Raw genomic sequence first — 57,671 nt, forward strand, 5'->3', positions numbered from 1 at the left:
CGGACCGTCGGCCCGCCGTGGCGGCGCCGATACGGCACTGCTTCGGCACGGCACCCACCGCTCGTGCCGAATACGGACAGTACGCGGCCCACGTCACGCGATACGCCTGCGCAAACTACACCACCGCCGCGGCGACGGATACACCGGTGAACGCCGGATCAGACCTCGAGCAGTTCGGATTCCTTGTGTTTCACCAGTTCGTCGATCTGACCGACATATCTGGCGGTGGTCTTGTCCAGTTCTTTCTCGGCCCGGCCGACCTCGTCCTCACCGGCCTCGCCGTCCTTCTGGATCCGGCCCAGTTCGTCCATGGCCTTACGACGCACATTGCGGATCGAGACCTTGGCGTCCTCGCCCTTCTGCTTGGCCTGTTTGACCAATTCGCGGCGCCGCTCCTCGGTGAGCTGCGGGATCGAGATCCGCAGGATATCGCCGTTGTTGGTCGGGTTCACGCCCAGATCGGAATTGCGGATCGCGGTTTCGATCGGCCCGAGCTGTGCCTGCTCGTACGGTTTCACCACCACCATCCGCGGCTCCGGAACGGTGATACTCGACATCTGGGTGATCGGGGTCGGCGATCCGTAGTAGTCGACCACGATCCGGGAGAACATCCCCGGGTTCGCGCGCCCGGTCCGGATGCCGCCTAGATCGTCCTTCGCCACCGAGACAGCCTTCTCCATCTTCTCCTCGGCGTCGAAGAGCGCTTCTTCAATCACGACCGTTCCTCCACTGCGTCGTCATCGTCATGACCCGCGGGCCCGCGGTATCAGGATCGAACCAATGTGCCGATCTTCTCACCGGCCACCGCCCTGGCAATATTGCCCTTGGTCAACAAATTGAACACCAGCATCGGCATCTGGTTGTCCATGCACAAACTGAACGCCGTCGAATCGGCGACCTTCAGGTCGCGTTCGATGGCTTCCTTGTGCGTGATCTCGTGGAACATGCTGGCGTCCGGATCCAGCCGCGGATCGGCGTCGAACACTCCGTCGACGGCCTTGGCCATCAGCACCACCTCGGCGCCGATCTCCAGCGCCCGCTGGGCGGCGGTGGTGTCGGTCGAGAAGTAGGGCATCCCCATCCCGGCGCCGAAGATCACCACGCGCCCCTTCTCGAGATGTCGCTTGGCGCGCAACGGCAGATAGGGTTCGGCGACCTGTCCCATCGTGATGGCGGTCTGCACCCTGGTGTCGATTCCCTGCTTCTGCAGGAAATCCTGCAGCGCCAGACTGTTCATGACCGTGCCGAGCATGCCCATGTAATCCGAGCGCGCGCGTTCGAGACCGCGCTCCTCGAGTTCGGCGCCGCGGAAGAAGTTCCCGCCGCCGATCACCACCGCCACCTGCACCCCGGTGGAAACGACCTCGGCGATCTGCTCCGCGACGGTCTGCACCATATCGGGATCCAGCCCCACCGTGCCGCCGCCGAACATTTCACCGCCCAGTTTCAGCAGTACCCGGCGATATCCTGGGCGGTCGGTCCCGGGGTGCGTCATCGGCTGGCGTCTCCTTCGGCGATCGGCGGTGCTCGGTAGATAGTGTTCATGGTGCGGGGCCGCCGGGGAACCGGTGCCGCCCGCTTCCGACTGGCCCGGGCGCGGCGCGTGGCTACGTGGCATAGGCCAACACAGGGCGGCCTCTATCCTGCCCTACGCCGCCGGGCGGGCGTACGACGGGGCGGGCGAGGCCGGAAAGTGCCCGCTCAGCAGCGAACCCCCGCCGCAGGGTATGCGACGGGGGTTCGTGCGAAACGGATCAGGCCTGGCCGACCTCGAAGCGGGCGAACCGGGTGACGGTGACACCGGCCTCGTCCAGCAGAGCCTTCACGGTCTTCTTGTTATCGGTGACCGACGGCTGCTCGAGCAGCACGACGTCCTTGAAGAAGCCGTTCACGCGCCCCTCGGTGATCTTGGGCAGCGCGGCCTCGGGCTTACCTTCTTCGCGGGCGGTCTGCTCCGCGATCCGGCGCTCGTTCTCGACGAGATCGGCGGGGACCTCCTCGCGGGTGACGTACTTGGCCTTGAGCGCGGCGACCTGCATGGCGGCGCCGCGGGCGGCCTCCGCGGCGGCGTCGCCGGAACCGGTGTATTCGACGAGCACGCCGACGGCCGGCGGCAGATCCGACGCCCGCTTGTGCAGGTAGGTGGCGACCGGGCCGTCCAGGGAGACGACGCGACGCAGTTCCAGCTTCTCGCCGATCTTGGCGGCCAGCGCCTGCAGCGCCTCGTCGACGGTCGAGCCGTCCAGGGCCACGGCCTTCAGGGCATCCACATCGGCCGGTTCGGCGGCCGCGGCGGCGGCGATGATCTTATCGGCCAGCTCCTGGAACTCCGCGTTCTTGGCCACGAAGTCGGTTTCGGAGTTGATCTCGACCATAACGCCGTCCTTGGCGATGACCAGGCCCTCGGCGGTGGTGCGCTCGGCCCGTTTGCCGACATCCTTGGCGCCCTTGATGCGCAGCAATTCCACGGCCTTGTCGAAATCACCGTCGGTTTCGACCAGCGCGTTCTTGCAGTCCATCATTCCGGAGCCGGTGAGCTCCCGCAGCCGCTTCACGTCAGCGGCGGTGTAGTTCGCCATCGGGGGCGAGCCTCCTTCGAGAAAGTCAGGTACCGGTCAGCGGTGGCCACGGGCTCGTACAGCCGTGACCACCGCTGTGGAAATTCGGGTTCGGCGGCGCTCATCTCAGCAGTAGCCGGTGAGCGCCGGCCGAACACGGGGTGACGACTCAGGCCTCGGCCGGAGTCTCCGCGGGCGCCGCAGGGGCCTCCGCCGGGGTCTCGGCGCCGGGCGCGGCCTGCGCCAGCAGCTCCTGCTCCCACTCCGGCAGCGGCTCCGCACCGGCCTCGGGCTTGTCGTCGCCGCCGGAGCGGCCGGCCCGGGCCTGCACACCCTCGGCCACCGCGGAGGCGACGACCTTGGTGAGCAGCGCGGCGGAACGGATCGCATCGTCGTTACCCGGGATCGGGTAGTCGACGAGGTCGGGATCGCAGTTGGTGTCCAGGATCGCGATGACCGGGATGTTCAGTTTGCGGGCCTCGCCGACGGCGATGTGCTCCTTGTTGGTGTCGACGACCCAGATGGCCGAGGGCACCTTCTGCATATCGCGGATACCGCCGAGGGTGCGGTCCAGCTTGTTCATCTCACGCGTGAGCATGAGGATTTCCTTCTTGGTGCGACCCTCGAAACCGCCGGTCTGCTCCATGGCCTCGAGTTCCTTGAGGCGCTGCAGACGCTTGTGCACGGTGGAGAAGTTGGTGAGCATGCCGCCCAGCCAGCGCTGGTTCACGTACGGCATACCGACCCGCGTGGCCTCGGCCGCAATGGACTCCTGGGCCTGCTTCTTGGTGCCGACGAACAGGACGGTGCCGCCGTGGGCGACGGTCTCCTTGACGAATTCGTAGGCCTTATCGATGTAGGTCAGCGTCTGCTGGAGATCGATGATGTAGATGCCGTTGCGGTCGGTGAAGATGAACCGCTTCATCTTCGGGTTCCAGCGACGGGTCTGGTGCCCGAAATGCGCGCCGCTGTCGAGCAGCTGCTTCATGGTTACGACAGCCATTGCTCTCGTATCTCTCTTTCGTTGCCGGTTGTCGCAGCAAGCCGGCGGCCTGCTGCCCTGGCACCACAGAACACTCGGACCCGATCATGGATCGGGACCAGCCGAGACGTCCCCTGTTCCGGAATCGCGCCGCCGACCGTCGGCTCCCGAGGAGCACGTGGTGGGCAGCGCCGTGATGAACAAGCACGGTGGTGCGCGAAGTCGGTCGGTGCCACACAGAAAACTGCGAACACAGACCGCTCGGCCAGTTTACGGCGTGCGCTGCGAGAATCGGAAATCGGCCGGTCGCACGGGTACCTCCGGCGAGCTGCGGCCGGGTCTTTTGAAACATAGTTTGTTCACAGGGGCGGGTTATCCACAGGTGCCGGAATTGCGGGTTCCGACCGGTATCCGCCGCGGGCACGCTGAGCATATGAGCCGTCACGACACCGCCGACCGCATCACTCCTGCGCCGGCCGGACTCCCGCCCGCGCCGCGCAGCTGGCCCTATATCGCACTACGTGATCGGCCGATTTCCGCACGCGCCGCACAAGACGGCGAACCGTTGCCACCATGGCCGCGAAGATCGCACGAGCCGCCCGCACCGGGTACCCGAGGGGGTGGAATGCTGCGGCGCCGCACCGGTGTGCCCGGCCACACCGCGCACCTCCGCACCGCCGCCGTACTCCCCGAGATCCGCGAACACGCCCGCCGTCTCCCGGCGACCCACCGCGGCCCACGATTCGCACGCCTCCTGTGGTGTGCCGACAACCACCGGAAGACAGGCGCCGACCGGATCGTCGCCGCACCGGCGCTCTCGGCCGCCGATACGACGGGTAACGAGCCGGAGCGGCGGGCATATGGGGCCGGGACGAGCACCACGGCGCGCCCCGCGGTTCGTCGTTTCGTCCCGGCCCGCGACGGTGCATACCACCGAGGTATGCCTGCACCCCGATCTGCGCACGCCGGACGATCCGCTCGCGCCGCGAGCGATGCCACGGTGGCCGGCCGGAATCGTCCGGGCCGGAGCGCGGTCCCGACGGCCGCCGCGACCGGCCGGCGCGCCGTGACGCAGGTGAGCCGGCCCGGGAGTTCGGACGCGGGCGCCGCGGGGCTCGGCGATATCGAACGGCGTGCCCGGCGATACGAACGCCGGATGGCCCACGGCGCCTTCCCTCCCGCGGACCGCGAGCCTGTCCCGGTTCTGCTCGACACGTTCGTATCGCAACGTGCGGATCCGGGACGCCGGTCTCCCACGGCATCGCCCGATGACTCACCGCTGCCCATGGGGATACCGTCACGGTTCGCCCCCGGTCGGCGATTCCGGCGCGCACCGGTCCGGAACCCGATCCGGCGTGCTGTCCCGGAAGATCACACCGGCACGCGGAGCCGATTGTTCCGGTACCGAAGCGTGGCAGGGGCTGTCGCCGGAGGGCGGAGCCCGGTGACCAGGGTCATCACCGTGGGCGGCAACAAGCTGGTCACCCGTTCGGTTTCTGTGCGGGCCCGGCACCGGCGTTCCGAGGTGGGGCACCGGCGGTGGGATGTACTGCTCGGTGCCGCGTTCACTACGGTGCTCGTCGCGTTCCCGCTGGGTCCGGGTGCCACAGCCGCCGCCTATTCCGGCGGGCCGGTGGTGGCCGCGCAGTCGTCTACCGGGGATACCGCGGAGGGTCGCGACTCGACGGGAACCGGCGAAGGCCCCACCACACCGGCTGCGGTCGCCGCATGCGGCGGATCGGGATCGGCTTCCGGGTCCGGCTCCGAATCGCCCTGGTCCGGTTCCGCCGAGTTGGCGGCCGGTTCTGCCTCCGGGTCGGCCTGCACGGTCGTTCCGGCGTTGGGTGAATTGCTGCGCACACTGATCCGGCTCGCACCGAAGATCGCTCCGCCCTGTCCGTGCCCGAATGGCCGGAAATAGGAGCGCCGCCGGGCCGGGCGTATGGAGGGGGTACGCCCGGCCCGGTATGGGCTCTGTCTCCGGGCTGTTGGTTCTGCTGATGGCGCTGGCCGCCGCCGGTCCGGCCGCAGCAGGCCCGGACAAGCCGTTCACCTGGCCGTTGCGGCCACGGCCCGCCGTCGAACGAGCCTTCGACCCACCGGAGCAGGACTGGCTGCCCGGGCATCGCGGTGTCGATCTCGCCGGAACGCAGGGACAGACGGTTTACGCGGCCGGCCCGGGAGTGGTGGTCTTCGCCGGCGAAGTGGCCGGTAAGCCGGTGGTATCGATACGCCACGAAGGGGATCTGCGGACGACCTATGAGCCGGTGACGGCGAAGGTCACGGTAGGCAGACGGGTCACCCGCGATACCGCAATCGGTGTCCTGGAGGCGGGACATGCGGGATGTGCGACCGCTTGTCTGCACTGGGGCGTCCGCCGCGAGCAGAGCGGCCGGGCCAAGCGGGAGTATCTGGACCCGCTCGGCCTGCTGCGCCTGTCTCCTATCCGTTTGAAACCGGTGCATCCAGGCCGGTAACCCGGCGCAGAAAGTGCACAGCCTGCCTCGGCGAGATCTTTGCGCGCGACTTCGGCTCCGCCCTGCTCGCTCGACCTGGTTCCGGCCCGCCCGGATTTCGGCGCTCAGGTTCCGAGATCGAGATCACCGGTATCGACGGCTTCGTGTTGCCGATGGCAACAAGGTCGCGCTCGGAAGCCATGCGGTGCGGGGTCCGGGCCGTCCACCGAATTCGCTAGACGGCGACCGGTGTGGTCAGGGTGAACCCGACGGTGACGACTGCGGCGACGACCACCGCCGCGGTCGTCCACCGGATGGTCGTCGAGCCCGTGCCGCCGGCACCTCGGTGCAACCGGAGATTACGGCGGTAACCCAAACCGGCGACGACGAGCAGGACCAGACCGGCGATACCGGGCGCCAGCGCGGCCGTATCCCAGCCGGCCTGCAGCACCGCGCGGAGCAGCAGCAGCGCGACAGCCACCGTGCCCAGGCATGTTCGCCGCCACGACAGCGCGGTACGTTCCGCGGCCAATCGGATTTCGGTGGAATCGGGCATCGGCACACCTCAGTGCAGCAGAACTGCCACGCAGGCGAGTACCGCCACGAACGCGGTACCCGCGGAAAGTACCGGGACGAGCACCGTACCGGGCAGAGGCCGGCCCTCATCCATGGCCGACCGGATGCGCCGCCAGTGCAGGAAAGCACCGACGGCCACCACCAGCGACAGCAACAGGCAGCTCACCGCCAGCGCGGAACGGAAATCCGACGGCCACTGCTCCACCACCACGGTGTGCACGGCGACACCACCGGCGAGCAACCCGAGTGCCGTGCGAATCCACGACAGGAAGGTGCGCTCGTTGGCGAGGGTGAACCGGTAATCGATCGGAGCCACAACCGGTTCCGGTGTCGCATCGGCGCCCGGTTCCCCGGCCACGTCCGGTACCGGGCTCATCGGGTATCCGCACTGGTAGCGGTCTGCACGCTCACCTCCCGATCCGCCTTCGGACACTGCTGAACGGATCCGCTGGACAGCGTAAACGCCGCGCTGTCCACGAGTCCACGTACACACTCCGCTTCCGGCATGTCGAGCTGGGCACGGAGCGCGGAAGACTCGTTCACCGGCTTGTTCCGGCTCCGAACCGGTAAGGATGCGGGTCAGTGTTCGGGCGGATACAGGGAGGACCGCCCCCGATTCCGCAGTTCGCAACCATCCCCGGTCCGGTCCCGATCCGCCCGGAGGGCCGGTCCGGCCTGCGGTGCCGGACTCGGCACACCGGACACACTCTGCTTCGGCCGGGTCAGCCAAGCCAGCCGCGTCGGCCAGGTCAGCCAGGTCAACCGGGTCGGCCAGGTCAGCCAGATCAACCAGGTCAGCCAGATCAGCCAGATCAACCAGGTCGACCAGGTCAGCCAGGTCGACCGAGTCAGCCAGGTCAACCAGATCGGCCAGGTCAGCCAGATCAACCAGATCAACCAGATCAACCAGATCAGCCAGGTCGACCGAGTCAGCCAGGTCAGCCAGGTCGGCCAGGTCGTCAACCTATGGGGTGGGACGCAAGAATCGACCGACGCTCACGCCCGGGGATGCGCCTGGTCGTGTGCTGTACGGAGTCGTTCGATGGATACATGGGTGTAGAGCTGGGTGGTGGCCAGGCTGGCATGGCCGAGCAGTTCCTGTACCACCCGCAGATCGGCACCGCCTTCGAGCAGATGGGTGGCCGCCGTATGCCGGAGCCCGTGCGGGCCCATATCCGCGGCGCCGGGTACTGCGGATATCGCCGCGTGCACGACGGTCCGGGCCTGGCGTTGGTCGAGGCGCCGGCCGCGCCGGCCCAGCACCAGGGCGCGACCGGAATCCGGGGTGGCCAGCATCGGCCGGGCGTGATTCAGCCAGTTGTGGACCGCCTGGTCGGCCGGCAGCCCGAACGGCGCGGACCGTTCCTTGCGCCCTTTGCCGAGTACGCGCACGACCCGGCGTTCCCGGTCCACATCGTCGATATCGAGACCACACAGCTCGCTGACCCGGATACCGGTGGCGTACAGCAGTTCGATGATCAACCTGTCCCGTAATGCCATCGGGTCGTGCTGGGCCGCACCCGATTCCACCGCCGACATGATCCGGGCGGCCTGTTCCTGACCCAGCACCGCGGGCAGGCTGCGATGCGCTCTGGGCGCGGCCAGCCGCAGACCGGGATCGCGGTCGAGCCGGCCGGTATGGGTGAGCCACGCGGTGAAGGCCCGGGCCGCGGAGGCACGCCGCGCCATACTCGTGCGCGCAGCGCCCTGTTCCGCATGGACCGCCAGCCACGACCGCAGCGTGGTCAGGTCGAGTTCACGCAGCGAAGCATCGGCAGACTGTCCGAGCAGATGCCGCAGCAGTGACCGGATATCGCCGAGGTAGGCGCGCACGGTATGCGCCGACCGGTTGCGGCCGAGTTCCAGGTATCGCCCGTATTCGGTCAGCAGAGCTTCGAGGTCCTCGGGTAATTCCGCCACCACCACACCGTTGCCCGCGCCCCGCAGCTCCGCAACCCCACGCGCCGTAACCGACCACCGTCACTTGTCCGTCACCACGGCGACCGCGGCGTTTCGGCCCGCACCGGGTTCGCGCATCCTGTTCGCGACAGAAATCGCGGCTGTACCGGCTGGATGCCGACCAGGCGTTCCGCATGAGCTGCCTTCGGGTAGCCCTAGCGAAGCGGCCGATGCGACGACCGCCCGCGCCGTGGCCGGTAATGATAGTGACGGCTCGAAAGGTGCAGCCGCCTCCGAGTATCGGCATCGGACCGATCTTCGATATCGGAACGGGACTTCACCGCGATCGGAGCGCCGGCGCCTGTACCGCTGGTTCGTCAACGACAGCCGCACCGACTCCCTGGAGGCTTTGCGCAGCATCGGCCGGACCCGGCGGCGACACCCGTGACCGTGAACCGATCGTTCCATATCCGAGCCGGCCGAATTTCGGCCGCACGACGCTCGGGACCGGTGCGGGCGAGCCGGTCTGCAGTTCGTGGAATGAATCAGCATCCTTCGCCTGCTGCTGCTCGAATCACTCGTCCGACGTGTGCCCCGGCGCCACACCGCTGTTCGCCGACCGGTCGGCCGCGGTGCGCGGTCCATTGCGTAACCGGAACCAGCCCGACCCGGCGCTCCCGGCCAACTCGGCCATATCGAGGACCGCCAGCGCGGCTCGGACCTCGGCGATGGTCAACCCGGTGGGGGCGCACAATTCGTGTGGCCAGCGTCCGCCGGTATCGGGCAGAGCCGAGTACACCGATGACTGTGCTGTGGTGAGCTGGTGTGCGGCAGGCGGTTCCGAGTCGCCGACCGGCGGTAGGTGTAGTGGTGCGGCGTCGGCGAGCACGTCGTCGACTTTGCTGACCAGCACCGCTTCCCCGTCTCGAATCATTCGGTGGCAGCCGGCGGACGCGGCGGAATCCACCGACCCCGGGACCGCCATCGCGGGACGGCCGATACGGCGCGCCCATTTCACCGTATTGCGCGCACCGCTGCGCGCTCCCGCTTCGACCACCAGAACACCATCGGCCAGGGCCGCGATGAGCCGGTTCCGGGCCAGGAAATGATGTTTGCGTGCCGTGGTGCCCGGCGGATATTCGCTGACCACCAGGCCTGTTTCGGCGATCCGGTCGAGCAGGCGATCGTGCTGGGCGGGATAGGGCCGGTCCACACCGCAGGCCAGGACGGCGATCGTGGTGCCGCCGACAGCGAGTGCCGCGCGGTGGGCCATACCGTCGATACCGAAGGCCGCGCCGGAGACGATGGTCCAGCCGCGGGCCGCGAGATCCCCGGCCAGCGCCCCGGCGGCCCGATCACCGTATCCGGTACTGCATCGGGCGCCGACCACTGCCAGCGACCGATCGGTCAGCTCGGTCAGATCGCCGGTCCCGCGCACCCAGAACACCAGCGGCATCCCGCCGTCGGGGTCCCGTCCCGGCGGTAGTTGCGAGAGGCCCAGCATGCGCCAGGCGGGCCATTCCGGGTCGTCGGGGGTGACCAGCCGGCCGCCCAGCCCTCCGATGGTTTCCAGATCCCGGGCGGCCCGATCTTCCGCACGGCGCGCCGCTGTCGCCCCGTGCAGAACCCGCGGCAGTTCCCGTTCCCGGACGGCTCGTGCCGCCTCCACCACGCCGACGGATTCGATCAACGCGGTCAGCGCCGGGCACGGCCCCAGGACCACCCGGGACAGATAGGCCCACGCGAGCTGTCTGCGGCCGGGATCGCCGGCGGCCCCCTGCGCCGCCGGCGATCCGGGCTGCCCGGCCGTCACTGTGTTCCCCGCTGCCGGAAGTTGAGCGCCTGCATGACATCGTGTGCGGTGGGCACCTCACCGCCGCGCAGATCACAGACGGTCCAGGCGACCCGGAGCGCCCGGTCGGCTCCCCGGGCCGAGATCCGCCCCAGCCGCAGCGCCGCTTCCACCGGTGCCGTGGACTCGGCAGGTAGCGGAAACTGCCGCCGCAGGACGTGCCCCGGTACTTCGCCGTTGGTCCGCCAGCCGAATTCGTGCCAGCGAGCCGCCGCGGCGGAGCGGGCGGCCGTGACCCTTGTGCGGACCGTCGCGCTGTCCTCGGATTCCGCGGCCGCCAGCCCGGCGGACGACATGGGATGCATCTGCATCCAGATATCTATCCGGTCCATCAGCGGGCCGGATAGTTTGCCGAGGTACCGGCGCCGGGCCAGCGGCGCGCAGATGCAGTCCACATCGCGGGCGGGAGCGCAGGGACAGGGGTTCGCGGCCAGGATGAGCTGGAACCGGGCCGGAAACCGCGCGACCCCGTCCCGGCGGGCGATCCGCACCTCGCCCTCCTCCAGCGGAGTGCGCATCGCCTCCAGCACCTTGGCACCGATTTCGGCGCATTCGTCCAGGAACAGCACGCCCCGGTGGGCGCGGCTGACCGCGCCGGGCCGCGCCGAACCCGATCCGCCGCCGACCATGGCGCTCACCGACGTCGAATGATGGGGTGCGACGAACGGCGGTGTGGTGATCAGCGGCTGTTCCTCGGAGAGGGTGCCGGCCACCGAATGGATGGCGGTGACCTCCAGCGCCTCGTTCTCCGACAGCGGCGGCAGAACACCCGGCAGCCGCTGCGCGAGCATGGTTTTGCCGATACCGGGCGAACCGGTCAGCAGCAGATGGTGCCCACCGGCCGCGGCGACCTCCAGCGCCCACCGTGCCTCGTGCTGCCCCGCGACATCGCGCAGATCACCCACCGGCGATGCCTGATGCGGCGGTGGAGCCGGCGATTCCGCAAGCTCCCGCTCCCCGCGTAACCAATCGAGGGTGGCACGCAATGTGGGCGCCCCCAGAACCCGGATCCCCGCGACCAGACCTGCCTCGCACAACGCTTCCTCGGGCACGATCACGGTTTTCCGGCCTGCTCGCCGCGCCGCGAGCACAGCGGGCAGAACCCCACGGACCCGCCGCAACCGGCCGTCGAGCGCAAGTTCGCCGAGCAGGACCGTACCGGCGAGTTTGGCGGAGGGCACGATATCGGCCGCGTCCAGCACGGCGACGGCCAGCGCCAGGTCGTACGTCGAGCCGACTTTCGGAAGCGTTGCGGGGGACAGCGCCAGGATCACCCGCCCGTCGGGCCATTTCTCGCCGGTATTGGCCACGGCCGCCCGTACCCGGTCGCGCGATTCCTGTAGCGAGGTATCCGGCAGGCCGACGAGGTGCACCGACGGCAGCCCCTGCCCGATATCGGCCTCGATCTCCACGACCTGTCCGTCGATCCCGCGGACGGCAATCGAGCAGGCCCGGCCGAGCGGCATCAGAACACCGCCTCGAGGTGCTCGATCACGGGTTGCGCCGTCCGTGACAGCAGGACCGAGACCACATCGAACCGGATGCGCTGCCACGGCCCGTCCTGTTCGGTGAGCCAGAGCAGCGCCAGCCGGCGGATCCGCCGCTGTTTCTCGTAGGTGACGGCTTCGGCCGGTATCCCGTACCCGAGACCCGACCTCGTTTTCACTTCCACGAATGCGGTGACGCCCGCGTCGCGGACGATCAGGTCCAGTTCGCCGTACCGGCAGCGCCAGTTGCGGCAGATGATTTCCATTCCGGCGGCCTGCAGATACTGCGCCGCCAGTTCCTCCCCTTGTGCGCCGAGCGCCGTGTTGTGTGCCACCCGGTCAGCTTCGGCGCTCGGCCGCCGCAGTACGGACCGGCGACCTGGGAAGACAGCGAACCTGTGGACAACGGGATCCTGTGGACAAGTATCGGCATGCGCAGGCTGGAAGTAGGTCCCTGACCGCGCACCCCTGCCGACCATCGCCGAATCCGCAATTGCGCCGCCCCGGCGCTCCCCGGAAACTCCGGACGGACGAGCGTAGTCGCCGGCCACACGGCGGACAGCGCCGCCAGGGGCGTCGTCCGGACAGGCCGGCCTCTGGCGATAAAGGCCGCGATCCGAGCCCAGCGCATGTAGCCGCCGTGGCGTGGACCGGCACCACCGAACCTGTTACACGAACCGCATCCTGAGTGGCAAAGCTCTGCGAACGCAGGCCGGGCCTCCGCGACCGCGCGCGGTGTGGCCCGGCTCACCGGGCTCACGGAGCGGAGCCGGGACCACGACGGGCCGCACCCGCCCGCCGCGCGGGGCGGCAGATGGACGACGTCAGGCAGTCATCGCGGCGGGAGTGATCGCCCGACCCCGGTCACCGGAGTGCGCACCCATCCGGCACCGGACGGAATCAACCGTCCGGGCGCCGGATCACTCCGGAAGCCGCAGGTCTGGCTTCTCCAGCTCTTCGATGTTGACGTCCTTGAAGGTGATCACCCGGACGTGTTTGACGAACCGTGCCGGCCGGTACATATCCCAGACCCAGGCATCGCTCATCCGGACTTCGAAGTACACCTCGCCGTCGGCGTTCTGCGGCCGCAGTTCCACGGAGTTGGCCAGATAGAAACGGCGCTCGGTTTCCACCACGTACGAGAACTGGCCGACGATGTCCTTGTACTCCCGGTACAGCGAGAGCTCCATCTCGGTTTCGTATTTCTCGAGGTCCTCGGCACTCATCGGGTGGAACGTCCTCCTTCTCGCCGCCATGCGTGTGTTGTCATCATCGCTCATGCCGCCTGCGCATGTCACCGTGGGCCGGTCGACCGCCCCTCGGCGCCGGGGCGTATCCGGCCGCGACACCAGGTGGCCGGGCCCGCCTGCAGCCGGGTCAGGCGGCTCCACCGGTCCCGGCGGTGACCTCCGCCAGGATTTCGCCGGCCGGTGTCAGCGCGACCTCGCTGTCCCGTACATTGCGCCATGACCTGCGATGTTCCGGGCAGGGGCCGAGCCGCCGCAGCGCTTCGATATGCCGGGTGGTGTTGTAGCCCTTGTGTTCGGCGAACCCATATCCGGGCACGCGCTGATCGAGTTCGACCATCATCCGGTCGCGGGTGACCTTGGCCAGCACACTGGCCGCGGCGATACACGCCGCGGTGCCGTCCCCGCCGATCACCGGTAGCGACGGCACCGGTAGTCCCGGTACCCGGAACCCGTCGGTGAGCACATAGCCGGGGTTTCGCCCGAGACCGGCGACGGCCCGGCGCATCCCCTCGATATTCGCCACGTGGATACCGATGGCATCGATTTCGGCCGCCGGGACAACCACGACCGACCAGGCCGCCGCGAGCCGGGTGATGACCGGATACAGGGCCTCACGGGTCGCCTCGCTGAGTTTTTTCGAATCGTCGAGCCCGGCCAGCGCATCGTGTGCGCGGGGCCCGAGTACACAGGCGGCCACCACGAGTGGCCCGGCGCTCGGGCCGCGGCCCGCCTCGTCGACTCCGGCGACCGGCCCCAGCCCGCAGCGGTGCAGCGCCGATTCCAGGGTTCGCAATCCACCTGCCCGGCGCATCACCACCCGCGGTGGCCAGCTCTGCTCCCGTACCGCTTTCATACGCGTATTCGTCGCCAACTCGATCCGCCCCGACTCAATTCTCCTGCGGGTTCGTTCCATCGATGGGGCCGATCCGGCCGGGCGGCCAGATCTTCAGCACCGCTTTGCCGCGGACGTTGTCGACGGGCACGGTGCCCTGGAACTCGTCACCGATATGCGCCCGGGAATCCGCGGATTCGTTGCGGTTGTCGCCCATCACCCACAGATTGCCCTCGGGCACGGTCACCGGCCCGAAAACGCGGCCCACCGGGTAGGCGGCGTTCGCCTGACCGGGCAGCCACGGGTAATCGTCCTCGACGTAGGGCTCGTCGAGTGGTTGCCCGTCGACCATCACGCGGCCCTGGTCGTCACAGCATTCCACCGTCTGCCCGCCGACCGCGATAACGCGTTTGACGAGATCGTTCTCGTCCGGCGGTACCAGGCCGAAGAACGAGAAGAAGTTCTGTACGCCACGGATGACCGTATTGTCCGAGCGGATGGAGCGGTAGTGCCCGTTCCAGGAGGGCGGTCCGACGAAGACCACGACGTCCCCCGGCTCGGGATCACTCCAGTAGTAGCTCAGCTTCTGCACATAGATCCGGTCACCCGTGCAACCGGCGCAACCGTGCAGCGTCGGCTCCATGGACTGGGAGGGGATCACGTAGGGACGGCCGACGAAAGTCACCATCAGAGCGGCGATAACCGCCGCGATCACGAGCAGGATGGGAAGTTCCTGCCAGAACGGCCGCTGCTTCTTCGCTTTGACGGCCCGCCGCGCCCGGCGCCTGCGGGGCTGCCCGTCCGCGGGATCCGACCCCGATCTCGACCAACTCTCGTCTGCCACGCGAACAGCGTAGCCCGGCACCGCAGTGGTTACGCGGTACCGGGCTACTTATGCCGTTCGCCGAGGTCACCGGCGCGCACCACGGCGCGCGGGTGTCGGCGATCAAGGGCAGGTCAGCGCTTCTCTTTGATCTTGGCGGCCTTACCGCGCAGCTCCCGCAGGTAGTACAGCTTGGCCCGGCGGACATCGCCGCGGGTCACCACATCGATGTGATCGATGGTGGGGCTGTGCACGGGGAAGGTGCGCTCCACGCCGACACCGAACGACACCTTGCGCACGGTGAAGGTCTCGCGGATACCGCCGCCCTGGCGCCGGATGACGACGCCCTTGAAGACCTGGATACGTTCCTTGGAGCCCTCGATGACCTTCACATGCACATTGAGGGTGTCGCCCGGACGGAAGTCGGGGACATCGCTGCGCAGCGAGCTCTCGTCGACGAAATCAAGGGTGTTCATGATCATCCTTCTGATGGTCGCGCGAACAGAGGAACCTGGCGGCGCGGGCGCTCGACCGGTTCGTGCTCCGAATATGGGATGCGCCGGGCCGAATGCGACCAGGGCAACCCGTGCATTGTGCCAGATCAGGGATCACTTCCGGAAACGGGCCCCGGTGCGGCCCGTGGGTCGCGGGCGTCCTCCTCGGTGGTTTCCGGCTCACCGCCGTGCGCCCAGCGGTTCAGATCCTGCAGCAGGGGGTGGTGCCGGTGCGGTGCGGGGGGCGCGGGAACCACCCGGCGGGTCAATTCTTCCTCCGCCGCCGATCGGACGTGTTCGACATCCGGTTTTCCGGCGATCAGGTCCTGGACGAAGATCTTGGCCCGGATCACGGGACGGCGGTACCGCCGTTCCCGCACGATCGCCCGGTACATCAGCCGCCGCCGGTTGTTACCGTAGCGCCAGCGCGCCCACGGTGCCCCGGGCCGGCTCAGCCGCAGCGCCCCCACCACCAGCAACGGCAGGAAGAACATGCCGAACAGGCCGGTCCAGATCTTGCCCTTGGCGATCACCACGGCGGCCAAGGCCAGATTTCCCAGCGCGAACGCGATGACCAGCACCCGCACCCACGCCCCCGGATAATCGCGCAGGCCGTTGATCTCGAGCAGCCACAGCGGGTGGAAACCGAGCAGCAGCAGGCCGGTCACGGCGAGCGCGACGAAAACCGCGTCCACCGAGGTGCGGCCCTGTTTCTCCCAGTAGACGTCGCGCAGGTAGTAGAGCAGCGCGAACTCGTCGAGGACCAGTGCCGCACCGACTCCGAACGATGCCGCCAGCCCGGCCGCGACGGCCGGACCGCCACCGGCGTCGGCGGTGGCGATCATCCCGATCCCCGAGATCAGGACCAGCACCACCCCGAACACCATGTGGTGGATGTGCACACCACCGGGTTTCAGGTTGCCGGGCCACCAGCGCACCTGCGCGCGGATCAGCCGGACGCTGACCCGGATCACCAGGAATCCGATGATGAAACCGAACAGGAAGCACAGGAGTGGGAGCCGGCCCGCGGCGATGACGTCCTCGGACCACCACTGCCGCATACCGGCCCCCCTTCACTTCGAAAGGCGTTACTTTCCGAAACCCGCCCGCCGCAACGCGTCGGCCATGGCGCCGTTCACAGGTGCATTATCCCGCCGGTTCCCGCGACCCTGGCCCCGATTGCGGGCCGGATCGCCGCCGCGGCCCTGGCCGGCGCCCTGACCGCCGGCGCGTCCGCCCGCATTACCCTGGCCCCCACGGTTCTTCGCGCCCCGGCCCTGTCCACCGCGATCCCCGCCGCCCGCACGGCCGGCGTCGTCGCGTCCACCGGCACCGCGGCCGCGCTCACCACCGGGCCCCTGGCCGCGTTCCGGTTTACCGGCGCCGGGTTCGTCGTCGAGCCGCAGCGACAGACCGATCCGCTGGCGCGGAATATCGACCTCGAGCACCTTCACCTTGACCACGTCACCGGATTTGACGATCTCGCGCGGATCGCGGACGAAATTCTTCGACATCGCCGAGACGTGGACGAGCCCGTCCTGGTGCACGCCCACATCGACGAAAGCACCGAACGCGGCAACATTGGTGACCACGCCCTCGAGCACCATTCCGGGTTGCAGATCGGCGACCTTCTCGATGCCGGCGGCGAATTCGGCGGTTTTGAATTCCGGCCGCGGATCGCGACCGGGTTTCTCCAGTTCACCGATGATATCGGTGACGGTCGGTACGCCGAAGGTCTCGTCGGTGAATTCGGCGGGACGCAGGCCGCGCAGCACCGATTCGTTCCCGATGATCTCGGCGATCCCGCTGCCGGTGGAGTCGAGGATCCGGTGCACCACCGGATAGGCCTCCGGATGCACGGCGGAGGTGTCGAGCGGGTTGACGCCGCCGCGGATCCGCAGGAAGCCGGCGCACTGTTCGAAAGCCTTGGGGCCCAGCCGCGGCACGTCCAGCAGCGCGGTGCGGCTCGGGAAGGCGCCGTTGCGGTCGCGGTGGGCGACAATACTTTCCGCAACCGAACCGGTGATGCCGGAAACCCGGGACAGCAGCGGAACCGAGGCGGTGTTCACATCGACGCCGACCGCGTTCACGGCATCCTCGACCACCGCGCCCAGCGAGCGGGCCAGCAGTGTTTCGGAGATATCGTGCTGGTACTGCCCCACTCCGATGGATTTCGGTTCGATCTTGACGAGTTCGGCCAGCGGATCCTGCAATCGGCGGGCAATGGACACCGCACCGCGCAGCGAGACATCCATATCGGGAAGCTCCTGCGAGGCATAGGCGGAGGCCGAATACACCGAGGCGCCGGCCTCGGACACCACGATCTTGGTCGGTTTGTTCTCCGGAATACGCTCGATCAACTGCGCGGCCAGCGCATCGGTTTCGCGGGAGGCGGTGCCGTTGCCGATGGCGATCAGCTCGACCCCGAACCGTTCCACCAGCGCGGCGAGGACCGCCAGCGATTTCTCGGTCTGGTTCTGCGGTTTGTGCGGATAGACGACCTCGGTCGCCACGGCCTTGCCGGTACCGTCGACCACCGCGACCTTCACGCCCGTCCGGTAGCCCGGGTCCAGGCCCATGGTGGTGCGGGTACCCGCCGGCGCGGCCAGCAGCAGATCCCGCAGATTGGCGGCGAATACCTCCACCGCATCGCGTTCGGCGGCCTGCCGCAACCGCATCCGGGTATCGATACCGAGACTGACCTGCAGTTTGGTCCGCCAGGCCCAACGCACCGTATCCAGCAGCCAGGAATCGGCGGCGCGCCCCTCGTCGGCGATGGAGAACCGCTGCGCGATCCGCGCCTCGTAGACGGTGCGCTCACCCGTTTCGAGTTCGGAATCCGCGGGTTCGGGATCGAGGTGCACGGAGAGCACCTCTTCCTTCTCACCACGCAGCAGCGCCAGGATCCGGTGGGAGGGCAGGGCGGTGAATTCCTCGGCGAAGTCGAAGTAGTCGGCGAATTTCGCGCCGGCCTCTTCCTTCCCGGCGCGCACGGTCGCGGTGACGCGGCCCCTGCTCCACATCATCTCCCGGAGTTCACCGACGAGATCGGCGTCCTCGGCGAACCGTTCGACCAGAATGGCACGGGCACCGTCGAGCTGTTCGGCGGTGTACCCCGCCGGATCGGTAGCCGGATCGCCGAGCAGGGCCTCCGCGACGGGTTCGTGGCCGGCCTCGCGGGCGATCTGAGCCTTGGTGCGGCGCTTGGGTTTATAGGGCAGGTAGATATCTTCGAGGCGGGCCTTGGTTTCGGCCAGCAGCAGCTGCCGGTGCAGGGTTTCGTCGAGTTTGCCCTGGCTGCGGATGGATTCGAGCACGGTGGCCCGGCGTTCGTCGAGTTCCCGCAGATAGTGCAGGCGTTCTTCGAGAGTGCGCAGCTGTGCGTCGTCCAGGCCGCCGGTGACCTCTTTGCGATAGCGCGCGATGAACGGCACCGTGGACCCGCCGTCGAGTAGTTCGACGGCGGCCGTGACCTGGTTCTCACGCACCGCCAGTTCGTCGGCGATGCGCCGGGTCACGGGGCCGGAAACGGCGGGGCCGGTACCGGTGGTGGCGGTCGAGTCTGTCTGGATCGTGTCGGGACCCGAGGTCTCTGGCGCTGTCGTCACGACCCGCACACTACCTGCGCCTGGTGACAGACGAACCCGGCCCGGTCCGGCACCACCGGCCCGGCACCGGTACCGCTAACCGGCCGCGGTGCGTCCCTGATCCCGGAGCAGGAAGCGCTGGACCTTACCGCTGGGCGTCTTGGGCAGATCCGTGACGAAGTGCACGCGCCGCGGGTAGGCGTGCGCGGCGAATTTCTTCTTGACCAGGGTCTGCAGTTCTCCGGCCAGTGCGTCGGTGCCCGTAACCCCGTCGCGCAGCACCACGAACGCCTCCAGCACCTCGCCGCGGAGCTCGTCCGGCAGGCCGACGACCGCGGCCTCGGCGACATCGGAGTGCAGGACCAGCACGCTTTCCACTTCGAACGGTCCGATCCGGTAACCGGCCATGATGATCACATCGTCGTCGCGGGCGGAGAAGTGGAAGAACCCCTCGCTGTCGCGGGAGCCGGCGTCACCGGTGAGATACCAGCGGCCGTCGGGCGTATAGCGCTGCGCGGAGCGTTCGGGATCGCCCAGGTAGCCGACGAACCACAGCAGGGCGCTGTGCTGGGTATCGATGGCGATCCGGCCGAGCTGTCCGGGCGGGGCCTCGATATCGGCGTCGTCGGAGAGGACGGTGCAGGCCCAGCCCGGCAGGGAACGGCCCATCGACCCCGCGGGTGCGATCGCGTTCAGCTCGTCGTGCCAGGCATTGCAGATCACCATGCCGTGCTCGGTCTGGCCGTAGTGATCGCGGACCGCGACACCGAGCGCCTCGGCCGACCAGGCGACCACCTCCGGTGTCAACGGCTCCCCCGCCGACGACGCGCGGCGCAATCGAGCCGACTGCCCCTCGGACCCGGCCCGCAGCGCCCGGTAGACCGTCGGCGCGGCCGCGAAATTGGTGACCCCGAACCGGTCCAGCACCTGCCAGGTCAGCTCCGGGGAGAAGCCGGCATGCAGCAGCAGACTCCGGGTGCCCGACGCCAACGGTCCGAGGATCGCGTAATAGAGACCGTAGGCCCAACCGGGATCCGCGGCGTTCCAGAAGACATCGTCGGGACGCACGTCGAGTGCGAACTCCTGATAGGCGTGGAAGGAGGCGAGCGCACGCACCGGAATCGGCACGCCCTTCGGTGTGCCGGTGGTACCGCTGGTGAACAACTGGACCAGCAGACCGTCACCGCCCACCGTCGCCGCAGGTGCGCCGGTATCCGAGACGGGCAGATCGTCCAGCCGCACGGCGCCCGCGATATCGGCCGGTCCGGTGACCACGGTGCGCCACGGCGGCTCCGCGGGCATATCCCCGCCCGGCGTCAGCTTGCCGGCCTGATCCGGATCGGTGATCACGACGGCAGCGTCGGCGGCGCGCAACCGGAAGGCGATCGCCGGTGGAGCGAACGCGGTGAACAACGGAACATGGACCGCGCCGCGGCGCCAGACGGCCAGCAGCACGGCCACCAGATCCGCGGATTTCGCCATCAGCGTCGCGACCCGATCGCCCGGCCCGACGCCGAGACCGGCCAGCGCAGCCGCATACCGTTCGGACCGTGCACGCAGCTCACCGTAGGTCAGATCGACCGACGAGAGGTCGCTCTCGACAACCGTGAACGCGACGGCATCGGCCGGGTGCCGGTCGCAGAGCAACTCGGCTGCGCACGCATCGCCGCGGTCGTAGGTGTCCAGCAGTTCACGCACCCGCGTATTCGGGTCGGCACCCATCTCGCATCTCCTCGGTTCATCGATCCGGTGTTGCAATAGGATGTAGGTCACAGTTTGCCGGCACTACCCCCGAAAAGGGGTGAACCTCCATGACCGCGGACCCCGCGCTGCTGCGCCCCCGGGACAGCGATGCGCTGCGCGCCGAAATCCGCCGGCTGGCGGGCGCCACCGGGGTTCCGGTGCTCTTCGCCGGCGAAGTCCAGGCCGATACGCTGCTGCTGAGCGAGTTCTGCGGGGTCCGTACCAATGGGCTGCGCGGGTTGTCGGTCCGGCGCGCGTCGGGTCTGGGCGGCCAGGTCCTCGATTCGCGGCGGCCCGCAGCGGTGACCGACTATCGCAGCGCGCTGTCGATCACCCATCACTACGACGGCCCGGTGCTCGGTGAGGGAATCCGTTCGGTGCTGGCGGTGCCCGTGGTCGTGGAAGACCGGTCGCGCGCCGTGCTGTACGCGGCGCTGCGCGGTCCCGGCCCGATCGGCGGCCGTACCGCGGAGGCAGTGCTACAGGCCGGTCGTCGGCTGGCGTCGGAGATCACGATCCGGGACGAGGTCGATCGGCGGCTGCGGTTGCTCGACGCGGCGGCACCCTCGCCCTCGACCGGCGGGGTGCTCGCCGAGGAGATCCGCGCCGTCCAGGCGGAACTCCATACCCTCGCGGACGGCTCCGCCGATACGCAGCTGGGCGAGGCACTGCGGGCGGTCGGCGACAAACTGGCCAGGGCCCTGTCGGGTCCCCCCGCCCCGGAGGCGCCCCGGCTCGCCCGCCGGGAGATCGATGTGCTGGTGCAGGTCGCGCTGGGATGTTCGAACCAGGAGGCCGCGCAACGCCTGTCACTGGGACCCGAGACGGTCAAGAGCTATCTCCGCAGCGCCATGCACAAACTCGACGCCCGGTCCCGGCACGAAGCCGTGGTCGCCGCGCGCCGCTTCGGCCTCATCCCGTGATACCGAACCCTGCCCCCGGCGCCCACGGGTCGACCGTGGCCCGTCAGTCGTGTCCGGGCAGCAGATCCGGGCGACGTTCCCGGGTCCGGATCAATGCTTGTTCCCGGCGCCAGGCCGCGACCTTCGCATGGTCACCGGACAGCAGGATCGGCGGGACCTCGAGTCCCCGCCACGACACCGGGCGGGTATAGCTGGGGCCTTCCAGCAGTCCGTCGGAGAACGAATCCTGTTCGTGCGACTGCTGATTGCCGAGCACCCCGGGAATCAGCCGCACCACCGCCTCGGTCATCACGAGGACCGCGGCCTCACCGCCGATCAGGACATAGTCGCCGATACTGACCTCTTCGACGCGTACCCGCCGCGCCGCGTCGTCGAATACTCGCTGGTCGATCCCCTCGTACCGGCCGCAGGCGAAGACCAGATGCCGCTCACCGGACCAGCGGGCGGCCGTGTCCTGGGTGAAGGGCACCCCGGCCGGTGTCGGGACGACGAGCAGGGCATCGTCCGGGCACACCTCGTCGAGCGCGGCACCCCAGACCGTGGGTTTCATCACCATGCCGGGTCCGCCGCCGTACGGCGAATCGTCGACGGATTTGTGCACATCGTGGGTCCAGCGGCGCAGATCGTGGACATCGACCGAGAGCAGGCCTTTGTCGATGGCCTTGCCCAGCAGCGCGGTGCGCAGCGGCTCCAGGTATTCGGGGAAGATGGTGATCACGTCGAGCTTCACGACGACCGCCTCATTCCGGATCCAGCAGGCCCTCGGGCGGGTCGATCACGATCAGCCCGTCGGCGATCGACACCGTCGGCACGATGGCGGTGACGAACGGGATCAGGATTTCGCGGCCGTCGCCGGCGGCGCGAACCGACAGCAGTTCACCTGCCGCGGAATGCAGTACATCGGTAACGGTGCCGACAGCGGAACCGTCGGTGAGTTCCACGCGCAGACCCTCGAGTTCGTGATCGTAGAACTCGTCGGGATCCGCCGCCGACCCCAGATCCTCGCTGTCCACCAGGAACAAGGTGCCGCGCAGGGCGTCCGCGGCGCCGCGATCGGTGACTCCGGCAAGTTGCACGAGAAGCCGGCCCGAATGTTCCCGGGCCGACTCCACGGTGAAATTCCGCACCTCTTTCGACCGAGCCGCCCGGCCCCGCAGGGTCGAGCCGGGCGCGAAACGCGCCTCCGGTTCGTCGGTGCGGACCTCGACGACCAGTTCGCCACGCACCCCGTGCGATTTGGCGACCCGGCCGACTACGAGTTCCATCTACTGATCGGTGTCGACCACGTCGACCCGGATACCGCGGCCACCGATACCGGCGACGAGCGTACGCAACGCGGTCGCGGTACGGCCGCCCCGGCCGATGACCTTACCCAGGTCGTCGGGGTGGACGTGCACCTCGACGGTGCGCCCGCGGCGGCCGGTGATCAGCTCGACGCGTACGTCATCGGGATTGGCGACGATACCGCGGACCAGATGTTCCACGGCATCGGCGACGACGACGCTCATTACTCGGCAGCCTCGGCGGATTCGGTCGCTTCGGCGGCGCCCTCTTCCTTGTCCTTCTTGGCCTTCTTCTTCGGGGTCACGGCCTCGGTGACCGGCTCGTTGTCGGCGGCGGCCAGCGCGGCGTTGAACAGGTCCAGCTTGGACGGCTTGGGCTCGGCGACCTTGAGGGTGCCCTCGGTGCCCGGCAGGCCCTTGAACTTCTGCCAGTCGCCGGTGATCTCCAGCAGCCGCTGCACGGGCTCGGTCGGCTGCGCGCCGACACCCAGCCAGTACTGGGCGCGCTCGGAATCGATCTCGATCAGCGAGGGCTCTTCCTTGGGGTGGTACTTGCCGATGGACTCGATGGCCCGGCCGTCACGGCGGGTACGGGCGTCCGCGACGACGACGCGGTACTGCGGGTTGCGGATCTTGCCCATACGGGTGAGCTTGATGCGAACAGCCATCTGCTGATCTGCCTTTCATTGTGGTCACGGCGCAATTCAGCGACTCACGCGGTTCGCGAGCCCGGTTTTGCGAATGGAGTGTGTGACCGCCGCGCGGTACGGAACCGGAGACGGGCTGACACTGTCCGGAAGGACGATCGACCATTCTGCCAGACGCAGGTCCGAGCCCGAAATCGCGCCCGTTCCGTCGTGCTCCGGCGGCCGGCCCACCGTCCGATCGCGGACGCCGGACCACTGAACAACCATGCCGCCAGGTGGCGGGCCGTGGTACGCGTGCGTAGTGTCCGCTGGGTCGCGCTGTCCGCGCGGCGGCAACGATCGAGAGTACGGACAGCGTGTTGTATCTGAACAGAGTCCTCGCCGCGGCGGCCGCGGCCGTGATCGCCTCGGTACCGGTCGCCATGCCCGCCCTCGCGCAGCAGTCGCCACAGGCCGGGACCGAGTACGCCCCGACGATGCTGGTACTGGACGCGTCGGGTTCGATGCTGGCAGCCGATCCCGGTGGCGGCACCAAGATGGACGCGGCCAAGAACGCGGTCCGCAGTTTCGTCACCGCGGCGCCGGACAACGCGAAGGTCGGACTCGCCGCCTACGGCACCGGCACCGGCAACTCGGACGCGGAGAAGACCGCGGGCTGCCAGGACGTGCAGATCCTGCACCCGGCCGAAACCGTCGACAAGCCGGCATTGACCGCGGCCACGGACGGGATCGTGCCCCGCGGATACACCCCGATCGGCGCATCGCTGCGGGCGGCCGCCGCCGCACTGCCGCAGGAAGGGCCGCGCTCGATCGTGCTGGTCTCCGACGGCCTGGACACCTGCGCACCACCGGATCCCTGCGATATCGCCCGCGAACTCAGTGCCCAGGGCAACGATATCGTGATGCACGCCATCGGTTTCGGGGTCGACGATGCCTCACGCGCACAGCTGACCTGTATCGCCCAGAACACCGGTGGCACTTACACCGATGCCGCCGACGGCGCGGCTCTCGAACAGGTGCTACCCAGGGTCAGCGCGGTCGCCCTGCGCAGCTACGCCCCGGTGGGCACCCCGATCGCCGGCACACCGGAATACCGTGAAGCACCCGTCGCGGAACCCGGCCAGCACCTCGATGTACTGAAGCCGAAGAACAAGCAGTACTACGCGGTGGACGTGCCCGACGCTGCCACGGCCTATTTCAGCGCCACTGTGTCGTTTCCGCGTGGCGACGATGCGGTGTCATCGAACAACAGGCTCGATATCCGTGTCTACGGCGACGACGGGCACGACTGCAATGCCTTCGAGTTCGCTCAGGCGACCCGGTCGACCGATGGTGTGGCCCTGACGGTCAGCAGCGTCTGGGCCGGTGCCGCCGAACCCGAATCCGGCAGCTTCGGCACCGATAAGTGCCGAGGAGGGGGCCGATACTACTTCGCACTGGAATGGGGTCATGTCGCAGACAATGCACCGGCCCTGCTGCCGGTGGAACTGTCGGTCGGAGTGGAGCCGGGCGTCACCGATCCCGGTCCGGCGGCCCAGCCGACCGCGGTGGAGTTCACCGCGCCCGGCGGCACCCCGGCTCCGGTGACCGGCGGCGGATCGTTCAATGTCGCGGCAGATCTGCCCGGGACCGGCCGCTACACCGATACCGTGCAGCGAGGGGAGTTCGTCTTCTACCGAGTGAAGGTCGACTGGGGCCAGGGGCTGGCCTACCGGGTGAGATTCGGCGACAGCGCCGAGCGAGGCAGCGAGTACACCTCGAATATCGCGACCACGCTCTACAACCCGTACCGCGGCGAACTCGACTCCAGCACCACCTCCTACGCGGGCACGGAGCGGATCCTGCCGATCAACGATCCGGCGCTGGCGACCGTCCCGGTCCGCTATCTCAATCGAGAAGAACGCGGCGAAGTGGCCGACCAGGCCGTGGCGGGCCGGCACTACATCGCGGTGAAACTGAGCCCGACGATCCACAGCACCCGCGCGGTCGCGCCGGTGCCGATCGAGCTGGAGGTCGCTGTCATCGGTGAGCCGGAACCCGGACCGCAGTACGCGGACGGCGATGCCGCGGCCGAGGGAACATTCGGCGAGGAATCGAAGCGGGTGACCGCCGATGATTCGGCCCAGCAAGCCGGGGAAACCTCCGATAGCGGGATATCGCCGCTGGTATGGGTTGCCGTTGCGGCCGCCACGGTGGTGGCGGTGGCGGCATTCGCCGGTGCGCTGCTACTGGCTCGCCGACGTAAGCACTGAGCCGGAATCTCCCCTGAGCACGCGAAATAGCTCAGGGGAGATGAGCCACTCCCCGATCCCCGGGCGGTAATGCCGTTACCACGGCGGCCGGTATCCGGTCGCCGACTGTGCGCGTCACCGACCCCCGGATTCGCACGCCCACCGGGAACGGCGAGCCGGCACATCGCCCACAAGTCGGTGCGGGCCCGGTCACTTTCCGACGTACCCGGTGTGCCCGACGACTGCATGGCAGCCACGCTCCCGGATACGCGGACGCCGCCCAACCCTTCGCACAACGGGGCCGCGTCGCGTCGCCGGTTTTCCGCCGGCCTACTTATCCGGGAACTTGAACTTGGAGAGATCGAAGTTCTCCAGCCCGGGCGGCAGCTGATCGAGGCCGGGCGGCATATTCGACAGGTCCGGCATACCGGCCCCGCCTGCGGGCATCCCGGGCATCCCAGGGAAGCCGCCGCGCATCTTCGGCTGGGTGGGCCCGCGACCGCCCTTCTTGCCCTTCTTCCCCTTTTTGTTCTTGGTGCGCCGGTTACCGCCCGGCATCCCCATCTGCCGGCCCATCGCGGTCATCATCTTGCGGGCCTCGAAGAACCGGTCGACCAGCTGGTTGACATCGGAGACCTGCACCCCGGACCCGTTCGCGATCCGCAGCCGCCGGGACGCATTGATGATCTTCGGGTTGTCCCGTTCCGCGGGGGTCATACCACGGATGATGGCCTGGACCCGGTCGAGCTGTTTATCGTCGACCTGGGCGAGGGCATCCTTCATCTGCCCCGCGCCCGGCAGCATCCCGAGCAGGTTCCCGATGGGCCCCAGTTTCCGGATGGCCAGCATCTGATCGAGGAAATCCTCGAGGGTGAGTTCACCGCTGCCGATCTTGCGCGCGGCCTCCTCGGCCTGCTGCGCGTCGTAGACCTGCTCGGCCTGCTCGATCAGGGTGAGCACATCGCCCATCCCGAGGATGCGGCTGGCCATCCGGTCGGGGTGGAAGACGTCGAAATCCTCGAGCTTCTCACCGGTGGAGGCGAACATGATCGGCTCGCCGGTGATGTTGCGCACGCTCAGCGCCGCGCCACCGCGGGCGTCGCCGTCGAGTTTGGTGAGCACCACGCCGGTGAAGCCGACGCCGTCGCGGAATGCTTCGGCGGTCGAGACGGCGTCCTGGCCGATCATGGCGTCGAGGACGAACAGGGTTTCGTCGGGTTTCACCGCATCGCGGATACCGGCGGCCTGCGCCATCAGTTCGGAATCGATACCGAGCCGGCCGGCGGTGTCGACGATCACCACGTCGTACTGTTTGGCGCGGGCCTCGGCGACGCCGGATTCGGCGACCGCGATCGGATCGGCCGCGGTGACCCCGAGCGCGTTCTCACCGCCACCGATGGAGGTGCCGGGATGGGGTGCGAACACCGGGACACCGGCGCGTTCGCCCACCACCTGCAACTGGGTGACGGCGCCGGGACGCTGCAGGTCGCAGGCCACCAACAGCGGCTGATGGCCCTGATCGCGCAGCCATCTGGCGAGCTTGCCGGCGAGGGTGGTCTTACCGGAGCCCTGCAGGCCGGCGAGCATGATCACCGTCGGCGGGGTTTTGGCCAGCGTCAGGCGCCGGGTCTCACCGCCGAGAATGGCGACGAGTTCCTCGTTGACGATTTTGACGACCTGCTGGGCCGGGTTCAGCGCCGCGGAAACCTCGGCGCCCTTCGCGCGTTCCTTGATCCGGGCGATGAACCCGCGAACCACCGGCAACGCGACATCGGCTTCCAGCAGAGCCAGCCGGATCTCCCGGCAGGTGGCGTCGATATCGGCCGGCGACAGGCGTCCCTTACCGCGAAGGTCCTTCAGGGCACCGGTCAACCGGTCGGATAAAGATTCGAACACCTGGCGCGCTCCTGATCTCGAGTGACGACACTGAGTCCCAGGGTAATGGGGGTCCCAGACTAGCGGGCGTCGCGGCGTGACTCCGCTCGCACCGTACTCGAGAATATGGCGCTGACGGGCTCAGCTCGCGGGGGTTGAGAAACCGCGCTGGTAGTCGTGTTGTTCTACCGCTACCAGGTACGCGGCTTCCCGACCGGTGAGGCCGAGGCCGCGGGCCAGGGAATCCAGTTGCGACCAGTCGTCGTCCGGCGGGACGCCGGTGGTCGCGACGGCGGCGGCCACGGTCATCGCGGCCATCGCCTGGGGTTCGGTGAGCGTCCGCCCGGGTAGCCAGGTCACCACCCAGTAGGCGTCTCCCACGCATCGGGCGATATGGGGGGTCATATCGCTGGTCATGATCGACGAGGTCACCACTTGGATTGCCACCGACCTGCTCCCCTCATGAGCGCGACAGCTGACTCCCGAATCGTAGGGGCCGGATCCGGCGTGACTCAGGACCTGTTGGCAACTGGAGGGCAATCGACGCGCAACGGTGACCTTGGACACAGGACCTGGAGGTCGGGCCGGACCCGGCCGCTGCCTTCAGGTTCGTTCCTGCTCCGGGGGTTTGCGCGGTGCCGGGTGCGGAACCTCCGCCAGGACGGCGGTTTCGATGGCCGCCCGCCGCTGCGGCCCCGCGTCGTCGCCCAATTCCACGCAGAAGACATCGACGACGAACGATCCCATGGTCACCACCTTGGCCCAGCGCACATCGGCACCCGCGCCCGACAGCACGGCCGACAACCGGCACAGCAGCCCGATGCGGTCCTCCGCCCGTAACTGCAGGATGAACTGGCCCGCGACCGGGGTCGGCGTCCACAGCAACCACGGTTCGGCCAGGGCATAGCGGGCCGCGGCGGGCGTATCGCGTTCCCGCGCGGTGAGAACCGCGCGCACATCGAGGTCACCGGCGATCGCGCGTTTGAGTTCCTGGCGCAGCAGCCCGGCGTCCGGTGGCGACCCGAAGGCCGGGGTCACGACGAACGTGTTGATCGCCGATTCCCCCGCCCCACCGATCGACGCCGACAGCACCCGCAGTGAATGCAGCGCCAGCACACCGGCGGTATCGGCCAGCAACCCGGGAGTATCCGGGGCGATCACGGTGGCGACGTAGGTGTATTTACCGTCGCCCTGGGATAATTCGACGTGCACTCCACCGGCGGCGGCCCGGGCGAGCAGCTCCTGCGGTATGGGTTCGGGCTCGGGCAGTTCCGCGCCCGCCATCACGGTGCGGCAGCGCCGGACCAGTTCGCCGATCAGGGTCGCTTTCCAGTCGCCCCAGACCCCCGGTCCGGTGGCCAGCGAATCCGCTTCCGCCAGCGCATGCAACAGTTCCAGCCGCCGCGGATCGTGTTCGAGCGCATCCGCCACGTACTGCACCGTGGCCGGGTCGTCGATATCACGGTGGGTGGCCACATCGGGCAGCAGCAGATGATGGCGCACCAGGGCGCTGAGGATTTCCACATCCGACGGCCACAGACCCATCCGGCGGCCGATCTGGGTGGCGAGTTCGGCGCCGACCACACAGTGGTCCTCGGTGCGGCCCTTGCCGATATCGTGCAGCAGCGCACCGAGCGCCAACAGGTCGGGCCGGGCCACGCGGGTGCTCGAGGCGCTCGCGTAGGCGACGGTCTCCACCGAATGCCGGTCCACGGTCCAGACGTGCAGGGCATCGCGCGGCGGTAGGTCGCGCACCGCGCCCCATTCGGGAAGCAGCCTGCCCCACAGGCCGGTACGGTCGAGCGCCTCCACCGCGTCGATCACCCCGCGGCCGGACCCGAGCAGCACCAGCAGATCGTTGAGAGCGTCTTTCGGCCACGGCTCCCGCAGTTCCGGGGCGTCCTCGGCCAGCCGGTTGAGGGTGGTCGCCGACATCGGCAGTCCGGATTGCGCGGACGCCGCCGCCACCCGCAGGATCAGGCCGGGGTCGCGTTGCGGCCGGGCATCCCGGGCGAGCACCACCTCACCGGCATGTTCGACCACGCCCTCGTCGAGGGGCCGCCGCACCGGCATCCGGCGCAGCCGCGCCAGCCCACGCCGCGGCAACGCGTTACCGGCGGTACGCAACCCGACATCCACCGAATAGCCGACGGTGCGGGCCGCGTCGCTGAGGGTGCGGGCCAGATCGAACCGGTCACCGATACGCAGTGCCGCACCGATCTCGTCGGCATCCTGGGCGCGTAGCTGGTCCCGGGCCCGGCCCGCCACCCGGTGCAGTTCGGTGCGGACATCCAGGAGCCGGCGATGCGCCTGGGCCAGGCCACCGCCCGGTGTCTCCGGTCCGAGACCCGGCATGGCATCGGTGAGCTGTGCGATGGCCAGCGCATCCAAGAGCTGGATATCGCGCAACCCGCCGCGGCCGTTCTTCAGATCGGGTTCGGTGCGGTGGGCGATCTGCCCGCTGCGGTCCCAGCGGGCGCGGACCCCGGTGAGCAGTTCGTCGTAACGACCGCGGATACCGCGCCGCCAATCCTTGCGGATACCGGCGATGATGCGGTCGCTGAGTTCGGGGTTGCCCACGATATGGCGGGCATCCAGCATCCCGAGCGCGGCGACCAGATCGTCGGCGGCGACCTTCAACGCCTGCGGCACCGTACGCACACTGTGGTCGAGTTTGATGTGGGCGTCCCACAGGGGATACCACAGCCGGTCGGCGATCTCGGCGACCCGCTGCGGGTCCATATCCTCGTGCAGCAGCACCAGATCCAGATCGGAGTAGGGCAGCATCTCGCGCCGGCCGAGCCCGCCCACGGCCATGATCGCCAGGCCGCTGTCCGGGGTTACCCCGACCTCGGTGCCCTTGCTGGTGAGCCACAGCTCGTACAGGTCGACCAGCGCCGACCGCAGTGATTCGGCATCCAGGCGCGGGTGCCGGGGTTGCCCGCCGCCGAGCAGCTGATCGCGGGCGCGGACCAGATCGGCGGCGCCGTTCGACAGTTCCACGGCTTTGCCCGCCGGCCCGGCGCCGACCCCGTGCTCCCGTTTCTGCCGGTGTTCACCCAACCAAACCACCACCCGTCACACAGGCGGCCCCGCCCCGACCGGAAACGGTGGGAGCGGGGCCGCTGTCGTTGTCTTACACACACTCCGCGCGCGTCACGTTCTCGCGCGCCGCCGACGCGGCAGATCTATAGAGCGTCGGTGCCGCGTTCGCCGGTGCGCACCCGGACGATCGTCTCCACCGGACTGACCCAGACCTTGCCGTCGCCGATCTTGCCGGTGCGCGAGGCATCGACGATCAGATCGACTACCCGATCCACCGAGGCGTCGTCCACCACGACCTCGACCCGTACCTTCGGAACGAAATCCACCGAGTACTCGGCGCCGCGGTAGACCTCGGTATGGCCCTTCTGCCGGCCGTAGCCCTGGACCTCGCTCACGGTCATACCGAATACGCCCGCCTGTTCCAGGCCGGTTTTGACGTCTTCGAGCGTGAACGGTTTGACGATTGCGGTGATCAGTTTCATGGGGTTCATGCCTCCTTGCCGGCCGAACGAGCGGTTCCACCCAGTGCAGCGAAATCGTATGCGGTCTCCGCGTGTTCGGAGTCGTCCATACCGGTGGACTCCGCTTCGGCGTCGGCACGCAGACCGATCGTGAACTTGATCGCGTACGCGATCACCAAGGCGATCACGAAGGAATACGCGAGCACGGCAACCGCGCCGAGCGTCTGCCGGCCCAGCAGCTCGAGATCACCGCCGTAGAACAGGCCCGCGGCACCCGCGGGCGCTTCGGGAGCGGCGAACAAGCCGATCAGCACCGTGCCGAGGATACCGCCGACCATGTGGATACCCACGACATCGAGCGAATCGTCGTAGCCGAACTTGAACTTCAGGCTCACCGCCAGCGCGCAGACCGCGCCCGCGATCACGCCGATGGCCAGCGCGCCCAGCACGTTGACCGACGTACAGGACGGGGTGATGGCTACCAGACCGGCGACGATACCGGAGGCGGCACCCAGCGAGGTGGGCTTACCGTCGCGGATCTTCTCGACCACGAGCCAGCCGATCATCGCGGCGGCGGTGGCGACCAGGGTGGTGATGAAGGCGGCACCCGCGACACCGTCGGCGGCCGCCGCGGAACCGGCGTTGAAACCGAACCAGCCGAACCACAGCAGCGCGGCACCCAGCATCACGAACGGCAGATTGTGCGGCCGGAAGGGGGTCTTGGGCCAGCCGGCGCGTTTACCGACCACGATCGCCAGGGCGAGCGCGGCGGCACCGGAGTTGATATGCACGGCGGTACCACCGGCGAAGTCGATGGCCTCGACCTTCTCCATGATCCAGCCGCCACCCCACACCCAGTGTGCGACCGGGAAGTACACCACGGTGACCCAGATGGCGCTGAACGCCAGCCACGCGCCGAACTTCAGCCGGTCGGCGACCGCACCGGAGATCAACGCGACGGTAATGATGGCGAACATCGCCTGGAAGGCGACGAACACCGTCGCCGGGATGGTCCCGAAGAGCGGCACACCCGCCGATTCGTCACCGAATCCGGCGATCAGCGTTTTCAGGCCGAAGAACTGACCCGGGTCGCCGATCAGCCCGCCTTTATCGGTCCCGAATGCCATCGAGAAGCCGAACAGCACCCAGAGCACTGCGACGACGGCCATCGCGCTGATACTCATCATGATCATGTTGAGTACGTTCTTGCCTCGGACCATACCGCCGTAGAAGAACGCCAGGCCGGGTGTCATCAGCAGGACGAGCGCGGCGCTCGTCAGTATCCACGCGGTATCGCCGGCATTGGGCGCCCCGATCACGGTTTCCACCAGTTACCTCCCTCATCTTCCGGCCCGCCGCCTGCGCGACTTCGGGCCCGCTAATGAAGGGTGCTCATTCGGTGTTTCATCCGTGACGCTCCGGTGTTTCACCTACGTGAATGGATCACACGGTCATGTTTCGAGTGTGTTGCCGCCGCCGGACCTGCTGGTCACCGCGGGTTGTGAGGTCGCTGCGCCCGGCGCCGGCCCGGCCGTCTGTCAGGCCTGCTGGACGCCACCGGGCGACGGCGATCAACCGAGCAGCGCGTCCACGAACGCCGCCGGTTCGAACGGAGCCAGATCGTCGGCGCCCTCGCCGAGACCGACGAGTTTGACCGGTACCCCCAGTTCGTGCTGGATCTGGAAGACGATCCCGCCCTTCGCGGTGCCGTCCAGCTTCGTCAGCACCACACCGCTGATATCGACCACCTCGGCGAAGATCCGGGCCTGCATCAGCCCGTTCTGGCCGACGGTCGCGTCCAGCACCAGCAGCACCTCGTCCACCGAGGCCTTCTTCTCCACCACCCGTTTCACCTTGCCGAGCTCGTCCATCAGCCCGGTCTTGGTGTGCAGGCGGCCGGCGGTATCGATGAGTACCGCGTCCACACCGGAGTCGATACCGGAGGCCACCGCGTCGAAGGCCACCGCGGCGGGATCGGCGCCCTCCTTACCGCGGACCGTATCCGCACCGACCCGCTCACCCCAGGTCTGCAACTGGTCGGCCGCGGCGGCCCGGAAGGTATCGGCCGCACCCAGCAGCACCCGGCGGCCGTCGGCGACGAGCACGCGGGCGAGTTTGCCGGTGGTCGTGGTCTTACCAGTGCCGTTGACCCCGACGACGAGCAGGATCGACGGGTGATCGGGATGCGGCAGGGCGCGTACGGAACGGTCGAGTTCGGGCCGCAGCGATTCGATCAGCACATCACGCAGCACCCCCCGCGCCTCCTCGGCGGTGCGGACGCTCCGCGCGGCCATCTCCTCCCGCAGCCGCTCCACGATGACGGTGGTGACGGCCGTGCCGATATCGGCCAGGACCAGCGTGTCCTCGACCTCTTCCCACGATTCCTCGTCGAGGTCGCCACCACCGAGCAGCCCCAGCAGGCTTTTGCCGACCGCATTCTGCGACCGCGACAGCCGGCCACGCAGCCGGGTCAACCGGCCGGAGGTGGGTTCGATCTCCTCGACTTCGGGGACGAGATGGGCGCCGGCCGCGGTATCGGGCGCCACCACCGGGGCTTCACCGGTGGTGGGTGCGGCCGGTGCGGTCTCGGTATCCGGTGTGGCGGCGCCCGCCGCGGCCGCGGCAGCACCGGCCCCCGGCACGGTTGTCTCGGGCTCGGTGGGGGCCGGTGTCTCTGCGGGAGCCGGCGTGGTCGTATCGGCCGCCGATGGTGCAGAAGTTTCTGCCGACGGCGGCGCGGACGGCGCGGACATGCCTGCCGCGGGCGGTGCGGACGTCTCGTCCGTCGATGGTGCGGAGGTCGCCGATTCCGCGGGTGCAGAGGCTCCGGCGCCGCCGGGCGCGGTGGTTTCGGTGTCACCGGGCGCAGTGGTCCCGGTATCGCCGGGTGCGGTGGTCTCGGTATCGCCGGGTGCGGTGGTCTCGGCAGCAGCCCCGGACTTTCCGGTCTTGGGTGCCGCGGTCGTTCCGGTTTCCGGCCGCGGAGCCGTCTCGGGCTCCGGCGGTGCAGTGGGGGCGGCGGCCCCACCGCCCGGCGCTTCCGGCGCGGTGGTGGTCGCGGAATCGACAGCGTCCGGCAGCGGTACATCGGTGATACCGCGGCGGGGCGCGTCCCGTGGGATCGCGGCGTCGTCACCGATATGTGGCTGACCCTCGGTATCCGTCCGCTCAGCGGGACTCGGGCGCGCGGGTGCCGCGGTGGCTCCCTGCCCGCCCTGACTGAAACTGAAACCGCCGGCCGCCTGGTACCCGCCGGACCGGTCGGCCAGCTCCCCTTTCTCCGCCGGCGGGGTCAGCGAGACCCGGCCGCGTTTGTACCGGACGAAGCCGGCCACGAGCGCGACCAGCAGTACGGCGGCGATCGCTGCGATCAGAATCCAGGCTTGCGCACTCACACCGCCCATCCTTGCAGAGCCGGTGCGGGCCCCCGCCGACCCCGCCCGGCCCGCGCGGCGACCGGACCCGAGCGCGCCCTCCGTACGCTGCACATTCCCTGCTCAGCCCGGCGAACACGGCGGGTGAGATTTCTTGTCCTGCGGAAGTTCTCGCGGCAGGCCAATAGGATCGGCGATGTGACCGATCGAAACGTGCTTGGGGGTCCGCTACAAGAGTGCGGCACCGATCCTCTGACCGGGTTCTACCGGGACGGCTGCTGCAGCACCGGCCCGGAGGATCTGGGCAGCCACACTGTGTGCACGGTCGTCACAGCCGAGTTCCTGGAGCACCAGGCATCCATCGGCAACGATCTGAGCACACCGCGTCCGGAGAACAATTTTCCCGGCCTGCAGCCGGGCGACCGGTGGTGTGTAGTGGCGGTGCGCTGGTTACATGCGCACGAGGACGGTGTCGCCGCGCCGGTGATTCTGGCGGCCACCCATGAGAATGCCCTGGAAGTGATATCGATGGAGATCCTGCGAAAATACGCGGTCGACGTACCCGACGACGTCAGCGACCTGCTGTGAGACAACAGGCCGACCGCCCCGAGGGGCGATGTCACGTCGCCGCAGCGGCGGGAGCCACGTCCGGCCCGCGCAGGCGCTGCGAGATCACCTGGGTGATGCCGTCGCCGCGCATGCTGACGCCGTAGAGGGCATCGGCGATCTCCATGGTCGGCTTCTGGTGGGTGATGACGATCAGCTGACTCTTCTCGCGCAGCTGTTCGAACAGCCCGATGAGGCGGCGCAGGTTGGTGTCGTCGAGCGCGGCCTCCACCTCGTCCATCACATAGAACGGTGAGGGTCGCGCGCGGAAGATCGCGACCAGCAGCGCCACCGCGGTCAGTGATTTCTCGCCACCGGACAGCAGCGACAACCGTTTGACCTTCTTTCCGGGCGGCCGCGCCTCCACCTCGATACCGGTGGTGAGCATATCGCCGGGGTCGGTGAGCAACAGCCGGCCTTCGCCGCCCGGGAAGAGCGCCGAGAACACCTGGACGAATTCCCGTTCCACATCGGCGTAGGCGTCGGTGAACACCTGCAGGATGCGGTCGTCCACCTCGGCCACCACGTCCAGGAGGTCCTGGCGGGCTTTTTTGACGTCCTCGAGCTGGGTCGCCAGGAAGTTGTAGCGCTCCTCGAGCGCGGCGAACTCTTCCAGCGCCAGCGGGTTCACCTTGCCGAGGGTCGCCAGATCCTTCTCGGCCCGTTTCGCGCGACGCTCCTGCGAAGCCCGGTCGAACGGCATCGGCGCCGGTGCGGTGACCTGTTCCCCGCGCTCCTTGGCCTGCTCGTATTCACGCAGTTCCAGCTCGCTGGGCGGGAGCGCGATATCGGGTCCGTATTCGGCGATCAGATCGTCGAGCGCGATACCGAACTGCTCGCCGATATTCGCCTCGAGCTGCTCGATCCGCAGCGCGGCCTGCGCCTTGGCGACCTCGTCGCGGTGGACCGCGTCGGTGAGCTGCCCGAGCTGGGTACTCAACGCCCGTACCCGCTCCTTGATCTGATCGACCGTGGTCGCGCATTCGGTGCGGCGGCGCACCAGATCGTCACGCCGGGCGGCGGCGGCCGCCACGACCTGTTCCAGTTCGGCGGATAGTTCGGCACCGGATTCGGCGACCGCCGCGGCCACCTGGGCCGCGCGCCGGCGGGCCACCTGCGCACGTTCGGCGCGCGCCCGGGCCTCGCGTTCGGTGCGGGCGGCACGGCGCAGCGATTCCGCTTTACCGCGCACCGATTCGGCGCGTTCCTCGGCGGTCCGCACCGCCAGCCGTGCCTCCACTTCCATGGCCCGGGTCTCGGCCAGCGCCGCGGCGGCTTCTTCGCGGGCCAGCGCGGCGGCTTCGGTCCCGGCGGCACCGGCCGCTTCGCCGTCGGTATCGGCCTGTTCCAGTTCGGCGCGGCGGAGCCGGTCCTCCAGGTCGGCGAGCGCGGTGACGGCCTCTTCCCGCGCGGTCTCGGCGGCGGCCCGCTGCTCGATGAGGCGTTCGGATTCGGTATTCGCCGTCCGCGTCGCCGCACCGAGCCGGCCGAGCCGTTCGTAGATGCTGTTGAGCGCCTGATCCGATTCGTGCAGCGCCAGCAGCGCCTGGTCCACGGCGTCCTTGCGGTCGGTCTGCTCCTCCAGCGCCCCGGACAGGCTCGCTTCCAGTTCCTCGGCATGCCGCTGCGCGGCGCGCAGTTCCGCTTCGGCGGTATCGATTTCGGCCTGGATCTCGAGGCGGCTCGGCGCGCGATCGGATCCGCCGACCAGCCAGCCGGTTCCGGCCAGATCGCCTTCCCGGGTCACGACCCGCAGTTCCGGACGTGCGGCGAGTACCTCCGCGGCACGGTCCAGATCGTCGGCGACCACGACCCGGCTCGTCAGCGCGACCACCGCCGCGCGCAGCGAATCGGGGTAGTTCACGACTTCGACCAGCCGACGCGCTCCACCGGGCAGAGCGGAATCGTCGTCGGTTCCGGTATCTGCGGCGACACCCTCGTAGACCAGCGCGGCCCGGCCGGCATCGGCCTTCCCGAGTGCCCGCACGGCATCGACCGCGGTCTCACCGGAATCGGCGATCACCGCCTCCGCCACCGGACCCAGCACCGCCGCGACGGCGGCCTCGTATCCGGGGTGCACGCCGAGCAGTTCGGACAGCGGGCCCAGCAGCCCGGCCGGCTGGTTCTCGGTCAACCAGGCCGCGCCGTCGCGGCTGGCCAGGTTCATACCGAGCGCTTCGATCCGCGCGGTCAGCGAGGCGACCCGCCGCCCGGCATCGCGGTCCTCGGCGCGCAGTTCGGTGACCCGGTGATCGGCGAGATCGAGCGCCTCGACAGCGTGTTCGTGCTGGGCGTCGAGCCCGGCTTCCCCGGCGTCGAGTTCGGCCAGTTCGTCCTGTACACCATCGTATTCGCGCTGCGCTTCCTCGCCCCGGGTCCGCGCCTGGGTGAGGGCGGTGGTCAAGCGGACGATCTCGGTATCAGCGGATTGGGTTTTGGTGCGCAGGTTCTCGACCTGTCCCGACAGCCGGACCAGTCCTTCGCGGCGGTCGGCGATGGCCCGGACGGCGGCCAGATGCGCCTGTTCGGCCGCCTTGGCCTCGTGTTCCCGTTCGGCGAGCCCGTCCCGGGCGGCTTCCAGGGTCTCCGTGGCCATCTCGACGGCTTCGCGGAGTTCGGCTTCCTCGGCTTCCACCCGGTCGGCTTCGGCCTCGAGCTGGTCGGGGTCGCGGCCGGTATTCGCCGCGGGTGCGGTATCGAGGTGACGGGCACGGTCGTTCGCGATCCGTGTGGTGGCGTTGACGCGTTCGGCCAGCGCGGACAGCTGGAACCACAGCTGGCCCGCCGCCTCGGCGCCGGGAGTGAGCCGGGAGAGTTCGAACTCCTGCTGCGCCAGGGCCGCATTGGCCGCATCGAGTTCGCTCTGCACGGTGATCTGCTGTTCGCGCGCATAGGCTTCTTTGCTCTGCTGGCTTTGCAGCTCGGCCCGCCGGGTGACCAGATCGTCGGCAGCCAATCGCAGCCGGGCGTCCCGCAGATCGGCCTGTACGGTCTGCGCGCGGCGCGCCACCTCGGCTTGGCGGCCCAGTGGTTTGAGCTGGCGGCGTAGTTCGGTGGTGAGGTCGGTGAGGCGGGCGAGGTTGGCCTGCATGGCGTCCAGTTTGCGGACGGCTTTTTCTTTGCGTTTGCGGTGTTTGAGAACGCCCGCTGCTTCTTCGATGAAGGCGCGCCGGTCCTCGGGTCGCGATTCCAGGATCGCCGAAAGTTGTCCCTGGCCGACGATCACATGCATCTCCCGGCCGATACCGGAATCGCTGAGCAGTTCCTGGACATCCATCAGCCGGCACGAACTGCCGTTGATCTCGTATTCACCCGCGCCGTCGCGGAACATCCGCCGGGTGATGGAGACTTCGGCGTAGTCGATCGGCAGCGCGCCGTCGGAGTTGTCGATGGTGAGCGTGACCTCGGCCCGCCCGAGCGCGGCGCGGCCGGAGGTGCCGGCGAAGATGACGTCCTGCATTTTTCCGCCGCGTAATGCTTTGGCGCCCTGTTCGCCCATCACCCAGGTGAGCGCGTCGACGACATTGGATTTACCGGACCCGTTCGGGCCCACGACGCAGGTGATGCCGGGTTCGAACCGCAGTGTCGTCGCGGACGCGAAGGATTTGAACCCCTTCAACGTCAAGCTCTTCAGATGCAACGCCGACGACCCTTTCCGCCTCCACGTACTGTCCGCCTCGCTCAGGCCGATCAGCCATGCTATAGGGCCACGGCGAGATAACCCCATCCGGCGCACCGGTGGTGGCCGATCGGCCGCCGCCGGTGGCGGCGCGGTTGCCGGGGCAGCCGACGCCATCGCCCAGCGCTTCCGCCGGCCGGATAGCACCGAGGCTACCGGGCGTTATGCCTTGCGGCGATGGCAGCGGCCGGCCTCGATTCCGGTTGCCGCGCGCACTGCCAGCACGGCGCCCCACGGGCCGATGACCCATATGGGCCAGAAGTAGGTGAACGCCCCGACGCCCAGCGAGATCGCCGCCCAGATCACCAGGACCAGCACACTGACTCCCAGCCAGGCACTGCCCTCGATCCGCTGCCAGATCGGGAACCGCGAACGGGATCCCGGCGCGGAGGAGTCCGTACCGGGAGCCGGCTTCAGTTCGGGCAGGTCCGCGAGCACACCCTGCAGTTCCTCGCGGGTCGCGCTCCGGTACACCTGCGCTACCCGCTCGTCGTATTCGGCGAGGTCGAGCCTGCCGTCGCCCAGATGCCGGCCCAGCACCCGCACGAATCGATCACGTTCGGCATCCGAGGCGCGGATGCCCGCCGAGATCTCCATAGCGCTCCCCTTACACGTCGGACCACACTCCACTGTGGAATAAACCTAGCGTGCTACTCCCACTGTGGAATGTCAAGAGGTTTCGAGTTCCGGCCACATCCCTGCCGCGGAACGTCCCGGGCAGCAAACCCGAAATAGCGCACCCACAGCCACCGACCCGCCCATCGCTCCACGACTCCCCGCAGCCTGCCCTTGGGTGGGGTCCGGTTCTCGACCACCGGATCCCCGCGCCGCCGGAGAACGCAGCAGGCCGGCAGTCACCTCGCCACAGGGGCCACCACATACACCAAGTCATCGACCGCTCCCCAGGTGACAGCAGGGTCCGCCCGGAATAACCGCTTCGCCGCGCAGCCGAGGGCCCCTATCTCTCCACGAAACCCTGCAATCCGCCCCGGGCAGGCTCCCAGTTCTCGACCACAAGATCCACTCGGCCGGGTGCTGCCGGAGAACGCAGCAGCGCCAGCAGTTCGGCCGCCGCGCGCCGCGGTCCCTCGGCCACCACATGCACTCGACCGTCGGCCGCATTGGTGGCATGCCCGGTGAGTCCGAGTTCCAATGCCCGGGACCGGGTCCACCAGCGGAAACCCACGCCCTGCACATACCCGTGCACCCAAGCGCTCAGCCGCACCGGATCGTTCCCCGACTGCGCCGCCGAATCGTCCGCCGCCATGATCAGTCGACGGTATCGATCTCGAAGGACAGCGTCACCTTGCTACCCGCCTTCAATGTCCGGCCCACCGTGCACACCTTGTCGATCGCCCGCTGCACCGTCACCAGCAGCCGCTCGCGGGCGGCTTCGTCGAGTTCGCTGAGATCGAGTTCGAATACCTCGTCCAGCTGCGGATACACCTCGTTCTCGCGATCCGCGGCACCGGAAACCCGGATGGTGGCGTCGTAGTCGTCACCGAGCCGGCGCGACAGCGGGAAGTCCGAGCTCATCCCCGAGCATGCGGCCAGCGCGATCTTCAGGAGTTCACCGGGTGTGAACACGCCGGGAACGGTTTCGGACCCGATCAGAACCTCCGCGCCGCGTGAACTACGCCCGGTATAGCGCCGCGTCCCCGTACGCTCCACCCACAGGTTGGTCGGGCCCGAGGATGCGCCGGCCGGCGCCGCGGCGCCGGCCGCAGTGGTGGTGTCATCAGCCATGGTTGCGATCCTGCCATCCACGGCCAGGACCCCACGCACCCGTCCCGACCGGGGCGGATCAGCCCCGGCGTGACCGCCGCGCGGTCACCCGGACCGGCCGCTTCGGCCGGTCCAGTAGTACGGCGAGAAGCCGCAGCAGCAGTAGACCGACGACGAATCCGGCGATCAACGTCGGTGTCACCAGGGACATGGCAGTCCTTCCGTTCTGCATGACGCGGCCGCCACCGGCCGCGTACCCGCCGGTGAGGCCGGTATTTCCGGCCGTGCTCACCGACGGTGCGCAGGAAAAACTACCCCTCCGGACAGCCCGGAAACCCGTTGCTTGCGCGATCTTTACGCCGGAAGTTCAGCCTCCTGATCACACCCGGGACCGCACTCCCGGTCACCGATACGGGTGACATCGCGAGGTATCGGCCAGCTCGGCACAAGGGAGATTCCCGTACCGCCGGATCACGTCCTGCCCGCCCTCCCGCAACAGGAAACGCACGAAACTCGCACCGATCGATCCAGGCGCGAAATCGCCGTACGAGTACGCGTACTCCACGCCCCAGAACGGATAGCTCTGTTCCCCTGCCGCCTCTCGCGTCGCGGGCCGGCCGCCGATCGTCACCCGCACCACACCTGCGGTATCCGCGGCGTCCGCGGCTTCGCTATATCCGACGGCGCCCGCCATCCCGGCGACCTCGTCGAGGACATCCCCGGTGGTCAAGGTCTGGCAGCGCCCGGGTTCGCCGCCGCGCGCGAGCTCGTTGCAGGTGATACCGGGTTCCGGTGGCTGCCCGGTTTCCAGCAACCGGGTCTCGAAATTCCAGCGGGTCCCGGATCCGGCGTAGCGATTGACCACCCGTACCGGCAGATCGGCGCCGCCGACGGCCCGCCAGTTGGTGATCCGGCCGAGGAACAGATCCCGGATCTGTGCCACCGTGAGGTCGGTGACCCCCGTTTTCGGGTGCACGACCACGGTGAACAGCGATAACGCCAGCGGCCGCTGCACTAGTTCGGGAAAGTCCGCGCCCTTGGGTGCATCACCGATCGCCAGCAGCGTGCCGCCGGCACCGCGCGCGTCGTCGACCCGCGTCATGCCGCGCTCACTCCCCTCGAAGGCGTAGTCGATCTCCGACCCCGGACACGTACGTTCGTAGAGTTCGCCCGCCTCCTCGACCACCCGCGCGAACGCGGTCGACCCCACCACGGTGAGCCGCCCCGTGGCGCAACCACTCGGCGCGGCCTCGGATTCGACGATATCCAGCACCGCCATCGCCGCGATCACGGTGACCAGGAACCCGGTCAGCGCGATCATGAGCAGCGAGGCCCCGGACCGCCCCTGGGTCTTGGTGATCCCGCCGCCGGTGACCACGCCCTGCATCGTGGGCTCGGGATAGTTACCGGTTCCGGCGGTCCGCTCCAGGGTCGCCAGGATCTTGTAGTGGTCCGACCGGTTCAGCGGGACCTTCGGCAGATCGATGACACCGATATCCTGGCCCGCCAGTTCGCGGTGACCGAAACCCGAATCCGGTTCGAAACAGACGGCCAGCCCCGGATTGCTCAGTTCGGTGACCGCCATCCCGATCACCCGCCGCTGCGGGAAGTGCAGATGCAGTCCGGCCTGGCCGTTCTGCCCGGTCACATAGTCGGTGGCATCGATGGTGGTGGCGCCGTGGTTTTCGATCCGGACAAGCACCACGGACAGATCCTGCAGATTACGTTCGGACCCCTCGGCGGTCTGCCGTAACTGTCGCAGCGCACCGGCATGCCCGGATTCCGCTTCACCGGTGACCGGGGTATCCATCTGCACCCGCCAGCCGAGCCGTTTTCGGCCGACGAAAACGAATTCCCAGACGAAGGCACCCACTGGGATCGCAATACCGGCCAGCGGGAGCACAAACCCGAACAGAAGTTCACCCACCGACCGCTACCACCCCGAATTCCTCCATCGGTCACCATCTTCGGCCAACCGTACGGTGAAACACCCTGGCCCCGGCCAGTGTTCGTCAATCATTCACCACAGCGTCATCGACCGCCGGGGCGGAAGCGGTCGCGCTCCTGGCGGCGATACGCCACCCCGACGCGGATTCGCCGCCGGACGTGAGCACAACTCCGGCTTCGGTGCGCCGGCTCGGACACCACGGACCGCGGCGTGGGTGTCGGCAAGGTACAGATTCCGCCCCGGAACCGACAGGGCCCGAGCGAATATCCAGGCTCACCCGACGCCGTGATCTCGTTCAGCCGGTGACGACGATATCGCCGTCAGCGTCGCCGGCAACGAATGCCAGCAGCCGCCGGGCCTCCTCCTCGACGAGCGCGCGCTGGTCCGCGGCGAACCCGTACCAGGGCTCGATGTGCAGTGCCGAATCCCGCAGCGACCACCTGCCGTGCACGAAACCGTCCACCAGATACACCGGGACCCCGGCCGAGGCCTCACGGGAGGTCCGCCGCCGGTCCTCCTCGGCGATGATCCGCCGCCGGTCCCGGTAACCGAGCAGCGCATTGTCGAACGCGGGCAGGAACCGCACCGGCACAGGCAGTTCCGGGTCCCCGAGCGGGGCATCGGGCAGATCGAACAACTCGGCTCCCTCCGCACTCCGCAGCACCCGCAGCCGTGGACGCAGCGTGGTGACGACCTCGCCGAGCCTGGTGAGACCGGACCAGGCCTGGATATCGGCGACGCTCGCGGGGCCGAACGCCGCGAGATAGCGCAGGACCAGCGTGGCCGGATCGGGCGGCCCCAGCGGTGCGCCGATCCACTCCTCGGCCGGGCCGACGGTGACGTATCGGTTGCGCCACCGCCCCCATTCCCCGGTTTCGGCGCCGTGTGCCATCGGTACCAGCACCTCCACCGCCTCGGCCAACCGGCGCGTATGACGTTGCGGAAACCGTTCGGCCAGTGTTCTTCCGAGGTCACCGCGCGACATCCGCCGACCCGCCAGCACTTCCCGGCCGGCCGCGGCCAACTCGGGCAACTCGATACCGTCGATCTCGTCGCGGTAGTAGGCGGTATTGAGCGCCCCCGCGATATACGCCTGGACGGTAGGGCGAAGCCAGCGGAAATCCTCCGCCGTACTCAGATGTACGGTGCGCCGGATCGTGGTGGACCGGACGAGTTTCCGGTCGTGCATCAGCGCGGCGAGTTCCTGATGATCGAACCGCGCCAACCGCGACCACACCCCGATATAAGGCCAATTCGGTTCCTGCCCCTGCACGGCGACCAGACGCCGGATCAGCTCGTAGGGCGTCAGGTCCGTCCGGGCCTCCAGATGCTGACGTACCAGCAGAGTCCGGTTCAAGGTGCGCAGTGACAATTCCCGCATACCGGGCATTATCGCGCCCGGCACCGACAGGTCGGGGTCTGCTCAGCCACCGCCCGACCGCGTCCATTCCAGAAGTTCGTCCACCGAACGGGTATTGATGATCCGGTCGGGCGCGACCTCACAGGCCACCGCGCGGGCACAGCCATACCCCTGCCAGTCCAGCTGTCCCGGCGCGTGCGCATCGGTATCGATCGCGAATTCGCACCCCATCTCGAGCGCGAGCCGGATCAACCGCTCCGGCGGATCCTGCCGCTCGGGCCGGCTGTTGATCTCGACCGCCGTCCCGTAGCGGCGGCAGGCCTCGAAGACGATCTCGGCGTCGAAATCCGATTCGGGCCGGGTCCCCCGCCCGCCTTCGACCAGCCGTCCGGTGCAGTGCCCGAGGACGTCCACATGCGGGTTGGCCACCGCGTATACCATGCGCCGAGTCATCGTGTCGCGGTCGTCGCGTAGCCGCGAATGCACGCTGGCGACGACGATATCGAGTTCGGCGAGCAGATCGGCGTCCTGGTCCAGGCTGCCGTCGTCGAGGATATCGACCTCGATACCGGTGAGTACCCGGAACGGGGCCAGTTCGGCGTTCACTTCGGCGACCACGTCGAGCTGGCGTCGCAACCGTTGCGCGGAAAGGCCGTTCGCAACGGTGAGTCGCGGTGAATGATCGGTCAGCGCGCAGTACTCGTGTCCGAGGGCGGCCGCGCAACCCATCATCTCCCCGATCGGGCTGCCGCCGTCGGACCAATCCGAATGGGTATGCAGATCACCACGCAACCGGGCGCGCAGCTCGGCGCCCGCGGCCCCGATCGGCCGCGCCGCGGCCCGCAACTCCGCGAGGTAGCGCGGGACGACTCCTTCGCAGGCCTCCTCGATGACGGCCGCGGTCTTCGGGCCGATCCCGGCGAGCTCCTGCCAATTCCGGGCTGTCCGGCGCCGCCGCATCTCCTCGTCGCCGAGACCGGCGACGATATCGGCGGCCCGCCGGTACGCCTTGACCCGATGCGTTTTCTCCCGGCCCCGTTCGAGCCAGAACCCGATTTCGCGCAGCGCCGCCACCGGCCCAGGTGCGGACCGTGGGGTGTCGGGCGGGTCGCCGGACACCGGTCAGCGAGCCTTTCCGTACTTGACGAAGGCGACACCGTCGTCGAAGACCTGGCTGGTGATGACACGGAATTCCAGGGGTTCGGGCAGTCGCGGCCCACTGCCGAACAGCGGCCGGCCCCGCCCCAGCACGATCGGATGCAGTTTGAGGAAGACCTGATCGATCTCGGGCAGCAGTTCCTGCGCCAGCCGGCCGCCGCCGCACAACCAGATCCCGGGACCCTGTTCGCGTTTGAGTGCCCGTACTCGGGCGAGTGGGTCGGCGCCGATGAGTTCCACGGCCGGATCGGGTGGTGCGGTGAGCGTGGTGGACACCACGAATTGGCGCAGATGCGCGTACGGGTTGGCCGTACCGGTACGCACCCCGAAATCGTAGGTTTTGCGGCCCATGATCACGGTGTCGAAGTTGGCGTTGCGCGCTCCGATACCGAGCGCCCGGCGTACTTCGGACGGCACGGTCTCCGGATATTGCGCGGCGATCGTGCGGCTGTGGTCGCCGCCGACCGGAAAGAAATCGACGGCACCGTCCTCGGTGGCGATGAACCCGTCGATCGTGGCGGCGACGAAGTAGGTGAGCTTGCGCATGGCGTCCTTCCCAGGGCCGACCGGGCCGGCGAACTTGGCCGAGAAAACCGTAACCCGCCGCCGGGCGCCGCCGCGAGAGATCTAGACCGTGGTTTTGCGGCGTCGCGCCGGAGGTTGACATCGCGGGCACGAGAAGGATGAGCGGTTCATGAACTTCTCCCGGACGATCACCGCACCGCAGCGCGGGCAGGGCCGGTCACCGCGCCCGTACACCGCCAGGGCACGCTCGAAATAGCCCGATTCGCCGTTGACATTCACATACAGCGCGTCGAACGAGGTGCCACCCGCGGCCAGCGCATCGCTCATCACCGCCGCGGCCTCGGCCAGCAGCCGACGCAACACCGGACGAGTGAGTCCGGCCGCCGTCCGGCCGCCGTGGACCTGCGCCCGCCACAGTGCCTCGTCGGCGTAGATATTGCCGATACCGGAGACCAGGGTCTGATCCAGCAGTACCCGTTTGATCTCGGTCTGCTTGGTGCGCAGGACTGCGACCACCCGCTCCGCATCGAAGCGGGGATCGAGCGGATCGCGGGCGATATGGGCGAGCAGATCGGGAAGCCGATCACCGTCCACCTCCACCAGCGGTGCCAGCACCCAGCCGCCGAAGGTGCGCTGATCGACGAACCGCAACTCCCGGCCGTCGTCGAGGGTCGCCCGGATATGCGCATGCTTCTCGACCGGCGCGCCGACCGGCTGCACCAGCATCTGCCCGCTCATCCCCAGATGGACGACCAGCGCGATCTCCGCGGGATCACCGGCGGGTTCGTCGAAGGTGAGCCACAGGTATTTACCGCGGCGCCGGGCCTCGGCCACCGTCAGACCGGTCAGCTGGGCCGCCATATCGGCGGCGCCGGCCGTATGCCGGCGCACCGAACGCGGATGCGTGACGGTGACCGATTCCACGGTCCGGCCGCACAGATGTTCGGCCAGGCCGCCGCGAACGACCTCGACCTCGGGAAGTTCGGGCACCTCAGGGTTCGCCGGTCAATGCACGGTAGGCGGCGCCCGCGGCCTTCTGCTCCGCTTCCTTCTTCGACCGCCCGACCCCCTGCCCGTAGGCATCGCCGGCGATCACGGTGGTCGCGGTGAACTCTTTGTCGTGGTCGGGCCCGGTGGAGGTGATCTCGTAGCTGGGCACGCCCAGACCGCGTTCAGCGGTCAGTTCCTGCAGGCTCGTCTTGAAATCCAGTCCGGCGCCCATCCGTGGACCGCGTTCGAGCAGTTCGGCGAACAGCCGCAACACGACCTCACGCGCCACATCGATACCGTGCTCGAGATGCACGGCACCGAGCAGCGACTCCATCCCGTCGGCCAGGATGCTGGGTTTGTCCCGGCCGCCGGTGAGTTCCTCACCTTTGCCGAGCAGCAGATGCGCGCCCAGACCGCCCTCGCCCAGCTTGCGCGCCACCTCGGCGAGTGCGTGCATATTCACCACACTCGCGCGCAGCTTTGCCAGTTCGCCCTCGGATTTCTCCGGGTGCTCGTGATAGAGCCGTTCGGTGATACTCAGTCCGAGGACCGAATCGCCGAGGAACTCGAGCCGCTCATTGGTCGGCAGCCCACCGTTTTCGTACGCGTACGAGCGATGGGTCAATGCGAGACGAAGCAACTCGGGCTGTATCTCGACACCCAGGGCAGCGAGCAAACTCGCTTGATCCGGCCGCTCGCCGGGTTCGTCTTTGCCCGCGGTCAATTGTCGACCGGGGATCAGACGGCCGGGGCGACCTGGCGGCCCTTGTAGGTACCGCAGGAGGGGCACGCGATATGCGGCGGGGTCTTCTGACCGCAGGCCCGGTTCGGGCAGGTGATCAGCGTAGGCGCAACGGCCTTCCACTGGCTGCGCCGAGACCGGGTATTGGAACGGGACATCCGGCGCTTGGGAACGGCCACGACTACTTCTCCTCTGTGCTGTTACGTGCAATGTCTGCGGAATGGTCTCCGGTGGCCGCACCCTTGTCGGGGCTGCCGCTGCCGGGCGATCCGGAGGCGAATTTCGCCAGCCCGGCCCAGCGGGGATCCAGTATCTCATGCCCGTGATCGGATCCCGCAATCGCCATCCGAACCCCGCATTCCGGGCACAGTCCCGCGCAGTCGGGAGTGCACAGCGGCTGCAGCGGTAATTCGAGGCCGAGCTGGTCGACGATCAGGGGTTCGAGGTCGATGAGATCGTCGTCCATCCGGTAGACCTCGTCGTCGGACGCGGTCTGATCCGTGGCGCTGTCCGGGTAGGCGAACAGTTCGGTCAGCGAGACCTCGACCGAATCGGTGAACTGTTCCAGGCAGCGTGAGCATTCACCGGCCACCGGTGCGGTGACGGTACCGGTGACGAGCACTCCCTCCGAGACCGACTGCAAACGCAGATCCAGCTCAACCTCGGAACCGGCCGGTACGGCGATCAGGTCCAGGCCGAGCCGTTCGGGGGTGGTGACGGTTCGCCGCAGTTCGCGCATGGATCCCGGGGCGCGACCGAGGCTGCGGACATCCAGCACGAAACCCGCGTCGTGTGCACGGTGTGCACCGGAACGCGAGCGCGCGGTTGTATCGGCAGGCATCGAAGAACACTCCACTGGGTCGTTCTGGGTATCAGCTATAGGCCGGATTCGGCGGGCAACCACACCACAGTACGCGAAACGGGCGGTTACCTGCAAAATCGTCCGGTGGCTAGCGGCGGAACTCCGCCGCGTAGTCCGGTACCCCCGACCCGTTGCGCAACTGCTGGCGGCCGCGGCCCACGGTGCGCAGGGCACCGCCCAGGGTCTCCTCGAATTCGGCGAGTTTGCTGTCGACGTAGTGGTCGCAATCGGCCCGCATCCGGTCGGAGTCGGCCTGCGCGGTATCGATCAGCCGGGCCGATTCGGCGTGCGCGGCCCGCACGACCTCGGTCTCCTCCACCAGGCGCCGCTGTTCGGCCTGGCCGTCGGCCACCGAGCGGTCGTAGGAGGCCCGGCCGGCCTCGGCCATCCGGTCGGCTTCGGCGCGGGCCCGGCCGGTGACCGATTCGTATTCGGCCTTGGCGTCGGCGACCAGGCGCTGAGCTTCGTTCGTGGCGGTATCGACCATCCGGTCGGCATGTGCGGTGGCCTCTGCGACCATGCGGTCGGCATGCGCCTTCGCCTCGGCGAGGATCCGGTCGGCTTCGGCGCGGGCGTCGGCGACGGTGGTGGTGGCCTGCTCGTCGGCACTACGGACGGTTTCCTCGGCCAGGCCGCGGGCGTCGTCGACGATCTTGTCGCGGTGGTCGAGAACATCTTGGGCATCGTCGATCTCGGCCGGCAGCGCATCACGCACATCGTCGAGCAGATCGAGCGTTTCCGGACGCGGGACGATGCAGTTGCGCGTCGCGGGTATCCCGCGTGCCTCCTCGACTATGGCGACCAGTTCGTCGAGCGCCTCGAATACCCGGTACATGCTCAGTGCCCTCCTGCTGACGATCGGCGAAATATCCCGCCGTTCCCAGTGTGCCCCGGCCCGTCGGCTGAGCCGAACCAACTTTCGGTGTGTCGCTACTTCCGGCGGATATCCACAGACTTCCGGGGGATCAACTGGAGACGTGTTCTCCGCTTGGTGTTAGATTCGTAGGAGTCGTATCGCACCGCGATGGATCGCCTGACCCTTGCCCGATCGGAACCGCCCATGACCATCCTGCAGCTGCCCTCGTCCGGGGCACTGTCCGCCGCGGATCTGGATATCGATTGGCCGGAACAGATCGACCCGGTGGCCTGGCAGCAGCGTCTACTCCGGTATCTGCGCGGCGACCGGGCATTTCCGCAGCTCATCCGGTTCGCCTTGGTGGGCGGTCTGAGCAATATCTCCTACGTGCTGCTCTTCCTCAGCCTGACCGGCGCCGGCACGCTGCTGGCCAATGTCGCCGGTTCGGTGGTGAGCACGATCCTGGCCAACGAGCTGCACCGCCGACTCACCTTCCACGCGGCCGAGCGGGTCGGTTGGTTCACCGCACAGTGGGAGGGCGGCGGCCTGGCGCTGCTGGGCCTGGGAATCAGCACGGCGGCCCTCGCCGCACTGGAAGTTCTCGCTCCCACCCTGGCCGAACCGGCGCAGGCCGCCGCCGTACTGGCAATCAGCGCCGCCGTGGGCGGGTTGCGGTTCCTGGCCCTGCGCGGCCTGGTGTTCCGCCCGCTGCGGCGGGCCCGGGAAGTGAGCGCCGCCCGCGAGGAATCAGCCGGCGCGCTCGGCGAGCCGGTCGAGTAGGCGCTTGTGCACCAGCGGCGGCAGCATATCGCTGACATCGCCACCGAAGGCCGCCACTTCCTTGACGAGTGAGCTGGACAGATAGCTGAACGCCGGGTTGGTGGCGATGAAGAAGGTGTCGACGCCGGCGAGCTTCTTGTTCATCTGCGCCATCTGCAGTTCGTACCCGAAATCTCCGGCATCGCGCAGACCCTTGACGATCGCCGTGATGCCCTGTTCCCGGGCGAAATCGACGGTCAGGCCGGCCCAGGACGCGACCCGGATATTCGGCAGGTCAGCGGTAGCGTCGCGCAACATGTCGATGCGTTCCTCGACACTGAACATGCCTTGCTTCTTCTTGTTCACATTGACCGTGATGACGACCTCGTCGAACTGGGCCGCCGCCCGGCGGAACACATCGAGGTGGCCGTTGGTCACCGGATCGAACGAGCCCGGGCACAATGCTCCTGCCATGGCTCAAACGCTAGCAGGTACGGCGGAATCCACCGCGCCGGTCCCGACGTAGACGGCGGACTCGATCCGGGTTTCCCCGTACCGTTTCGGCGCGCGCCCGGCGAAACCCGCGGGCCACGTCATCTCCGCCGAACGGACGGATCGTTCGACGAGCAGCAGCGCGTCCTCGGCCAGCCAGCCGTGCGCCGCCAGCGCCCCGATATCCGCCTCGACGGCCGCGGTGGGCAGATCGTAGGGCGGATCGGCGAAGACCAGATCGAAATCACCCGCACCGGCCTGCGCCAGGACCTGCGCCACCGCACCGACCCGCACCTGCGCCGCGGTCAACCCCAGATCCGAAATATTGCCGCGCAGCACCGCCGCCGCCCGCCGGTCCGATTCGACCAGCAGCGCCGCCCCGGCGCCGCGGGACAACGCCTCGAGTCCCAGCGCACCCGACCCCGCATAGAGGTCGAGGACGCGGGCTCCGTCCAGATCCATCCGGGCCTCGATCGAGGAGAACAGTGCCTCCCGTACCCGGTCCGAGGTGGGCCGGGTCCCGGCGGGCGGCACCCGCAGGCGCCGACCGCCGGCCGTTCCGGCGACGATCCGGGTCATTCGGATTCGCGTCCGCCCAGTTCGATCAGCAGGTCACCACCCTCGACCTGCTGCACCTGGGTGATGGCCACCCGGCCCACCACTCCCCCGCGCGGCGCGGTGATGGCGGCCTCCATCTTCATGGCCTCGATGGTCGCGATGGTATCGCCGGCGGCGACCCGATCGCCCTCCGCGACGGTCAGCGTGACGACACCGGCGAAGGGCGCGGCGATATGGTGCGGATTGTTCTTATCGGCCTTCTCCGCGGCCGGGATCTCACTGGCGATGGAGCGATCCCGCACCGAGACCGGGCGCAGCTGCCCGTTGAGAATGCACATCACCGTGCGCATACCGCGCTCGTCGGGTTCGGCGATGGCCTCCAGCCCGATCAGCAGGATAACGCCCTTCTCCAGCTGGACCCGGTGCTCCTCGCCGTGCCGCAGACCGTAGAAGAACTGATTCGCCGACAGCCCGGTGGTATCGCCGTACTTCTCGCGGTGAGCGAGGAATTCGGCGGTGGGTGCCGGGAACAGCAGCCGGTTGAGGGTCGCGCGACGCTCCTGGGAGGTGCCCGCCAGCCCGGCCTCGTCCGCGGCCGTCAGCGGCGTTTCCGGTTTGGCGGCGCTGCGCCCGGCGAGGGCCTTCTCCCGGAACGGTTCGGGCCAGCCCCCGGCGGGGGTGCCGAGTTCGCCGCGCAGGAAACCGATCACCGAATCCGGGATGTCGTAGCGTCCCGGATCGGCGGCGAAATCCTGGATCTCGACACCGGAGCCGACCAGCGACAGCGCGAGATCGCCGACCACCTTCGACGACGGGGTCACCTTGATCAACCGGCCCAGCAGCCGGTCGGCCGCGGCGTATTTCGCCTCCACTTCCTCGAAGCGGTCGCCCAGGCCGAGTGCGATGGCCTGCTGGCGCAGGTTGGACAGCTGGCCGCCGGGGATCTCATGGGTGTAGACGCGCCCGGTCGGGGCGGGCAGCCCGGACTCGAACGGCGCGTACACCTTGCGCAGCGCCTCCCAGTACGGCTCCAAATCGCAGACATTGCCCAGGTTCAGGCCGGTGTCGTGCTCGCTGTGCGCGGCGGCCGCGACGATCGCGGACAGCGCGGGCTGGCTGGTGGTACCGGCCATCGCCGCCGACGCACCGTCCACCGCGTCGGCACCGGCCTGCCACGCCGCCAGATAGGTCGCGAGCTGACCGCCCGGGGTGTCGTGGGTGTGCACATGGACGGGCAGATCGAAATTGCTGCGCAGCGCCGTCACCAGTTTCGCCGCCGCCGGGGCTCGCAGCAGACCGGCCATATCCTTGATCGCGAGCACATGCGCGCCCGCGTCGACGATCTGCTCGGCCAGTTTCAGGTAGTAGTCCAGGGTGTAGAGCTTCTCGTCGGGATCGGACAGATCCCCCGTGTAGCTCAGCGCCACCTCGGCCACCGCGGTACCCGTTTCCCGGACCGCGTCGATCGCCGGACGCATCTGGTCGACATTGTTGAGCGCGTCGAAGATCCGGAAGATATCGATCCCGGTGTCGGTGGCCTCCCGTACGAAAGCCCGAGTGACCTCTTCGGGATACGGCGTGTAACCGACCGTATTCCGTCCGCGCAGGAGCATCTGCAGGCAGATATTCGGCATCGCCTCGCGCAGGGCGGCCAGCCGCTCCCACGGGTCCTCGTACAGGAACCGCAGCGCCACATCGTAGGTCGCGCCGCCCCAGCATTCGACCGAGAGCAGTTCGGGGGTCAGCCGGGCGACGTGACCGGCGACATCGAGCAGGCCGTTGGTCCGCACCCGGGTCGCCAGCAACGACTGGTGGGCGTCGCGGAACGTGGTGTCGGTGACGCCCACGGCTTTCTGTTCGCGCAGGGCGCGTGCGAAACCTTCCGGGCCCAGGGTGAGCAGCTTCTGCCGGGACCCGTCCGGCGGCGGTACCGACAGGTCGATGGCGGGCAGTTTGTCGTGCGGGTACACCGCTGTCGGCCGCGCCCCGTGCGGTTTGTTCACGGTGATATCGGCCAGATAGTTCAGGATCTTGGTGCCGCGGTCGGCAGGTTCACGCAAGGAGAGCAACTGCGGACGCTCGTCGATGAACGAGGTGGTGACCCGCCCGGCCTTGAAATCGGGGTCGTCGAGCACGGCCAGCAAGAACTGGATATTGGTGGTGACACCGCGGATCCGGAACTCCATCAGCGCCCGCCGCGCCCGGGCCACTGCCGCCGGGAAATCCCGGCCCCGGCAGCTGAGCTTCACCAGCATCGAATCGAAGTAGGCGCCGATCTCGGCACCGAGGTTCGCCCCGCCGTCGAGCCGGATACCGGCGCCACCGGGCGTACGGTAGGCCGTGATCCGCCCGGTATCGGGGCGGAAACCGTTGGCCGGGTCCTCGGTGGTGATCCGGCACTGCAGCGCGGCACCGCGAATGGTCACCTTGTCCTGGCTCAGGCCCAGATCGTCCAGGCTCTCCCCCGCGGCGATCCGCAGCTGCGACTGCACCAGATCGACATCGGTGATCTCCTCGGTCACCGTATGCTCGACCTGGATACGCGGATTCATCTCGATGAAGACATGGTTCCCGCGCTCGTCGAGCAGGAATTCGACGGTTCCCGCGCAGCTGTAACCGATCTGCCGGGCGAACGCCACCGCGTCGGCGCAGATCCGATCGCGCAGTTCGGGATCCAGGTTCGGGGCGGGCGCCAGCTCGATCACTTTCTGGTGCCGCCGCTGCAGCGAACAGTCGCGCTCGAACAGGTGCATCACATTGCCCTGGGTATCGGCCAGGATCTGCACCTCGATATGGCGGGGGTTGACCACCGCCTGCTCCAGGAACACCGTGGGATCGCCGAACGCGGATTCGGCCTCGCGCGAGGCCGCCTCGATCGCCTCCCGCAACTGTTCACGCGCCTGCACCCGGCGCATACCACGGCCACCGCCACCGGCGACCGCCTTCACGAACACCGGGAACTCCATGGACTCGGCCGCCGCGAGCAGTTCACCGACATCCGCGGAAGGTGCGCTGGAATTCAGGACCGGCAGCCCGGCCGCCTTCGCCGCCGCAATCGCGCGCGCCTTGTTACCCGCGAGTTCCAAGACCTCGGACGACGGACCGATGAAGGTGATTCCCTCGCGCGCACAGGCGGCGGCCAGGTCCGGATTCTCGGACAAGAACCCGTATCCCGGATAGATCGCGTCGGCGCCGGCGGTCTTGGCCGCCTCGATGATCGCGTCGACCGAGAGATAGGCCCGGACGGGATGCCCCTCCTCGCCGATCTCGTATGCCTCGTCCGCCTTCAGGCGGTGGACCGAATTGCGGTCCTCGTGCGGGAAGACGGCAACCGTTCCGATACCGAGCTCGTACGCCGCGCGGAAGGCTCGGATGGCGATCTCGCCGCGGTTGGCAACCAAGACTTTCGAGAACATTGACCCAACGTACCCGGCGCCACATCCAGGATCGACACCGAAGTCCACTTCGCAGAATCTTCACAACGGGGCATTGCACGGTTGCGAAACATTGGTCACCCTGCCGTCACATCTCACCGGCGACCACGGGCGATTGTGCGATCAGCCGAGGTTGGCCAACTCCGGGCAATCTTCGCAGCGAGGCCACACATCCCTCGGCAGCGCGGTCGGGGACCGAGCTCGGCCATACGCCCGCCCCCACTCGGCCGCACGCTCGGCGCCGTCGACCAGCTCACCGACGCCTCCGCCATCGCCGATACCGCCAGGACGATTCCCGTAGCGGACAGTTCCACATACGGAACGAACCGTCCCCCCGCGTGCCGACGATCGCGCTCGACGAGGTACAGCCACCGGCGCACTGGCCGACGTCAGCCGGTAGCCGCGCGCCGTATCGGCGGGCGCATCGGCTCGGCACGGCGGGCGGGCTATGGTGGATAACGCAGCTGGTTCGCCGGCCGGTCGCCCCGGAGCCCCGGACGATCGTCCCGGCGTCGAAACCCGCAACGGGCGGGTGAGAGGGAATCCGGTGGAAATCCGGAACTGTCCCGCAGCGGTGAGCGAGAACGAACGCCGTCATCAGCACTGGGCGCACAGCCTGGGAAGCGACGGCCAGTAGGTCGGCCGATGGGCCGGTGCCCGCGAGTCCGAAGACCTGCCGGTTGTACCGGGTACGCCGTATCCGGTGGCCACCGCCTCGAGGATTGGGCGCCGCGGTCCACCAGTGCTGAAAACGCTCCCGCCGCGCGCGGCGGTCGGGTTTTCAGTGGTGTCCGTGCACCCGCGTAAGGCGATGGCCGGTCGAACGTCAGCACTGGAGAACACCGTGACTGCTATTTCGCACAATCCGTTCACCGCAACGGTTCTCGGCCTGCCCCGGGTGGGGCCGCGCCGCGAGCTGAAACGCGCGACCGAATCCTATTGGGCCGGGCGTATCGATGCCGATCGTCTCCACGAGACCGGGCGGACCCTGCGCCGCGACCAGTACGCGGAGCTACAGGCCGCGGGCATGGATTCGATTCCCGTCGGCACCTTCTCCTACTACGACCAGATGCTCGATACGGCCGTGCTGCTGGGCGCCCTGCCGCCGCGGGTCGCCGATATCGCCGGCCCGCTGGACCGCTATTTCGCCGCGGCCCGCGGTACGGATTCGGTGGAACCACTCGAGATGACCAAATGGTTCGATACCAACTATCACTATCTGGTCCCCGAGATCGGCCCGCACACCTCGTTCGCGCTGCATCCCGGCGAATTGCTGGCGCAGGTGCGCGAGGCGCTCGAACTCGGCGTCCCGGCGCGTCCGGTCGTCATCGGCCCGATCACTTTCCTGAAACTCTCGAAATCGGCGGACACCGCCGCGCTGGAACGCGTCGGTGAGCTGATCCCGCTCTACCGGGACCTCCTCGCGCTGCTCGCCGCGGCGGGCGTGTCCTGGGTACAGCTCGACGAACCCGCCCTGGTCACCGACCTCACCTCGGAGGAACTCGCGGTGGTCCGCCAGGTCTACACCGAGCTGACGGAACCGGCCGACCGGCCGGCCGTCCTGGTCGCCACATACTTCGGCAATCCCGGCCCCGCGCTGGGAGCCCTCGCCGGAACCGATGTGGAAGGACTCGCGATCGACCTGGTCGCCGGCGGTACGGTCGACGATGTGGCCGCCGTTCCCGCTTTGGCGGGTAAAACGCTGGTTGCCGGTGTCGTCGACGGTCGTAATGTCTGGCGCACCGATCTTGATCGAGCCCTGTCCACCCTCGCCACACTGCTCGGCAGCGGGAAATCGGTCGCGGTTTCGACCTCCTGCTCCCTGCTGCACGTGCCCTACACCCTCGCCGTGGAAACACACCTCGACGAAGCCCTGCGCTCCTGGCTCGCCTTCGGCAGCGAAAAACTCGCCGAGGTCCGGGTGCTGGCCACGGGCCTGAACACCGGTACCGAGGCCGTGGCGGCCGAACTCGCGCAGGCCCGCGCCGCGATCGCGAGCCGCCGGGCGGATCCGCGGATCGCCGACTCCCGGGTTCGGGCCCGGCTGGCCGCGCTGGGCCCGGCCGCCACCGAACGTGGCCCCGCGGCGCAGCGCCGGACCCTGCAGCAGGACCGGCTGCAGCTGCCGCCCCTGCCCACCACCACGATCGGTTCCTACCCGCAGACCACCGCGATCCGGCTGGCCCGGGCGGAGCTGCGCAAGGGCGACATCGACCGGCCCGAGTACGAGCGCCGGATGCGGGCGGAGATCGCCGAGGTCATCGCCCTGCAGGAACAGCTCGGCCTCGACGTGCTGGTACACGGCGAACCCGAACGCAACGATATGGTGCAGTACTTCGCCGAACAGCTCGACGGTTTCGCGGCCACCGAACTGGGCTGGGTGCAGTCCTACGGCACCCGCTGCGTACGCCCGCCGATCCTGTTCGGCGATGTCTCCCGGCCCGCGCCCATGACGGTCGATTGGATCGGCTACGCCCAATCACTCACCAGCAAACCGGTGAAGGGCATGCTCACCGGACCGGTCACCATCCTGGCCTGGTCCTTCGTGCGCGACGACCAGCCGCTCGCGGAATCTGCGCGCCAGGTGGCGCTGGCCATCCGGGACGAAACCGTCGACCTGCAGAACGCGGGCATACGGATCATCCAGGTGGACGAACCGGCACTGCGCGAACTGCTGCCACTGCGCGCGGCCGGCCAGCCGGACTACCTGGAATGGTCGGTGGGCGCGTTCCGGCTGGCGACCTCCGGGGTCGCCGATTCCCTCCAGATCCACACCCATCTGTGCTATTCGGAATTCGGTGAGGTCATCGACGCGATCGCCGGCCTGGACGCCGATGTGACCTCGATCGAGGCGGCACGGTCGCATATGGAGGTACTCGACGATCTGAACGCCGCAGGCTTCGCTGCGGGCGTCGGCCCCGGTGTCTACGATATCCATTCGCCCCGGGTGCCGAGCGCCGAGGAGATCACCACCGCGCTCGAGGCCGCGCTGAAAGCTGTTCCTGCCGAACGCCTCTGGGTGAACCCGGATTGTGGCCTGAAGACCCGCGGTACCGCCGAGGTCGAAGCATCACTACGCAATATGGTCGCCGCCGCGCAGCGCGTGCGCTGACCGGACACCGCCGCGCAGTACGGTCGCCGAGCCGGCCGTACTGCGCGCTGATCACAACCGGGCTTCCTGCGGCCCGGGCCGGGATACTGTGGCCGGGTCAGCCCTCCAGCTCTCCTGCCCCGGACTCGCGACGCTTCATCCGTTCGGTCGCAGCACATTCCGGGCAGTGTCGCGTAATCCGCAACACCGGACGAACCCCTCGCTGCGGAACCGGCGATCGCCGCCGGACCGCACGGCACCCTTGCTCTGGTCTCATACCGCCCACCCCTTTCCCTCGCCGTTGCTCTGTGCCAGATTTGACGCGACCGGGTGCGCATCGGTTCCCTCTCGCCCCAACAAATTTCGCGATCTCCGGCGACATTTCCGCCGCGGCGACCGCGGCTGCCGGCGCAGGGCGCTCAGGATTTGGCCAGGTATTCCAGCCGTTCCGAATCGACGGCGGCGTGCATCATCGCCGCCAGACCCGGATGCCGGGTGAGGCCGGGGT

General features: G+C 68.5%; 53 protein-coding genes and 1 riboswitch (1 of these 54 cut by a window edge). Of the genes, 7 read left to right on the forward strand and 46 right to left on the reverse strand.

Annotated features, from left to right (window positions below; genetic code table 11):
- Positions 1–158: 158 nt before the first annotated feature.
- The 4 genes from frr to rpsB all read right to left on the reverse strand — a co-directional run bounded on the left by frr (position 159) and on the right by rpsB (position 3,561).
- Positions 159–716, reverse strand: coding sequence for a ribosome recycling factor (frr, locus tag ACFWPH_RS04335; RefSeq protein ID WP_033241387.1), 558 nt, complete (start codon positions 714–716; stop codon positions 159–161).
- A gap of 50 nt (positions 717–766) precedes the next feature.
- On the reverse strand, positions 767–1,495 hold the full coding sequence (gene pyrH / locus ACFWPH_RS04340) for a UMP kinase (protein ID WP_280413700.1): 729 nt from the start codon (positions 1,493–1,495) through the stop codon (positions 767–769).
- Positions 1,496–1,754: 259 nt separating this feature from the next.
- Positions 1,755–2,579, reverse strand: a complete 825-nt coding sequence (gene tsf, locus ACFWPH_RS04345; RefSeq protein WP_378748036.1) for a translation elongation factor Ts — start codon at positions 2,577–2,579, stop codon at positions 1,755–1,757.
- 148 nt (positions 2,580–2,727) lie between these two features.
- Entirely contained in the window at positions 2,728–3,561 is an 834-nt protein-coding gene (gene rpsB, locus ACFWPH_RS04350) for a 30S ribosomal protein S2 (RefSeq protein ID WP_062974544.1), read from the reverse strand.
- Between the two features lie 1,423 nt (positions 3,562–4,984).
- On the opposite strand from rpsB, the gene ACFWPH_RS04355 reads away from it, so the two are divergent.
- Positions 4,985–5,461: a hypothetical protein gene (locus ACFWPH_RS04355; protein WP_378748037.1), complete on the forward strand. Its 477-nt coding sequence runs from the start codon at positions 4,985–4,987 to the stop codon at positions 5,459–5,461.
- 46 nt (positions 5,462–5,507) lie between these two features.
- Positions 5,508–6,017 carry a M23 family metallopeptidase gene (locus tag ACFWPH_RS04360; RefSeq protein ID WP_378748038.1) on the forward strand — a complete coding sequence of 170 codons (510 nt, stop codon included), beginning with the start codon at positions 5,508–5,510 and terminating at the stop codon, positions 6,015–6,017.
- Between the two features lie 214 nt (positions 6,018–6,231).
- Here ACFWPH_RS04360 and ACFWPH_RS04365 read toward each other — a convergent pair whose 3' ends face one another.
- The 14 genes from ACFWPH_RS04365 to ACFWPH_RS04430 form a co-directional block, all read right to left on the reverse strand.
- Positions 6,232–6,552 (reverse strand): DUF202 domain-containing protein, encoded by a 321-nt coding sequence (locus tag ACFWPH_RS04365; RefSeq protein ID WP_378748039.1) that lies wholly within the window; start codon positions 6,550–6,552, stop codon positions 6,232–6,234.
- Positions 6,553–6,561: 9 nt separating this feature from the next.
- On the reverse strand, positions 6,562–6,948 hold the full coding sequence (locus ACFWPH_RS04370) for a YidH family protein (RefSeq protein ID WP_378748040.1): 387 nt from the start codon (positions 6,946–6,948) through the stop codon (positions 6,562–6,564).
- A 203-nt stretch (positions 6,949–7,151) separates the two neighbouring features.
- Entirely contained in the window at positions 7,152–7,535 is a 384-nt protein-coding gene (locus ACFWPH_RS04375; RefSeq protein WP_378748041.1) for a hypothetical protein, read from the reverse strand.
- A 33-nt stretch (positions 7,536–7,568) separates the two neighbouring features.
- Positions 7,569–8,492 (reverse strand): tyrosine recombinase XerC, encoded by a 924-nt coding sequence (locus ACFWPH_RS04380; protein ID WP_378748043.1) that lies wholly within the window; start codon positions 8,490–8,492, stop codon positions 7,569–7,571.
- Between the two features lie 553 nt (positions 8,493–9,045).
- The gene (gene dprA / locus ACFWPH_RS04385; protein WP_378748044.1) at positions 9,046–10,284 is read right to left on the reverse strand and encodes a DNA-processing protein DprA; all 1,239 of its coding nucleotides are present in this window, start codon (positions 10,282–10,284) and stop codon (positions 9,046–9,048) included.
- A complete protein-coding gene (locus ACFWPH_RS04390; protein ID WP_378748045.1) occupies positions 10,281–11,789 on the reverse strand; it encodes a YifB family Mg chelatase-like AAA ATPase in 1,509 nt (502 codons plus the stop codon). The genes dprA and ACFWPH_RS04390 overlap by 4 nt, the downstream gene beginning before the upstream one ends.
- Complete coding sequence (locus tag ACFWPH_RS04395) at positions 11,789–12,145, reverse strand: YraN family protein (RefSeq protein ID WP_378748046.1); 357 nt, start codon at positions 12,143–12,145, stop codon at positions 11,789–11,791. The genes ACFWPH_RS04390 and ACFWPH_RS04395 overlap by 1 nt, the downstream gene beginning before the upstream one ends.
- A gap of 585 nt (positions 12,146–12,730) precedes the next feature.
- Positions 12,731–13,036, reverse strand: coding sequence for a DUF2469 domain-containing protein (locus ACFWPH_RS04400; RefSeq protein ID WP_011210678.1), 306 nt, complete (start codon positions 13,034–13,036; stop codon positions 12,731–12,733).
- A gap of 151 nt (positions 13,037–13,187) precedes the next feature.
- On the reverse strand, positions 13,188–13,913 hold the full coding sequence (locus tag ACFWPH_RS04405) for a ribonuclease HII (protein WP_378748047.1): 726 nt from the start codon (positions 13,911–13,913) through the stop codon (positions 13,188–13,190).
- A gap of 34 nt (positions 13,914–13,947) precedes the next feature.
- Positions 13,948–14,736, reverse strand: coding sequence for a signal peptidase I (lepB, locus tag ACFWPH_RS04410; RefSeq protein WP_378748049.1), 789 nt, complete (start codon positions 14,734–14,736; stop codon positions 13,948–13,950).
- A gap of 113 nt (positions 14,737–14,849) precedes the next feature.
- Positions 14,850–15,191 (reverse strand): 50S ribosomal protein L19, encoded by a 342-nt coding sequence (gene rplS, locus ACFWPH_RS04415; RefSeq protein ID WP_030521783.1) that lies wholly within the window; start codon positions 15,189–15,191, stop codon positions 14,850–14,852.
- Between the two features lie 125 nt (positions 15,192–15,316).
- Positions 15,317–16,270, reverse strand: coding sequence for a hypothetical protein (locus ACFWPH_RS04420; RefSeq protein WP_378748050.1), 954 nt, complete (start codon positions 16,268–16,270; stop codon positions 15,317–15,319).
- 27 nt (positions 16,271–16,297) lie between these two features.
- A complete protein-coding gene (locus ACFWPH_RS04425) occupies positions 16,298–18,781 on the reverse strand; it encodes a Tex family protein (protein WP_378748242.1) in 2,484 nt (827 codons plus the stop codon).
- Positions 18,782–18,892: 111 nt separating this feature from the next.
- Entirely contained in the window at positions 18,893–20,518 is a 1,626-nt protein-coding gene (locus ACFWPH_RS04430; RefSeq protein WP_378748051.1) for an AMP-binding protein, read from the reverse strand.
- A gap of 89 nt (positions 20,519–20,607) precedes the next feature.
- Between ACFWPH_RS04430 and ACFWPH_RS04435 the strand changes: the two genes are divergently transcribed.
- Positions 20,608–21,462: a LuxR C-terminal-related transcriptional regulator gene (locus ACFWPH_RS04435; protein ID WP_378748053.1), complete on the forward strand. Its 855-nt coding sequence runs from the start codon at positions 20,608–20,610 to the stop codon at positions 21,460–21,462.
- A gap of 43 nt (positions 21,463–21,505) precedes the next feature.
- Here ACFWPH_RS04435 and trmD read toward each other — a convergent pair whose 3' ends face one another.
- Genes trmD through rpsP form a run of 4 tightly spaced genes read right to left on the reverse strand, consistent with a single transcriptional unit; the run spans position 21,506 to position 23,413 of the window.
- Positions 21,506–22,192: a tRNA (guanosine(37)-N1)-methyltransferase TrmD gene (trmD, locus tag ACFWPH_RS04440; RefSeq protein ID WP_378748054.1), complete on the reverse strand. Its 687-nt coding sequence runs from the start codon at positions 22,190–22,192 to the stop codon at positions 21,506–21,508.
- A 10-nt stretch (positions 22,193–22,202) separates the two neighbouring features.
- Complete coding sequence (gene rimM / locus ACFWPH_RS04445) at positions 22,203–22,727, reverse strand: ribosome maturation factor RimM (RefSeq protein WP_378748055.1); 525 nt, start codon at positions 22,725–22,727, stop codon at positions 22,203–22,205.
- Positions 22,728–22,970 carry an RNA-binding protein gene (locus ACFWPH_RS04450; RefSeq protein WP_030521790.1) on the reverse strand — a complete coding sequence of 81 codons (243 nt, stop codon included), beginning with the start codon at positions 22,968–22,970 and terminating at the stop codon, positions 22,728–22,730. It lies immediately after the preceding gene.
- The gene (rpsP, locus tag ACFWPH_RS04455; RefSeq protein ID WP_033241372.1) at positions 22,970–23,413 is read right to left on the reverse strand and encodes a 30S ribosomal protein S16; all 444 of its coding nucleotides are present in this window, start codon (positions 23,411–23,413) and stop codon (positions 22,970–22,972) included. Before rpsP ends, ACFWPH_RS04450 begins: the two co-directional genes overlap by 1 nt.
- A 338-nt stretch (positions 23,414–23,751) precedes the next feature.
- Between rpsP and ACFWPH_RS04460 the strand changes: the two genes are divergently transcribed.
- A complete protein-coding gene (locus ACFWPH_RS04460; RefSeq protein WP_378748056.1) occupies positions 23,752–25,644 on the forward strand; it encodes a VWA domain-containing protein in 1,893 nt (630 codons plus the stop codon).
- A gap of 309 nt (positions 25,645–25,953) precedes the next feature.
- On the opposite strand, the gene ffh is transcribed toward ACFWPH_RS04460, so the two are convergent.
- The 6 genes from ffh to ftsY form a co-directional block, all read right to left on the reverse strand.
- Positions 25,954–27,519: a signal recognition particle protein gene (gene ffh, locus ACFWPH_RS04465; RefSeq protein WP_378748057.1), complete on the reverse strand. Its 1,566-nt coding sequence runs from the start codon at positions 27,517–27,519 to the stop codon at positions 25,954–25,956.
- 120 nt (positions 27,520–27,639) lie between these two features.
- Positions 27,640–27,945 (reverse strand): hypothetical protein, encoded by a 306-nt coding sequence (locus tag ACFWPH_RS04470; protein ID WP_063915929.1) that lies wholly within the window; start codon positions 27,943–27,945, stop codon positions 27,640–27,642.
- A 156-nt stretch (positions 27,946–28,101) separates the two neighbouring features.
- Positions 28,102–30,501, reverse strand: coding sequence for a [protein-PII] uridylyltransferase (locus ACFWPH_RS04475; RefSeq protein WP_378748243.1), 2,400 nt, complete (start codon positions 30,499–30,501; stop codon positions 28,102–28,104).
- 185 nt (positions 30,502–30,686) lie between these two features.
- The gene (locus ACFWPH_RS04480) at positions 30,687–31,025 is read right to left on the reverse strand and encodes a P-II family nitrogen regulator (protein ID WP_033241369.1); all 339 of its coding nucleotides are present in this window, start codon (positions 31,023–31,025) and stop codon (positions 30,687–30,689) included.
- A gap of 5 nt (positions 31,026–31,030) precedes the next feature.
- Positions 31,031–32,320, reverse strand: a complete 1,290-nt coding sequence (locus tag ACFWPH_RS04485; RefSeq protein WP_378748244.1) for an ammonium transporter — start codon at positions 32,318–32,320, stop codon at positions 31,031–31,033.
- Positions 32,321–32,575: 255 nt separating this feature from the next.
- Positions 32,576–34,399, reverse strand: coding sequence for a signal recognition particle-docking protein FtsY (gene ftsY, locus ACFWPH_RS04490; RefSeq protein ID WP_378748059.1), 1,824 nt, complete (start codon positions 34,397–34,399; stop codon positions 32,576–32,578).
- 177 nt (positions 34,400–34,576) lie between these two features.
- On the opposite strand from ftsY, the gene ACFWPH_RS04495 reads away from it, so the two are divergent.
- Complete coding sequence (locus tag ACFWPH_RS04495) at positions 34,577–34,966, forward strand: DUF2237 family protein (protein WP_033241367.1); 390 nt, start codon at positions 34,577–34,579, stop codon at positions 34,964–34,966.
- A 31-nt stretch (positions 34,967–34,997) separates the two neighbouring features.
- On the opposite strand, the gene smc is transcribed toward ACFWPH_RS04495, so the two are convergent.
- The 14 genes from smc to ACFWPH_RS04565 form a co-directional block, all read right to left on the reverse strand.
- A complete protein-coding gene (gene smc / locus ACFWPH_RS04500) occupies positions 34,998–38,624 on the reverse strand; it encodes a chromosome segregation protein SMC (protein ID WP_378748060.1) in 3,627 nt (1,208 codons plus the stop codon).
- A gap of 201 nt (positions 38,625–38,825) precedes the next feature.
- Positions 38,826–39,260, reverse strand: coding sequence for a DUF1707 domain-containing protein (locus ACFWPH_RS04505; protein WP_378748061.1), 435 nt, complete (start codon positions 39,258–39,260; stop codon positions 38,826–38,828).
- A 361-nt stretch (positions 39,261–39,621) separates the two neighbouring features.
- Positions 39,622–39,930 (reverse strand): acylphosphatase, encoded by a 309-nt coding sequence (locus ACFWPH_RS04510; RefSeq protein WP_378748062.1) that lies wholly within the window; start codon positions 39,928–39,930, stop codon positions 39,622–39,624.
- Positions 39,931–39,932: 2 nt separating this feature from the next.
- Positions 39,933–40,409, reverse strand: a complete 477-nt coding sequence (locus ACFWPH_RS04515; RefSeq protein WP_378748063.1) for an OsmC family protein — start codon at positions 40,407–40,409, stop codon at positions 39,933–39,935.
- 58 nt (positions 40,410–40,467) lie between these two features.
- On the reverse strand, positions 40,468–40,680 hold the full coding sequence (locus ACFWPH_RS04520; RefSeq protein ID WP_378748064.1) for a hypothetical protein: 213 nt from the start codon (positions 40,678–40,680) through the stop codon (positions 40,468–40,470).
- A gap of 111 nt (positions 40,681–40,791) precedes the next feature.
- Complete coding sequence (locus tag ACFWPH_RS04525; RefSeq protein ID WP_378748067.1) at positions 40,792–42,315, reverse strand: PstS family phosphate ABC transporter substrate-binding protein; 1,524 nt, start codon at positions 42,313–42,315, stop codon at positions 40,792–40,794.
- A 316-nt stretch (positions 42,316–42,631) separates the two neighbouring features.
- Positions 42,632–43,717 carry a winged helix DNA-binding domain-containing protein gene (locus tag ACFWPH_RS04530; protein ID WP_378748068.1) on the reverse strand — a complete coding sequence of 362 codons (1,086 nt, stop codon included), beginning with the start codon at positions 43,715–43,717 and terminating at the stop codon, positions 42,632–42,634.
- Between the two features lie 42 nt (positions 43,718–43,759).
- Positions 43,760–44,815, reverse strand: a complete 1,056-nt coding sequence (locus tag ACFWPH_RS04535; RefSeq protein ID WP_378748070.1) for a PHP domain-containing protein — start codon at positions 44,813–44,815, stop codon at positions 43,760–43,762.
- A 3-nt stretch (positions 44,816–44,818) separates the two neighbouring features.
- Positions 44,819–45,400, reverse strand: coding sequence for a dihydrofolate reductase family protein (locus tag ACFWPH_RS04540; RefSeq protein ID WP_378748071.1), 582 nt, complete (start codon positions 45,398–45,400; stop codon positions 44,819–44,821).
- A gap of 81 nt (positions 45,401–45,481) precedes the next feature.
- Complete coding sequence (mutM, locus tag ACFWPH_RS04545; RefSeq protein WP_378748072.1) at positions 45,482–46,369, reverse strand: bifunctional DNA-formamidopyrimidine glycosylase/DNA-(apurinic or apyrimidinic site) lyase; 888 nt, start codon at positions 46,367–46,369, stop codon at positions 45,482–45,484.
- Between the two features lies 1 nt (position 46,370).
- Positions 46,371–47,093, reverse strand: a complete 723-nt coding sequence (gene rnc / locus ACFWPH_RS04550) for a ribonuclease III (RefSeq protein WP_378748073.1) — start codon at positions 47,091–47,093, stop codon at positions 46,371–46,373.
- Positions 47,094–47,107: 14 nt separating this feature from the next.
- Positions 47,108–47,290, reverse strand: coding sequence for a 50S ribosomal protein L32 (gene rpmF / locus ACFWPH_RS04555; RefSeq protein ID WP_081595648.1), 183 nt, complete (start codon positions 47,288–47,290; stop codon positions 47,108–47,110).
- A gap of 2 nt (positions 47,291–47,292) precedes the next feature.
- Positions 47,293–47,952, reverse strand: a complete 660-nt coding sequence (locus ACFWPH_RS04560) for a YceD family protein (protein ID WP_378748074.1) — start codon at positions 47,950–47,952, stop codon at positions 47,293–47,295.
- Between the two features lie 109 nt (positions 47,953–48,061).
- Positions 48,062–48,808, reverse strand: a complete 747-nt coding sequence (locus tag ACFWPH_RS04565) for a DivIVA domain-containing protein (RefSeq protein WP_378748075.1) — start codon at positions 48,806–48,808, stop codon at positions 48,062–48,064.
- A gap of 225 nt (positions 48,809–49,033) precedes the next feature.
- On the opposite strand from ACFWPH_RS04565, the gene ACFWPH_RS04570 reads away from it, so the two are divergent.
- Positions 49,034–49,609, forward strand: a complete 576-nt coding sequence (locus ACFWPH_RS04570; protein ID WP_378748076.1) for a GtrA family protein — start codon at positions 49,034–49,036, stop codon at positions 49,607–49,609.
- Here ACFWPH_RS04570 and coaD read toward each other — a convergent pair.
- Genes coaD through ACFWPH_RS04585 form a run of 3 tightly spaced genes read right to left on the reverse strand, consistent with a single transcriptional unit; the run spans position 49,577 to position 54,054 of the window.
- Positions 49,577–50,062: a pantetheine-phosphate adenylyltransferase gene (gene coaD, locus ACFWPH_RS04575; RefSeq protein WP_378748077.1), complete on the reverse strand. Its 486-nt coding sequence runs from the start codon at positions 50,060–50,062 to the stop codon at positions 49,577–49,579. The two genes, ACFWPH_RS04570 and coaD, sit on opposite strands and share 33 nt — an antisense overlap.
- 3 nt (positions 50,063–50,065) lie before the next feature.
- On the reverse strand, positions 50,066–50,659 hold the full coding sequence (gene rsmD, locus ACFWPH_RS04580; RefSeq protein ID WP_378748078.1) for a 16S rRNA (guanine(966)-N(2))-methyltransferase RsmD: 594 nt from the start codon (positions 50,657–50,659) through the stop codon (positions 50,066–50,068).
- Positions 50,656–54,054, reverse strand: a complete 3,399-nt coding sequence (locus tag ACFWPH_RS04585) for a pyruvate carboxylase (protein WP_378748079.1) — start codon at positions 54,052–54,054, stop codon at positions 50,656–50,658. The genes rsmD and ACFWPH_RS04585 overlap by 4 nt, the downstream gene beginning before the upstream one ends.
- Positions 54,055–54,562: 508 nt before the next feature.
- A riboswitch (cobalamin riboswitch) is annotated at positions 54,563–54,768 on the forward strand.
- Positions 54,769–54,883: 115 nt separating this feature from the next.
- Between ACFWPH_RS04585 and metE the strand changes: the two genes are divergently transcribed.
- Entirely contained in the window at positions 54,884–57,184 is a 2,301-nt protein-coding gene (gene metE / locus ACFWPH_RS04590) for a 5-methyltetrahydropteroyltriglutamate--homocysteine S-methyltransferase (RefSeq protein ID WP_378748080.1), read from the forward strand.
- A 398-nt stretch (positions 57,185–57,582) separates the two neighbouring features.
- Here metE and recG read toward each other — a convergent pair whose 3' ends face one another.
- A protein-coding gene (gene recG, locus ACFWPH_RS04595; RefSeq protein WP_378748081.1) for an ATP-dependent DNA helicase RecG crosses the window boundary here: on the reverse strand, positions 57,583–57,671 show its 3' portion. It continues 2,188 nt past the right edge of the window; the window shows 89 of its 2,277 coding nt (coding positions 2,189–2,277); the start codon falls outside the window, past its right edge; its stop codon occupies positions 57,583–57,585.

Origin of the sequence: Nocardia sp. NPDC058499 (assembly GCF_042719915.1) — a bacterium.
Taxonomy (GTDB): domain Bacteria; phylum Actinomycetota; class Actinomycetes; order Mycobacteriales; family Mycobacteriaceae; genus Nocardia.

Excerpts from the sequence above, each read along its gene's own strand:
- ACFWPH_RS04390 (WP_378748045.1), bottom strand. The coding sequence starts at position 11,789 with ATGCCGCTCGGCCGGGCCTGCTCGATTGCCGTCCGCGGGATCGACGGA.
- ACFWPH_RS04405 (WP_378748047.1), bottom strand. The coding sequence starts at position 13,913 with ATGAAAGCGGTACGGGAGCAGAGCTGGCCACCGCGGGTGGTGATGCGC.
- rpsB (WP_062974544.1), bottom strand. The coding sequence starts at position 3,561 with ATGGCTGTCGTAACCATGAAGCAGCTGCTCGACAGCGGCGCGCATTTC.
- pyrH (WP_280413700.1), bottom strand. The coding sequence starts at position 1,495 with ATGACGCACCCCGGGACCGACCGCCCAGGATATCGCCGGGTACTGCTG.
- rimM (WP_378748055.1), bottom strand. The coding sequence starts at position 22,727 with ATGGAACTCGTAGTCGGCCGGGTCGCCAAATCGCACGGGGTGCGTGGC.
- ACFWPH_RS04560 (WP_378748074.1), bottom strand. The coding sequence starts at position 47,952 with ATGCCTGCCGATACAACCGCGCGCTCGCGTTCCGGTGCACACCGTGCA.
- tsf (WP_378748036.1), bottom strand. The coding sequence starts at position 2,579 with ATGGCGAACTACACCGCCGCTGACGTGAAGCGGCTGCGGGAGCTCACC.
- ACFWPH_RS04450 (WP_030521790.1), bottom strand. The coding sequence starts at position 22,970 with ATGAGCGTCGTCGTCGCCGATGCCGTGGAACATCTGGTCCGCGGTATC.
- metE (WP_378748080.1), top strand. The coding sequence starts at position 54,884 with ATGGCCGGTCGAACGTCAGCACTGGAGAACACCGTGACTGCTATTTCG.
- ACFWPH_RS04365 (WP_378748039.1), bottom strand. The coding sequence starts at position 6,552 with ATGCCCGATTCCACCGAAATCCGATTGGCCGCGGAACGTACCGCGCTG.
- ACFWPH_RS04370 (WP_378748040.1), bottom strand. The coding sequence starts at position 6,948 with ATGAGCCCGGTACCGGACGTGGCCGGGGAACCGGGCGCCGATGCGACA.
- ACFWPH_RS04510 (WP_378748062.1), bottom strand. The coding sequence starts at position 39,930 with ATGGCGGCGGACGATTCGGCGGCGCAGTCGGGGAACGATCCGGTGCGG.
- ACFWPH_RS04505 (WP_378748061.1), bottom strand. The coding sequence starts at position 39,260 with ATGGAGATCTCGGCGGGCATCCGCGCCTCGGATGCCGAACGTGATCGA.
- ACFWPH_RS04480 (WP_033241369.1), bottom strand. The coding sequence starts at position 31,025 with ATGAAACTGATCACCGCAATCGTCAAACCGTTCACGCTCGAAGACGTC.
- ACFWPH_RS04400 (WP_011210678.1), bottom strand. The coding sequence starts at position 13,036 with ATGAGTGCCGAGGACCTCGAGAAATACGAAACCGAGATGGAGCTCTCG.
- rplS (WP_030521783.1), bottom strand. The coding sequence starts at position 15,191 with ATGAACACCCTTGATTTCGTCGACGAGAGCTCGCTGCGCAGCGATGTC.
- ACFWPH_RS04515 (WP_378748063.1), bottom strand. The coding sequence starts at position 40,409 with ATGGCTGATGACACCACCACTGCGGCCGGCGCCGCGGCGCCGGCCGGC.
- coaD (WP_378748077.1), bottom strand. The coding sequence starts at position 50,062 with ATGGCAGGAGCATTGTGCCCGGGCTCGTTCGATCCGGTGACCAACGGC.
- ACFWPH_RS04585 (WP_378748079.1), bottom strand. The coding sequence starts at position 54,054 with ATGTTCTCGAAAGTCTTGGTTGCCAACCGCGGCGAGATCGCCATCCGA.
- ACFWPH_RS04565 (WP_378748075.1), bottom strand. The coding sequence starts at position 48,808 with ATGTACCGGGTATTCGAGGCGCTCGACGAACTGGTCGCCATAGTCGAG.
- ACFWPH_RS04540 (WP_378748071.1), bottom strand. The coding sequence starts at position 45,400 with ATGCGCAAGCTCACCTACTTCGTCGCCGCCACGATCGACGGGTTCATC.
- ACFWPH_RS04430 (WP_378748051.1), bottom strand. The coding sequence starts at position 20,518 with ATGGGTGCCGACCCGAATACGCGGGTGCGTGAACTGCTGGACACCTAC.
- rpsP (WP_033241372.1), bottom strand. The coding sequence starts at position 23,413 with ATGGCTGTTCGCATCAAGCTCACCCGTATGGGCAAGATCCGCAACCCG.
- rsmD (WP_378748078.1), bottom strand. The coding sequence starts at position 50,659 with ATGACCCGGATCGTCGCCGGAACGGCCGGCGGTCGGCGCCTGCGGGTG.
- ACFWPH_RS04530 (WP_378748068.1), bottom strand. The coding sequence starts at position 43,717 with ATGCGGGAATTGTCACTGCGCACCTTGAACCGGACTCTGCTGGTACGT.
- ACFWPH_RS04360 (WP_378748038.1), top strand. The coding sequence starts at position 5,508 with ATGGGCTCTGTCTCCGGGCTGTTGGTTCTGCTGATGGCGCTGGCCGCC.
- ACFWPH_RS04420 (WP_378748050.1), bottom strand. The coding sequence starts at position 16,270 with ATGCGGCAGTGGTGGTCCGAGGACGTCATCGCCGCGGGCCGGCTCCCA.
- ACFWPH_RS04435 (WP_378748053.1), top strand. The coding sequence starts at position 20,608 with ATGACCGCGGACCCCGCGCTGCTGCGCCCCCGGGACAGCGATGCGCTG.
- ACFWPH_RS04570 (WP_378748076.1), top strand. The coding sequence starts at position 49,034 with ATGACCATCCTGCAGCTGCCCTCGTCCGGGGCACTGTCCGCCGCGGAT.